This window comes from Colwellia sp. C1TZA3 (assembly GCF_007954265.1).
In the GTDB taxonomy this organism is placed as follows: domain Bacteria; phylum Pseudomonadota; class Gammaproteobacteria; order Enterobacterales; family Alteromonadaceae; genus Cognaticolwellia.
The window spans coordinates 1-57,671 of record NZ_VOLS01000015.1 but is presented as its reverse complement, the minus strand read 5'-3'; the positions used below and the strand labels follow the sequence as shown (position 1 = coordinate 57,671).

Genomic DNA, 57,671 nt, shown 5'->3' with positions numbered 1-57,671 from the left:
AAAAATGCCTGTGCATCAACACCTTGAACATCAACAATAGTCATGTGTGAAACATCGAACATACCCGCGTCTTTACGCACCGCATGATGTTCTTCAATTTGAGAGCCATAGTTAATTGGCATTTCCCAACCGTAAAAATCAACCATTTTAGCGCCAGCTTCTAAGTGCTTAGCATGTAATACTGTTTTATTTGTCATCGTACGTTTCACTCACGTTAGTTGTTTTATCTAAGTTTTTCAGCGCTTAATATAAGCATGACAATTAAACCTAGGATAAAGCCGGAAGATTTACAAAAAGTGCTAATGATTATAGCCCTGAGTAACTGTTGATTCAACAGATAAGAAAGTATATTTGAAATTTAAAACCGACTAAAGGAACTAATTAAAATTATATTTTTAAAATGGCTTTTTTTGAAAATATAATTCCTTGATCGCATACAAAGTCAGACTGCAGCAAACTTAAATTTTATATTGCTAAAAAGAATAAAATAACTACTTTGCTCAATCTGCCAATTTGTTATTGGCTGATTGGGCAAAATGGTGGTTTTCTTGACTAAGCAGTCAACAAAATATGGCGATAAATGTGAAACTACAAGCGCTGTTTTTGTTATGGCACTTTTTGTGATGATTGCTGCGAGACTTGTTGCGGAATTTTTTTGGAAACTTGTTCTGACACTTGTCCTGATAATTGTAGCGGCACTTGCTGTGAAAGTGCTTTGGCTAATTTAGGTAAGTCATCTTTAAAACCCAACGCTTGATTAATCATTAACGCTTTTGCCGGCTTAATATTATTGATTAACGACATACCTAAGCCACGAAGCAATTTAATCGCGCTTTGTTGAGGCGTAAAGGCTTGCTTAATAGCCTCCATCGAGGCAATCATTTCTGCTGCTTCAGTTTTGCGCCAGCGGGCAAATTGTTGCAACGATTTATTGCTATACCAAGCGTTGTCATTAACCGTGCCCTTGGCTTGTACTTTGCGAAGTTGCTCGCTGATGGTTTGTGACAAAGCGGCAGCATCAAGCAAGCCTAAGTTAACGCCCTGCCCAGCTAACGGATGAATGGTATGTGCCGCGTCGCCAACCAATACCATTCTGCCTTTGACAAAATCTTGCGCAAAGCGCATGGTTAACGGGTAGGTAAATCGCTCGCCTACTAGCGATACCTGCCCTAACTTGCCATCGCTAGCCGCGGTAATTTCTTTACCAAAGTCTTCTGCTGACAAGGCAGTTAATCGCATCGCCTCTTCAGGACTTGTTGACCAAACAATGGAGCATAAATCAGCTTGATATAAAGGTAATAGTGCTAAAGGGCCAGTATCTAGAAATACTTGCCAAGCAGTGCTTTGATGACCTTGTTGGCATTTAACTGTGGTTACAATCGCGTGATGATCATAATCTCGAAAGATTAAGGGTACGTTCATTTGTTGACGTACAAAAGAGTTTGCCCCATCAGCACCAACCACCAGTTTCGCCACTATTGGCATAGGTTGGCTGTTGGTCTGGCTGTTATACTCAAAGGTAGCAAAAACTTCGTTATCGCTTGGGTTTAATTGTTGGAGCTTACTGTCAGTAAAAAACTCAATACCGCTGTCTTGCTGCGCTTTCTGCCACAAGGCATTACGAATGGCTTTATTTTCAATAATAAAGCCTAACTGCTCTGGGCCGTTACCATTACCCAAGGCTGAGCGGCTCACATCTTTTAAAGCAAAGTTGAGCTGTCCATAACCAGCTTTGTCCCAAATATGCATGTCGTAATAAGGCTGAGCACGTTGGGCGATAATGTCTTGCCAAACATCAAGCTGGCTGAATATTTGCTGGCTAGCCGCATTAATAGCACTAACGCGCACTTCAGCTTCGTCGCTCAACGCTTCAACAGGCGCATTATCAACAATAGCGACACTTAACTCACTTTGTTGGCGAATAGCAAGCGCTAGGGTTAAACCCACCGTACCGCCACCTACAATTAATAGATCAAATTTTTGCATTGTTTTTCACATTTATGTTATTCAGATTCATAAGCCAACAAGGTTGTAGGTAGCTCATTATTTTTGTACTTGTACACTTGGATCAAGTAGCTAGTTTTAAGGCTTGAATCACTGGAAAATCAACACTTATAACGCTAACTTACCTGACCTTATTACTTAATGCTTATCAGTTATTGCTTATCAATTATTGCTTATCACTTATCCTTGATTGATTGCATAACGACTAAGCCATTAGCGCTTCAATTTCAGCAAGAGTTTTTGGTGCATTGACAGTTAAATTTTCATAGCCTGTTGCCGTTACTAGCACATTGTCTTCAATACGTACGCCAATACCACGCCATTTTTCATCGACAGTTTGATCATTTTTTGGAATATAAATGCCGGGTTCAATCGTCATCACCATACCGGCAACAAATGGGCGTAATTGCTCTCGTTGTTGATTAGCATGGTAATCACCAACATCATGAACATCAAGACCTAACCAGTGTCCAAGACCATGAATAAAGTATTTTTTGCAGGCTCGTTGGGCTAACAATATGTTTAAATTACCTTTGATAATGCCTAAATCATACAAACCTCTGGTGAGAAAGTCACATACTATGCGGTTTAGCTCAGCAAGGTTTTGCTCTGGCTTTATCGCAGTAATGGCCAGGTTTTGGCTATCAAGCACTAATTGATAAATCACTTGTTGTGCCGCACTAAATTTACCATTAACCGGAAATGTGCGTGTAATATCGGCAGCATAGCCAGCTAACTCACCGCCGGCATCAATAAGTAATAAGTCGCCGTCGTTTAACACATCATCATTGTCGGTATAATGTAAAATGTTAGCGTTATCACCGCCAGCAACAATTGAGCCATAAGCCGGATAACGCGCACCATGAGTGGCAAATTCATGCAATAACTCTGCTTCTATTTGATATTCAAACTTACCGGCTTTAGTTTGTTGCATTGCTCTTTGATGAGCGCCGCCACTAATAACATTAACCTGGCGCATGATTTCAAGTTCAGCATCTGATTTATGTAAGCGCATTTCATCTAGCAAGGCACTGCAATCAATCAGGGTCGTTGGTGCTTTAACACCGGTGCGAGTTGTCTTTTTAATCTCGGCTAACCACGACAATACTTGTTGCTGAAATGCTTTTTGTTCATGCTGGCAAATTAATACTGCAGTTTTACCTGCTATTAATGGCAATAATTGCTCATCAGTTTCTGTTAAGCTAAAACAATGGTCAAACTGATAAACCTCAACAGCCTGCACTTGACCAACACGTCGTCCATGCCAAATCTCTTGCTGGTGGTCTTTTTCACGAGAAAATAGAACACTTTGTGCTGGTGCTGATTCATCACCTTTAATTAAGGCTAAAATAGCATCGGGTTCATTAAAACCTGTAAGGTAATAAAAGTGTTTATTTTGACAAAAAGGATATTCGGTATCATTGCTGCGCGTGACTTCCTGTCCGGCAGCAATTAGGGTAATACTATTGGCTGGCATTTGCGCAATAAAATCATTTCTCCGCTGACAAAACTCAGCAACGGGCAATAAGGTATTTTTGATCATGGTTACCAGCTTATTTTTTATAATTAAATTTTGATAGTTAGCTTTTCAAGCTTGATTTTTTACACTGATTTTAAGTTATTCGTCTTAAGATTTCAGCGTTAAAAGTCAACATAAAGCGTTTTATTACTAAAACACTTTAGCTAGCAAGCGCTAATGCAAAGTCGCGCTTGTATCTTGTTGCGCGGGTGGCGCGCCTAATTCAGTAAAACAAAGTAGAGCAGAAATTCTGACATATTCAGCAATTTCAAAATACGCTTGCTCGGTCGCTTCATTTTCTTCCATTTCGTCTGACAAGTTAGCAATTTCACCAAAGTCGACTAAGACTTCTTTAACGTCTTCAGACAATGCAGCGTTTTTTGTTTGTTGTAGACCAAAGCCTAAGTTAAAACCTTGTACCCACTTACCTAGTGCGTGTCCACGTTCAATAATTGAGTCATCGTCATCAGGCAGCATTAATTGGAAACCGTATGAATCATCAAGAATTTTCTGCCAAATATCACTATAAATGTCTTTTACTAAGCTTTTAATGGCTATCGGTAAACCTTCAGCATTATTAAGCATGTCATTAACCATAGCGATATAATCATTACTTTCAAATTCAAAGCCTGCAGAAATTAAGCCGGTCAGCACGCCATGAATTTCAGCAGCATGTGCCTCAACACCTTCACTGGTTAATATCGCTTGTGCGGCGGAAAAATCTAAAGTGGTGTTATCAGACATAAAAATATAAATTCAATCAGGGGTATATTATTAACTATCCTAACATTGGCATAGTCTTGATTCCAGAAAAAACCATAGAGATCACTTGCATAGTGTAACGCTCACCGTTATAGTTTCATCTTATGGCGCACTAAGTTTAGTTATCAGTATTTTTCTTGGTATTACAAGCAAGTAGCGCAATTTTTTGAGCTTAGGGCTCAATAAACTAATATTATGCATTGAGAATAAACACGCAATGAGCCAACACACAGTCACGATAAATGTTGCCAACAAACGACTGAAAGTCGCTTGTCCAGCTGGCCATGAGTCTGCGTTATTGCAAGCGGCGAGTGAAATAAATAAACGTTTAGAGCAAGATGCCAAGAAAAAGTTCTCAGCAAAAACTGTTGAGCAGTCACTAGTGATGATGTCATTAAACCTTGCCCATGATTTGATCCAAGCACGTAATGAGCAAGAACAAGAACGCGAGAAAATGCAAAGTAAGATTGAATTACTCCAAGCCACCATCGAGCAAGCGGTAAAACGTACTAAATCTGCCTAGTTTATTTATTCATTGTTTAACATATTTTTAAATAAACTATTTTTGTTTAAAGAAACTTCAATTTGTTCAAGCATTAAGCGATCAGGTCTTACAAGTAATAAAAGACTTAATTTGACTGACATTATTCGCTATAATGTTTTCTGACTTCTGGGGTGTTTGTTTGTGAACTATGTCCCTGAGCCGATAAGTTTTACCTAAGGATGTTGATTATTAACTATTGTGCAAGCCCGGCTCGTATCGGGAAGCCTACGGTTGAAATGATACGTCCGCCCTGAACACCCGGTGTTCAGGACAAATGTGAACTGCGGCACCTTGGAAGTCACTTTCCTCAAGTTTATTCTAATCGTATTAAAAAATTAACAACAATAACATCCATCGTTAATCCTTAAATTCTCAATAGCTTTATTAAGCTAGATCTAATCGTGACTTTCAGTTTTTATTAAGATTGCAGTCCTAATTGGCCTTCCTTCCCTTCTCATTGTTTACTCCCGGCAAAAAAGAAAATAACACCATAATTCACAGGGAGAAAAGCAGGAGGACTACAGGAGGCAAAACACAGCAAAACCCCACTGCAAACTTCTTTTAACTTACTGACAGCTGACCGCTAAAAACTTGTCTTTAAACGTCCCTAAGTCCCAGCTCATTATTTTCTCATTGTTTCCTCCCGGTAAAAAAACAATTCACAAGGAGAAAAGCACGAGGACTACAGGAGGCAAAACACAGCAAAACCCCACTGCAAACTTCTTTTAACTTACTGACAGCTGACCGCTAAAAACTTGCCCTTAAACGTCTCTAAGTCCCACCTCATTATTTTCTCATTGTTTCCTCCCTGTAAAAAAAGAAAATAACACCATAATTCACAGGGAGAAAAGCAAGAGGACTGCAGGAGGCAAAACACAACAAAACCCCACTGCAAACTTCTTTTAACTTACTAATAGCTGACCGCTAAAAACTTGTCTTTAAACGTCCCTAAGTCCCACCTCATTATTTTCTCATTGCTTCCTCCCCGTAAAAAAACAATTCACAGGGAGAAAAACAGGAGGACGATAGGAGGAAAAGCACAGCAAAATCCCACTGCAAACTTCTTTTAACTTACTGACAGCTGACCGCTAAAAACTTGTCTTTAAACGTCTCTAAGTCCCCTGTGTTCAAGACTCATCTCAACTGTAGCATCTTGGCTGTCACTACCTATCTCAAGAAATGTATAGATCTCATTTGCTTGTTGATAATATACTTAGCTCAACTAACTACACCACAACTTAAGCTGTGCTTAATTAATGCCCACGCAAAACCAAGCTGATATAAAAGCAGCTACTTCAATGTTAAAAATTAAACGGCAAGCGGTAAATACCGATCCTATTGGTATATTTGACTCTGGCATTGGCGGTTTATCTATTGCACAGTGTATTGAACAACAATTACCCCATGAAAATTTACTCTATGTCGCTGATACTCTATACGCACCCTATGGTGAAAAATCTGCTGAATTTATTCAACAACGGGTTAACGAAATTGCCCAGTGGTTTATTGCACATAACGCTAAAGCTATCGTTGTTGCCTGCAATACCGCAACCGTTAATGCCATAGATCAACTCCGGGCAAAAATTTCAATTCCTGTTATTGGTGTTGAACCAGCAATAAAGCCGGCCACAATTTTTAGTAAAAACAAAAAAATAGCGATCTTAGTGACTAAGGCTACGGCTGAAAATAAGCGTTTTTTAGCCTTAGTGGCGCAATATAGTCATAACAGTGATGTTATTATTCAACCTTGTCCCGGCTTGGTGGAGCTTATTGAGCAAGACAAAAGAAACTCGCCTGAGTGCAAATTAATGTTGTTGACTTATTTACAGCCTTTGCTCGAAAAAGGCATAGATACTATTGTATTAGGTTGCACACATTACCCATTAATCAAAAGCTTAATTAATAATATATGTGGCGACAGCGTAGTTATTATGGAAACAGCACAACCGGTAACCGAGCAGTTACAACGGCAATTAGCCTTATATCAACTGATTAATTCCAGTAACAGCTCAGGCACAACTACATTTTACAGTTCAAAGTATTGCCTAACACAGCAAGCGCTTTTTAGTCATATTTGGCAACGGCCATTGCACTTAAATAGCTATCCTTAATAGCCTAACTGCAAGTTAAATTTCGCTAAAACTTAATTTTATCAAGAAATGGCAACAGGATTTATCTTGAAATTATTGCGCGCTAAAGACGTTTAGCCATCTAGGCGTAAATAAATCTAGAAAAAGCTTAATTAAACAGTTAGAATATCGCTATTAAAAACAGTTATTGTTTTTCAATTAATTTTTACAGAGGGTTTATGTCTACACACCTTTTTACTTCTGAATCAGTGTCAGAAGGACATCCAGATAAAATTGCCGATCAAATTTCTGATGCGGTTTTAGATGCTATTATTGCCAAAGATAAAAACGCACGTGTTGCTTGTGAAACTATGGTAAAAACCGGTGTCGCCATTATTTCAGGTGAGGTCTCAACCTCTGCGTGGGTAGATTTAGAGCAGATCACCCGTGATGTTATTTCTGAGATAGGCTACACATCTTCAGATGTTGGTTTTGATGGCGCAACCTGTGGCATTATGAATTTAATTGGCCAACAATCACCCGAAATTGCCCAGGGTGTTGACCGAGAAAATCCAGAAGACCAAGGTGCCGGTGATCAAGGTTTAATGTTTGGTTATGCAACCAATGAAACCGAAACCCTAATGCCTGCACCACTATATTATTCGCACCGTTTAGTTGAACGTCAGGCCGAAGCACGTAAGTCAGGGATTTTACCTTGGTTGCGTCCTGATGCAAAAAGCCAAGTAACCTTTATTTATAAAGATAACAAACCTGTAGCTATCGATACAGTTGTGCTGTCAACTCAGCATAATCCAGATATTAAACAAGAAGACCTGCACAGTGCCGTAATGGAAAACATTATTAAGCATGTGTTACCTGCAGAGTTATTAACCAAAGACACTAAATATCATATCAACCCAACCGGCCGCTTTGTTATTGGTGGCCCTGTTGGTGATTGTGGTTTAACTGGTCGTAAAATTATTGTTGATACTTATGGCGGCATGGCTCGTCATGGCGGCGGTGCTTTTTCAGGTAAAGATCCATCAAAAGTCGATCGCAGTGCTGCTTATGCTGGACGTTATGTGGCTAAAAACATTGTCGCGGCTGGTTTGGCTGAGCGCTGTGAAATTCAAATATCTTACGCTATTGGTGTGGCTGAGCCGACCTCAATCTCAATTGATACCTTTAGTACCGGTAAAGTGTCTGAAGAGCGCTTAGTTGAAATTGTACGTCAACACTTTGACTTGCGTCCTTACGGTATAACTAAAATGTTAGACCTGCTACACCCGATGTATAAGCAAACAGCCGCTTATGGTCATTTTGGTCGCGAACCATTTGAGATGACAGTTGGCGATGATACTTTCACCGCATTTAGCTGGGAAAAAACTGATAAAGCTGAGGCACTTCGCTTGTCAGCCGGTATATAATACCCCTGCGATTAAATCTTCTGTTTAAAAAAAACCGCTCTTTAGGCGGTTTTTCTATTTTCGTACAGCTATTTCAATTTCAATTTCAATTTCAAGTATTTTAATAGCTCAGCGAGTTTTATCGTTTATATATGACAAGCACTAAAAAAAATAATGTCATGTTTTTGCTATAAACAATTGAATTTACGATGAGTTGCCCTTATTAACAGGCTATATTAGAAACAATTATTAATCATACTTTTTAATAGTATCAATTTCATTAATTAGGTCGTCTACTTTATAGGCAGGAAAAACAGCCAAGTATAAGGCATTTATTTTAATCACTCGTTGTTCAGGACAATAGGCGCCTGCATTGTCTAATAAGCGGCATCCATGCAGCGATAATGGTTAAATATATAACGCCATAGTGGCTTGTTTTAACCAGAAGAAATGATCAGATAATTAGCGAAATTGGTATAATACCAATTTGATTAATTAAGTGATCTACTTTTTCATGAGGAAAAATGGATAAATACAAGGCATAAAATTTAGTCAGTAGTTATTCTACTTATAAATTTTATAACGCTGTAGTTATTCATTTTAACCATTAAAAATGAGCAGGTAATTAATCAACTTGGTATAATAAAGCCTTAGGCTTTAATCGCTATTAACTTTACCCACAATGGCTAGCGTAAAATAAATAGCCTATGCCGCGACAAAAACCAACATGGATAATCTGATATGCGTAACCCTCGTATTTACCAAGCACAAGCATTTGAAGTAGGTCAAACACAAGCATTAAATGACGACGCTTTTGGCCATATTGTGCGCGTATTACGACTTAAAACTGGCGATGACGTTACACTATTTAATGGCATGGCAGAGCAACAAGGTTATTTTGAGTATCAAGCAAGACTTTGTAACATCAATAAAAAATCTGCTAATGTAGAAATTATTGCCAAAAAACTTGTTGAAAACGAGTCACCGCTCAATATTCATTTAGCACAAGGTATTTCACGCGGTGAACGTATGGACTTTACCCTGCAAAAATCGGTAGAGTTAGGTGTTAATACCATTACGCCTATTTTCAGTGAACGTTGCAATGTAAAGCTCAGCGGCGAGCGTTTAGAAAAAAAACACCAACAATGGCAAAAAATAGTGATCAGTGCTTGTGAGCAAAGTGGCCGTTGCACGGTCCCTATTGTCGCCCTACCGGTTTATTTAGATGATTGGTTGCAGCAAGAAAGTTCGGCATTAAGACTAAATTTACACCCTAAAGCCCGACACTCTATTATGAATTTGCCAATAGAAAACCAACGGGTTCGCTTGTTGATTGGGCCAGAAGGTGGTTTAAGTGATGATGAAATTACTCGTGCCAATACGGCAGGCTTTCACGATGTTTTACTCGGGCCGCGGGTACTGAGAACAGAAACCGCAGCCCTAACCGCAATAACGGCATTACAATGTCGTTACGGTGATTTAAATTAACTAAGTGTTAAGTTTCGTGCACCAACTCGCTAACAGAATTTAACGGCTTGTAGCATTTAAATAATGCGATGGCATTTATCAACATATAACCTTTAGGAAAACACATGAGCATAAAAATTGGCGTTGTTATGGACCCTATTGCCCAGGTCAAGGTAAAAAAAGACTCTTCAATGGCGATGATGCTTGAAGCACAAGCGCGTGGTTATGAAATTTATTATATGGAAATGCACGATCTCTATTTAGAGCAAGGTGTTTGTCGAGCAACAGCAGCGAAAGTAAAAGTATTTGACGACACTGAACATTGGTATGAGTTAGATGAACGAGAAGACATCAACGTAGCTGACTTAGATGCGGTATTAATGCGCAAAGATCCGCCGTTTGATACTGAGTTTATTTATGCCACCTACATGTTAGAACGTGCAGAAGTTGCAGGCACTTTGATTGTTAATAAGCCACAAAGTTTGCGTGATTGTAACGAAAAATTATTTACCGCTTGGTTTCCAGAGTTAACACCAAAAACATTAGTCACACGTAATAATCAAAAGATCAGAGAATTTCATCAAAAAAACAAAGACATTATCATCAAACCTTTAGACGGTATGGGTGGTTCATCTATATTTCGCATTGGTGAAAATGATCCCAATATTGGCGTAATTCTTGAAACATTAACGGCACATTCAACACAATATGCTATGGTTCAAGAGTACCTACCAGAAATCGTTGACGGCGATAAACGCATATTAATCGTTAACGGTGAACCCATGCCTTACTGTTTAGCCCGCATTCCTGCACAAGGAGAAACCCGCGGTAATTTAGCCGCTGGTGGTCGTGGTGAAGCACGGCCATTAAGTGCTAGCGATAAATTTATTGCTGAAACTATTGCACCAGAATTGAAAAAGCGTGGCTTATTTTTTGTTGGTTTAGACGTTATCGGCGATAAAGTCACCGAAATCAATGTTACTAGTCCAACCTGTATTCGTGAAATTGAAGCAGCATACCCAATAAATATTAGCGGTAAATTAATGGATGCTATCGAACAAAACATTAGAAAACGCTAGTTAATACTAATCGTAATAAGATGCTAAAGACAAATGGCCTTTAGCGCATTTCTCCCTGATTATTAAGGTATATTTATGAATAGTTTTGAAAATCAACTTTTGATTGCTATGCCCAGTTTAGACGACTCTTATTTTAATAAAACGGTGACTTATATCTGTGAGCATAATGCTGAAGGGGCAATGGGATTGATCATAAATCTTCCTATCAATGTCACCTTGAACGAATTGTTAACACAAATTGATCAAGACAAAACTCAAGCACCTGAGTTAGATCAACAAGTATTAACCGGTGGCCCCGTTTCACAAGACCGAGGCTTTGTTTTACACAGCACACAATCGGGCTGGAATAGTTCTTTAGCCTTAACTGATGACGTGATGATCACCACCTCAAAAGATATTTTAATGGCCCTTGGTACAGCACAAGCACCTGAAAAGTATATGGTAACTCTAGGCTATGCTGGCTGGGGACCTGGCCAATTAGAGGAAGAAATTAAAGCTAACTCTTGGTTACTCACCCCAGCTGATGGCGATATTATATTTAATACGCCTATTGAGCAAAGGTGGAAAAAAGCCACTGACAGATTGGGCATTGATATGGCTCATTTATCCAGTGAAGTGGGGCATGCATAATGGCGAGTAAAACCGCTATTGGCGAGCGCACCATACTTGGCTTTGATTTTGGCAAAAAATATATTGGCGTTGCTGTCGGTCAAGAGATTACCGGCTTAGCGTCGCCTTTGGGTTCAGTCAAAGCGCGTGATGGTATTCCTGATTGGGATAAAATGACCAAGTTTATGCACGAATGGCAACCTGATTTTATTGTTGTGGGTTTGCCACTGAATATGGATGGCAGCGAGCAACCGTTGACCCATGATGCGAAAAAATTTGGTAACCGAGTCTCGGGACGATTTGGCGTAAAAGTTGAATTTCAAGATGAACGCCTAACCACCGCTACAGCTAAAGAAGCACTGTTTGCTGATGGTGGTTATCGCAATCTTAAAAAAGATAATATCGACGCCGCATCAGCAAAATTAATTATAGAAAGTTACTTTGAAAATCAATATTAAGCCGATTAATCGTGATACAAGCTTGCCCTTATTATGGCAAACACTATGTTTGACATGCCTTGCGGTACTCGTTAGTCTCATAAATACCTAGTGGAAGTTTTAACGCTAATCAGTCCATTAATTATTGTTGGCTTTATTGGTTTTGTCCTGGCCAAACGTAACTGGTTTAACAAAGCCCAAGTCGATACCTTAAGTAAATTTACCTTTAATATCGCCATTCCGGCATTTTTATTTCAACAATTAGCCAATGCAGATATGAGCACAATAAATGTTAATATTTATAGTGCCTTTTATTTGCCCTTGTTGTTAGTTTATGGCTTAGCTTGGACAATAAATTATTATTTTCATCAACATTTAAAGCGCGATCTTCCCGCATCAGCGGTTTATGCTTTTGGCGCTGGTTATTCAAATAATGTTATTGTTGGCATGCCTATCGCTCTAATGGTCTTAGGTGAGCAAGTATTGCCAACAATATTTTTGGTGATCAGTTTACACAGTGCGCTATTAATTGGTATCACCAGTGTGCTGGCGGTTAATATTGCTCAGTTTAATTGGTGGGAATTTCTCAAACAGACATTTTACAACCCATTATTAATCGCTATTACTGGTGGTTTTATTATTAATTTAATGACAATAAAATTACCTGTAATTATTAACAGCAGCTTGTTATTGTTAGGTAAACCTGCAATTACCTTAGCACTATTTTTACTCGGCGCTTCACTAGCCTTTTATAAAATTCGCAATGAAGTTAAATTTATTGTTACTGCCAGCCTAATAAAGCTAATACTGTTACCGAGTTTAATCCTATTAACCAGTCATTTTATATTTCAGTTTTCAGCTATCACCACCATGACTTTAGTTATTTTAAGTGCTAGCCCAACCGGCGTAAACGCCTATTTAATTGCTAAACAACATGCAAAACATCAAGAAACCATTGCTGGTATAGTGGTAATTAGCACTTTAATATCTATCGTTTCTATTCCCTTATGGATATGGGGTTTGTTCAGTGTCTTTACCTTGTAAAGAGCCATATCTGTAACACTAAAATGGATTAACTTTATAACCTGCATTTTGTAATACCGCATGGGCGGTCATTGCAGACAAGGCCATTTTAACGCCAGGTGCTAACATGTCATTGCGAATATCGTAATACGCGGCCGATTGACCACATAAATAAACCGTTACTTGGTTTTTCATTAAGTCTTTTAGCAGTGCACTGTTGGCATTTTTTTGCTGAAATTTTTCTTGGTACAACGACTCTTTTAATAGATCAAAGCCTGCTTTACCATGTACCACTAACGCTAAATGGATATTTTTTGCTGGCATACCATTGGCAACATGCATATTAATAAAACGCGCTAAGGTTTCAATTTTTCGGTTAACTTCACCAACTTTGCTTTGCTCACTGATGTCAAAAGCGACTTTAAAGACACTATTTTTATCAAAATTAAAGTTCTGTTCAACTGTGGCATGCTTGCCATAGTTTTTAATGACCGGCCCCGCCATAAATTCATTAGCACCCGCTATGGCAAAATTAACCGTAGTGAAGGCTAAAACAAGCATTAATACAGGTATTGTAGATAACATTGACTCATCCTTTTATTTTTCATCAAAACTTTATTCTATTATAGCGTTTAAAAAATTACCGCTGTTCTTTTGGCGTTAAGCCATCAATAGTCACACCTGACAGTGCACCTGTACCGCCTTGTTCATTACTACGTAATTTGATCATTAAGCGTAAATCGTTAGGTGAATCAGCGTGATGTAGGGCATCAGCATAGTTAATAAGTCCTTGTTGATACAAATTAAATAATGCTTGGTCAAATGTTTGCATACCTTGATCGGTAGATTTTTCCATGACTTCTTTAATACTACCAATATCACCTTTTTTAATTAACTCAGCGATATACGGTGAGTTAAGTAATATTTCAATTGCCGCTACTCGGCTATTACCATCACGCGTTGGAATTAATTGTTGCGCGACAATGCCGCGTAGGTTTAATGCAAGATCAAACAGCAACTTGTCATGCTGTTCTGCGGGTACTAAGTGCATAATACGATCAATAGCTTGGTTTGCATTGTTGGCATGTAAGGTCGCAATACATAAATGACCCGTTTCGGCAAAACTCAACGCATGCTCCATGGTTTCTTGGTTACGGATTTCACCAATTAATATAACATCAGGTGCTTGGCGCAAAGAGCTTTTTAAGGCAGCACCAAAGCTTTCAGTATCTAAGCCAACTTCACGTTGCGTTACCATGCATTTGCCGTGCTCGTGGACAAACTCGACGGGGTCTTCTATCGTAAGAATATGACCACGAGAGTTTTTATTACGATAGCCAATTAACGCCGCCATTGATGTTGATTTACCGGTACCCGTACCACCAACAAATAGCAATAAACCGCGCTTTGACATCACCACATCTTTTAATATCGAGGGTAAGCCTAGATCATCTGCTTCGGGTATTTCAGTAACAATACGGCGAATAACCATACCAGCCATATCTCGTTGCCAAAATGCCGAAACACGAAATCGGCCAATACCTTCAATTGAAATCGCAAAGTTACATTCTTTGCTTTCTTCAAACTCAAGTTTTTGTTTTTCTGACATAGCGTCATGAACTAAACCTAAGGCCTCAGTTGCCGACAAAACTTGCTCATCAATAGCAATAAGTTCACCATTAATTTTTGCACTAACGGGCAATTTAGCCGTAACAAACATATCTGATGCTTCGTGTTGCACCATTTTCTGTAATAAATCATGAAAATTCATTAAATTACCTTTCGCTTTGTTTTATACCAGCAAGACTAGTAACCACTAAATTGGTTTTTATCGTACGCTGTGTCCATCGCATCTTGCCTAGTGATCATGCCGCGGTTGACCAAGTTTTGTAAACATTGATCCATGGTTTGCATGCCATGAGACATACCGGTTTGAATAGCTGAATACATTTGTGCAATTTTATCTTCACGAATAAGGTTACGAATAGCCGGCACAGCCATCATAATTTCGTGCGAAGCAACACGGCCGCCGCCCACTTTTTTAACCAGTGTTTGTGAGATTACCGCACGCAATGACTCAGAAAGCATTGAACGCACCATAGCTTTTTCTTCACCTGGAAATACATCAATAATACGGTCAATCGTTTTGGGCGCTGAGGTCGTATGTAAAGTACCAAAAACTAAATGGCCGGTTTCAGCTGCAGTCATCGCTAACCGTATAGTTTCTAAATCACGCATTTCACCGACCAGAATTACGTCAGGGTCTTCACGTAATGCCGAGCGTAATGCGGCACTAAAACTTAAGGTATCGCGATGAACTTCACGTTGATTAATTAAGCACGATTGGCTTTGGTGCACAAATTCAATCGGGTCTTCAATGGTTAAAATATGGTCGTGCTTATTTTTATTTATATAATCAACCATCGCAGCCAGTGTCGTTGATTTACCTGAGCCTGTAGGCCCAGTCACCAAGACCAAACCTCGAGGAAGATCGGCTATATCTCGGAAAATTTCAGGGCAACCTAAGTCATCCAGTGAGAGTATTTTACTCGGAATGGTACGAAATACCGCGGCAGGACCACGATTTTGATTAAAGGCATTGACTCTGAAACGCGCTAGGTTCGGCACTTCAAAAGAAAAATCGACCTCTAAATTTTCTTCATACTCCTTGCGTTGTCTATCATTCATAATATCATAGACCAAAGCGTTAACATCTTTTTCGTCAAATGCTGGTATATTTAACTTACGCACATCACCATCGACGCGAATAGACGGGGGATTTCCCGCTGATAAATGTAAATCTGAAGCATTATTTTCAACACTAAATGCTAATAATTCGGTAATATCCATACAAACCTCTTAGTCTAATTTATAATTGAACTAACAACTTAATAAGTCATTGAGAACTGAAATAAACAATATGATTGCTATTAAAGATAATATTGCTGCGGTTGAACTGCAAATTGCTTCTGCTTGTCAACTTGCTCACCGCAACGCTGATGAAGTCACTTTGCTGGCGGTAAGTAAAACTAAACCTATTGAAATGCTCGAACAAGCTTACCACGCAGGGCAACGAAATTTTGGCGAGAACTATGTACAAGAAGCGGTGGAAAAAATTATCGCTTTGCAAAATAAGCCTGATATAACTTGGCATTTTATTGGTCCAATTCAAACCAATAAAACCAAGTTAATAGCTAGCCATTTTTCGTGGGTACATAGCATAGACAGAATTAAAGTGGCTAAACGTCTTAACGAGCATAGGTCGGGTCAAGATACTCCGCTAAACATTTGTTTACAAGTGAATATTAGTGGCGAATTAAGTAAAGCTGGTGTTTTACCCGAAGCGCTTCCTGAACTGCTGGCTGTTATCGAAACTTGTGATAATTTATGCTTGCGTGGTTTGATGGCCATTCCAGAAAAAAACGCTGCTCAGGCAAGTTTTATTAAGATGCAGAACTTGTTCATCGAACTTAAACAGCAATACTCAACCATGGACACGTTATCAATGGGTATGTCTGCTGACCTACAACTTGCGATTAATGCAGGCTCTACGTTAGTACGTATTGGCTCAGCAATATTTGGTGCTAGAGGCTAAGTAAATCAGTGCAAAAAAAATAATATAATGATGTTAATATAAAAGGTATCTGCCGCTAACAATAGTGGCGGTTTACTACAATATAGACCGGTGTTTGAGCCACGACTAAATATCGAATCAGTAATTCTTGAAGGAAAATTATGAAAAAAATAGCTTTTATCGGCGCAGGCAACATGAACGGCGCTATTATTTCTGGCCTTGTAAATGGCGGCTTCAACCCTGAAAATATTATGGTGTCGAATCCATCGCCCGAAAAACGCTTAGCATTGCAAGCAACACATGGCATTAAGCAAACACCAGATAATATTGAGGCAACAACATTTGCTGACGTTATCGTGCTTGGTGTTAAGCCTTACCTTATTAGCGATGTTTGCCAACACTTAAGCGAGCATGTGGATATTACCGGTAAATGTTTTATCTCTGTTGCGGCAGGATGCACCATAAAGCAAATAGAGCAGGCGCTAAATAAACCATGTACTGTGATCAGAACCATGCCCAATACTCCTTCACAACTAGGTTTTGGCGTGTCTGGAATATATGCCAACGATCACGCTAATGACGAAGAAAGAGCATTCACCACATCGCTTATGGAGTCAGTCGGCATCGTTAAATGGTTAGAGTCAGAGCAACAGATTGATCATATCATTGCCGTGTCAGGCTCAGCCCCTGCCTACTTCTTCTTGTTTATGGAAGCTATGCAAAAACAGGCGATAGCTTATGGCTTCAGCGAACAAGATAGTCGAGATCTTGTTCAGCAAACCGCATTAGGCGCAGCTAAGATGGTGATAGAAAATAAGTTGCCAATCAGCAAATTACGCGAAAACGTAACGTCTAAAGGTGGCACAACCCAAGCGGCCCTGAGTTCTTTGATTGAAGGTGGCTTGGATCAACTAGTATCAAATGCCATGAATTGTGCCGTAGATCGTGCTAAAGCAATGGCGAAAAATGGTTAATAGTATTACTATCATCATGTTTGAGGTGCTAAAGCTTTAAAAGATCAGTAAAGTACTGATTATTTTAGTTTTCTTATATCTCTAATGATTACTCAAATAACTTGGGTGATCATGACATGATGATCAAATCCCTTCTCATAATTTTGGAGTTTTAGATGGAAGCAATTAATTACTTGCTTAAATTTTCCTTTGACACTGTACTCATGATTTTAGTCTTGCGAGTGTGGTTACAATTAGTGCGCGCTGATTTTTATAATCCTTTTAGTCAATTTATTGTCAAAGTGAGTAACCCATTAGTTATTCCATTGCGCCGTATCGTTCCCAGTGTGGGTGGTGTTGATTTAGCCACTATTGTTTTAGCTTATGTTTTCGCCACTTTAACTTTTATCATTATTCCATTAATCAATAGTGGCCCTATTGACCTCATTTCTGCTTTGTATTTGGGCTTAATATATCTTATTAAACAAACCGGAGTCTTACTGTTTATTGTTATGTTGGTTATGGCATTAATGAGCTGGGTAGTGCAAGGTTACAACCCAACACAAATGATTTTCCATCAACTGACTGCACCCGTATTAGCGCCGATAAAGCGTATTATCCCCAGCATTGGTGGACTTGATTTGTCAGTGCTGATCGCCTTTTTATTATTGAACGTACTCAATATTCTCTTTAGAGGTTGGGTGCCTTATTGGGCGATGTTATAACGGCTAAGTTATCCAAATTATTATCCAAATTGAGATTGTCATATATACTTAACATCAACGACTTAAATAATAAGGTCATCAACATGAAAAATATTATTAACAAATTTGTCTTAGTTACTTTATTAGCACTATCTGTTATTACTACTAGTAGCGCTGAAAACATGAAAAAAATGGATGATCTTAATGTTCATTACATTGCCTTGGGTTCTGCGTTTTTAACGCCTGAAATTGCTAAAGCATACGGTATTGAACGTAGCCGGTATAAAGGTTTAGTTAATATATCAGTGCTCGATAATACCCAAGCTGGCAATCCGTCAAAAACAGTATTTATTAACGGTAAAGCCCGTAATGATGTCGGGCAAATTAAATCATTAGAATTTACAGAGGTAAAAGAAGGTGATGCGGTTTATTATCTTGCACAAGTGAGTTATACCAATAAAGAAACCATCTATTTTGATATTAATATCACAGATAAAGGCAAACAACATAACTTAAAGTTTTCTCAAAAGTTTTATGTTGATTAGTTTTATGTTGACTAGTTTGATTTTGACTAGATAAGCCACTCATAATATTTACCTCAGATAAACGGCAATTAATTTGCCGTTTTTTAATGCCTGCTTTCAACATAAACTCGCGTTTTTAACCCTGTAGCAATCTCATTAAATTATGAGCCACTTGTACTGAATTTTGGGTAATTATGCCTTTGACGCTGCCTCTTTGTCGCAGATTAAGGTATTATGCGCGCCATTGTTTTAATTAATTTATCTAGTCGTTTACTTATCAGTATCGTAGTTTGTAAACGGCTTTTAGCTAGAAATATAAAAGGTGTTTCCATGACCACTATCGTATTAGCCACTGGTAACAAAGGTAAAGTTAACGAACTTGCCAGTTTGCTAGCAGCACAAAATATTGAAATTAAGCCACAAAGCGAATTCAATGTAGGTGATGTTGCAGAAACAGGTACAACCTTTGTTGAAAACGCAATTATTAAAGCGCGTCATGCCGCAAAAATTACCGGTTTACCCACTATTGCTGATGATTCAGGTCTAGAAGTTGACGCCTTAAACGGCGCACCCGGTGTTTATTCAGCGCGTTATGCCGGCGAAAATGCCAGTGATGACGACAACACCACTAAGCTGCTAAGCGCCCTAGAAAATATTGCTGATGAGCAACGCAGTGCTCGTTTTCACTGTGTGCTGGTTTATATGCGTCATGAAAACGATCCAACGCCGCTTATTTGTCATGGCGTATGGCAAGGGTGTATCGCTAGAGAAAAAATAGGTCAGCAAGGCTTTGGCTATGATCCAGTATTTTGGCAGGCAGATCACCAAATGACCTCAGCACAATTACCAAGAGAGCTAAAAAATAAACTCAGCCATCGTGGCCAAGCACTACAGAAATTGGTGCCACTACTGTTAGAAGAACTCGCTTAGATGTTAATTGCACCGCCACTTTCGCTTTATATCCACATACCTTGGTGTGTTGAAAAATGCCCTTATTGCGATTTTAATTCGCACGCATTAAAGCATGCGATTCCTGAGCAAGACTATATTTCGCAGCTGTTGCTTGACTTAGACAATGATATTGCCCGTTTCAAGCTCAACAACAGGCCCTTACATTCAATTTTTATTGGCGGTGGAACACCCAGTTTGTTTTCAGCGCCCGCTATTGAGCAGCTGCTTACACAAGTTCTGCAACGCTTTGAACATAAAGCTGATATCGAAATAACCTTAGAAGCCAACCCAGGCACGGTTGAAGCTGATAAATTTATCGGTTTTTTTAATGGCGGTGTTTCAAGATTATCAGTTGGTGTACAAAGTTTTGCTTCAGATAAATTAATTAAGCTAGGCCGTATTCATGATAGCGAGCAAGCTAAAACAGCGGCCAAGTTAGCTCACGAGTGTGGGGTTAAAAGTTTTAATCTTGACTTAATGCATGGCTTACCTGAGCAAACGGTGGCTCATGCACTTGATGATTTAAAAACCGCTATTAGTTTAAATCCCAGCCATATTTCTTGGTATCAATTAACTATTGAACCTAATACTGCCTTTCATTCTCGGCCACCGAAATTGCCGCAAGATGAAGTACTTTGGAATATTCAAGACCAAGGCATTGCGTTATTAAACCAAGCCGGTTATCAGCAATATGAAATTTCAGCTTACAGTAAGCCTGAATTTCAATGTCAACATAACCTCAATTACTGGCAGTTTGGCGACTATCTTGGTATTGGTTGTGGCGCACACGGCAAAATCACTGATGTTGAAAAACAAACCATTCACCGTACGGTAAAAGTAAAACATCCAAAAGGTTATTTAGATACCAGTAGAGAAGCACTTGATAAACTCCACACCGTAAGCAATGAAGAGTTGCCGTTTGAATACATGATGAATCGTTTACGTTTGTTTTCAGGTTTCTCACTCGATGAATATCAAGCGTATACTGGCTTAAGCATTGACAGTGTTTTACCGACATTATTAAAAGCTCAAGATAAAAACCTCATGGAATTTGATGGCTCACATTGGTCAGTCAGCACACTCGGCCATCGTTACTTAAATGATTTATTAGAAATGTTTTTATAGCTTATGATAAAAAATACCTCAGCAGATAAACACAAGGTTCAAATAGTTAGTAAAGCAAATGAGGACGCTTTTTCTGATGATGACAATAAGTTTATGCGCCGAGCTATTGAACTAGCTAAAATTGCCGACAGTCATGATGAAATTCCGGTTGGCGCTGTGGTTGTTTGTGCGGGGGAAATTGTTGGCGAGGGTTTTAATCAATCGATTATGAATGATGATCCCTCAGCACATGCAGAGATGATGGCCATTCGTGATGCCGGTAAAAATTTACAAAATTATCGTCTGCTAGATTGCACCCTATACGTTACCCTTGAGCCTTGTCCAATGTGTGCTGGTTTATTGGTACACAGCCGTATCAAGCGATTAATATTTGCCAGTAATGATTTAAAAACTGGGGCTGCAGGCAGCGCTTTTTCATTAATAAACCACGAAAAGCATAATCATCAAGTGACGGTAGCAGCCGGTCTTTTAGCTGATGAGTGCAGTACTATGCTGTCAACTTTTTTTAAACGCCGACGAGCAGAAAAGAAAGCTGAAAAACAAGCAAGAAAAGCAATAGAACAAACGCAATTTAAATAACGCCAATAAAAATAGCCAAATAATTATAGCAAGAAACACAGCCCTTTTTGTACAGAAATACTGCACGGGGAATATTATGCTAGAAGTCTTGCGCACTACAATTGGCTTGCAAGCCACTGTTTTGCTTCTTGCACGTTAGTAAACTCTCGTTGGTTTTTTAGTTGAGATAATGCCGCTTGCTCATTTTTTACAATATCAGCATAAATATTCTGGCTAAAAATACTGGCTCGGGCGATACAATTTTTTTTACTTAACCAGAGTAAAGACTGGTTAGATACTTTATGTGCATCAGGTGTACTGCCTTCATAACCGATACAATCAAATAATATGCCAAAAGCTTCACCATTTAAGCTTTCAACTTTAGCTTCTATTTGCTGACAAGCAGAATGTGTTGCAAGATCATTAAACGTACCTAATAAAGTAATGCTTAACAAATTCCCCTCCAGTACAACTGAATAAGTGCCGTGTTCATGCATAAGTATAAAGGCCTCATTGAGCATTGATTTTCTTAGTCTAAGTATATACCCGCTCCACTTCAAGGTGCAGGTTTGTGCAAGTCGAGAAAGGGTTATTTAGAACCACGGTGTGCCTTTACGGCTAACACAATAGAAGTTGACGTTATTAATATGTAGGTGGGATACGACTAAATAAACAAACTCAACGCATAGCAAATACCATTAAAAGGCTAGCAAATTAACTCAAGTTCAACTCGTTTTGATTATCTAGCCACGGACGGTCATTACTGCATAAATCTAACGCGAACTGGGTGTGACGGCGGTTCACTAATCTTATTTTATTACGATGTAATGTTCTTTTTCTTTGGTTGCTTGATAAGCCTTTTTTAATTCTCATATTTACCTCTTTAGCATGGGTATGACTAATAATATATATGCTTTTAATAATAGTGTTATACCAAACAGATTAGCAAATGGATCACCTTCAAATTGTCTAAATAATAAATCCCTTCATTGTCTGCAATCGTTAAACTGGCTGTTGCTCGACAATATGCACATATATTGTTCTGCTGACTTACCTCCACTTACAAGCGGTTATTAGTGCCGTGGAGTTATGTTATCGCATGGCTGTAGGTACTTATATTTAGTCTGCAACAATAAACATCTGAATTTGACTGTTTATCCTTGTTGAATTTTTAATGCTTTATCTAATCCCTTGAATGTTACGCTTAGTATTAACTACTTTTGTGACAACTTTGTGACAACTTAGTGACATAACAGATAACATTATAGTATGCCTTAACTATTACTCTTGAGCGGCATCCACCGTTAACTCACTTTTCGCCGTCTGTTGCTTAGTCTGATTGTCTATCCAAGTTAACGTATCATAGTAACGACGAATATTCTCTACGTAATGAACAGGTTCATCACCGCGAGCATAACCATAACGTGTTTTTTTATAAAACTTCTTTTGCTTTAGGAGCGGCAAACGTTCTTTTACGTCAACCCAGCGGTCATGATCTCCACCTTGTTGGCGAGTGATTTTACGCGCATCGTTTAAGTGCCCTAAGCCAACATTATAAGACGCTAAAGCAAACCAAAGTCGATCGGGCTCTGGCACTCGCGCTGGCATACGTTTGATAAGTTGTTTAATATATTTAGCACCACCACGAATACTTTGCTCAGCATCTAAGCGACTTTTTATACCCATTTGTTTTGCTGTCGGCAAGGTCAACATCATCATGCCACGCACACCGGTATAAGAACGAGCATGAGGATCCCAATGCGACTCTTGGTAACTTATGGCCGCCAATAAGCGCCAGTCAACTTCTTGACCATATTTTTCAAATAGCGGCTTGTATTTAGGTAACTTCTTTTCAATCGCCTTGATATACATCCGAGTATCGACATAATTAAACTCTTCAATATGGCCATAATGTTTATCATTCAAAGCCAACAAAACACCGTTATGATGCACTTGGCCAAAAAACTCAATTAAACTAGCAAAAATCGAATCGTCGCTATGTTTATTAATCATCCAAGCTAAAGATTCTGCTTGGCGGATGGTAAACCCTATACTGATTTCTGGATAATATCGGCGACTAATGGCCAAAGCATTACTGTCTGCTATGGTGTAATCAATTTCGTCCATAAGTACACTTAACAACAACTCTTCGCTATCTAATTCGCTAGTTGTCGACCATGACAACTCAGGATTAGATAATTTTAATTGCGCTAAACTTTCCACGTGACTTGATTGCTCTAGCACTTCTAACGTACCAGTTAAATCAGCCAATGTACGTGGACGAATATTACCCTGCTTAAAAACTAATTTTTGGCTGACATCATCATAACTTGGTGAAAAATGATAATTTTTCAGCCGTTCATCGGTTACCGCTAGTCCAGCAGCCAATAAATCGACACTGCCATTATCGAGTTGCTGAAATAACTCTTTTAAGTTGTAGCTCGGCATCATTTTTAATTCGACACCTAAATATTCGGCATATTGTTGCGCAAGTTCGTATTCAAAGCCAGCAGGCCCTTCCGCATCAAGATAATAGCTAGTGTTGCCATAAAGTGTGCCGACAGTTACATAGCCACGATCAATAATACGCTGCAAATTTGCTGAGGTTTTTTGTGTTTCACAAGCAGACAAAATAAAGATACACGGCAGTAACAAAAAGGCTAACAGCTTCTGTGCACTAACTTTATAAGCAAATAATTTTATTTGTTTTTTTATCATAGTGCCTATTGTCACGTGAATTGAGTTATTTAAAAAGCTATTTTTTTACTGCTTAACAAGTTTTCCCTTTAGAAAATTAGTTTGAAATGAGACAAATCATTTCTCTAACCGCCCTATTTCATCTATAATACGCGCGTTTTTTATGCTTAATTTCTTTAATTAATATAACCCGGTGAAATAGTCTATGTCGATGTTGATGAAAACCTTTCGTGGTGCGCCAGCACTTTCTGATTTTAGAGTAAACAAGCTATTAAATCAGTGTGCTGAGCTGCAACTGCCGGTCACGGATATCTATGCTGAATTTAACCACTTTGCTCATATTTCAGCCGCACTAAACGATGAAGAGTCTCAGGTTTTACAGCAATTGCTTAAGTATGGACCAACCATTGAAGAGCATGAGCCTGTTGGGCAATTTTTGCTAGTAACACCACGACCTGGCACTATTTCTCCTTGGTCATCAAAATCTACCGACATTGCCAACAACTGTGGTTTAACTCAAGTTATTCGCCTAGAGCGTGGTTTAGCTTATTATGTTAGCACCGAAAACGCAGCGCCATTAACACCCCAGCAGCAGTCGACATTAAATAATTTGATTCACGACCGCATGATGGAAGCAATTTTCACTGATCTTAATCACGCCGTTGCACTTTTTGCTAGTGCAGAGCCTGGCGAACTTACCTGCATTGATATTGAACACGGCGGTAAAAATGCTTTAGTTCAAGCTAATATTGAACTCGGTCTTGCCTTGGCTGATGACGAAGTTAATTATCTATTCGAGAACTTCACTAAATTGGGCCGTAATCCGCACGATATAGAATTATATATGTTTGCCCAAGCGAACTCTGAACATTGTCGTCATAAAATATTTAATGCCGACTGGACTATCGACGGTGTAAAACAAGCTAAATCATTATTCAAAATGATCCGCAATACTCATGAAATAAACCCTGATTTTGTCTTAAGTGCCTACAAAGATAACGCCGCGGTTATGGTGGGGAATAAAGGCGGTCGTTTCTTTCCAAACCCTGAAACGAATGTTTATGGTTATCACCATGAAGACATTCAAATATTAATGAAGGTTGAAACCCATAATCACCCTACGGCTATTTCTCCTTATCCTGGCGCAGCAACAGGCTCAGGTGGTGAGATTCGTGATGAAGGCGCAACCGGCATTGGCTCAAAACCTAAAGCTGGCTTAGTGGGATTTTCAGTTTCAAACTTACGTATACCCGGCTTTGAACAACCATGGGAAACCGACTTTGGTAAACCCAATCGTATTGTTTCAGCTTTAGATATTATGACCGAAGGGCCATTAGGCGGCGCAGCCTTTAACAACGAGTTTGGTCGCCCAGCTATTTTAGGCTATTTTCGTACCTACGAAGAACAAGTTAACTCATTCAACGGCAGCGAAGTACGTGGTTACCACAAGCCGATTATGCTGGCCGGTGGTTTAGGTAATATTCGTGATGAACACGTACAAAAGCGCGAAATTATCGTTGGCGCTAACTTAATTGCCCTTGGCGGCCCAGCAATGAACATTGGTTTAGGTGGCGGTGCCGCTTCTTCAATGGCTTCAGGTCAGTCGGCTGAAAGTTTAGATTTTGCTTCTGTGCAACGTGAAAATCCTGAGATGGAACGTCGTTGCCAAGAAGTTATTGATAAATGTTGGCAGCTAGGTGAACAAAACCCTATTGCTTTCATTCATGATGTCGGGGCTGGCGGTTTATCTAATGCCTTCCCTGAGTTAGTTGCTGATGGCGGTCGTGGTGGTGTTTTTGAACTGCGTAACGTACCTAATGACGAACGTAGCATGGCACCACATGAAATCTGGTGTAACGAATCTCAAGAACGTTATGTTATAGCCGTATCAGATAAAAACTTAGCCACATTTGAACAAATATGTCATCGTGAACGTGCGCCATTTTCTGTTGTCGGTCGTGCGACTGAAGAACTACATTTAACTGTGACTGATGCCCACTTTGCCGGTAATGATAAACTCGATACACCGATTGATTTACCTCTTGAAGTCTTATTAGGTAAAACTCCTAAGATTTTCAAAGACGTGGTAACAAAAACAGCTACTGGCGATAATTTTTCTGTCGCTAATATCAGCTTAGCTGATGCGGCAGAACGTATTTTATCACTACCTACGGTTGCAGAAAAAACTTTCCTCATTACCATTGGCGATCGCTCGGTAACCGGTATGGTTAATCGCGACCAAATGGTTGGCCCATGGCAAGTACCTGTGGCGGATTGTGGTGTTACCGCTTCAGCACTTGACTCTTACCACGGCGAAGCTATGTCATTAGGCGAGCGTACACCGGTAGCATTATTAAACTTTGGCGCATCAGCGCGTTTAGCGGTTGCTGAGTCATTAACCAATATTGCGGGTACAGATATCGGCGATTTAAACCGTATTAAGCTTTCAGCCAACTGGATGTCGCCAGCAGGCCATCCGGGTGAAGATGCCGGTTTATACGAGGCCGTTAAAGCCATTGGTGAAGAACTTTGTCCTGCGCTTGGCTTAACTATCCCAGTCGGTAAAGACTCGATGTCGATGAAAACCAAATGGGATGAAAACGGTGAACAGAAGTCTGTTACCTCGCCAATGTCATTAATTATCACCGCCTTTGGTGTTGTTGAAGATATTCGCAAAACCGTTACACCTGAACTACGTATAGATTTAGGCGAGACTCAACTTATTGCCATTGATTTATCAAAAGGTAAAAATCGCTTAGGGGGGTCATGTTTAGCGCAAGTTTATAAACAACTAGGCAATGAAACACCCGATGTTGATAGCCCTGAAACCTTAAAAGGTTTTTTTAATGCCATGCAAACGCTAGTACGCGATGAGAAACTGATGGCTTATCATGATATTTCTGATGGCGGATTATTCACCACTGTGGTTGAAATGGCTTTCGCTGGCCACACCGGTGTTGATATCGATTTAACTCAGTTAACATCAATATCAGGTAACGACGTTGATGTTTTATTTAATGAAGAGCTTGGCGCAGTGATTCAAATTCGCACCTGTGATTTTGACGCTATTCAGGCTGTTTTTGCTCAATACGGTATTGCAGATTGCTGTACCGATATTGGTCGTATTAATAACGAAGATACCCTTCGCTTTAGCCGTGATGGCGAAGTGGTCTTAGAAAATTCTCGCACTTATTACCGGACTACGTGGGCACAAACCACCTATAAAATGCAATCACTACGTGACAATCCAGAATGCGCTGAGCAAGAACATTTTGTTAAATTTGATACTGAAGATCCGGGCCTAAGTGCTGAATTAAGCTTTGATATTAATGAAGATATTGTGGCGCAATTAATCGCCAAAGATGCACAGCAAGGTACTAATCCACGCATTGCTATTTTACGTGAACAAGGCGTTAACTCGCATGTAGAGATGGCTGCGGCATTTGATCGTGCCGGTTTTATCGCTATTGATGTGCACATGTCAGACATTTTATCGGGTCGAACTGATTTAGCTGACTTTAATGGTTTAGTGGCTTGTGGTGGTTTCTCATACGGTGATGTATTAGGCGCTGGTGAAGGTTGGGCAAAATCAATATTGTTCAACAAAGCTGCTAAAGCTATGTTCAAAACATTCTTCGAACGTGAGAATACTTTTTCATTAGGTGTGTGTAACGGCTGTCAAATGTTGTCAAACCTAAAAGAAATCATTCCGGGTGCAGCCGCATGGCCACGCTTTGTACAAAACAAATCAGAACGCTTTGAAGCCCGCTTTAGTTTAGTTGAAATACAAGCAACCCGGTCTATCTTCTTTGATGGTATGGCTGGCTCGCGTATGCCAATCGCTGTTTCTCACGGTGAAGGTCGTGCAGAGTTTAGCTCTGACGATGCTATTGATAACGCAAATGAATCTGGCACAGTGGCACTGCGGTATGTTGATAACTATGGTCATATCACTGAAACCTACCCGGCTAACCCGAACGGTTCGCCTGATGGTATTACAGCGTTAACAACTACCGATGGCCGCGTGACAATTATGATGCCACACCCTGAACGTGTGTTTCGTACCGTAGCTAACTCATGGCACCCTGATGAATGGCAAGAAGACTCGCCTTGGGTACGTATGTTCCGCAACGCGCGTAAATTTATTGGTTAAGCAACCGGTAAAATTACTGTCGTCAAAAATATGTTCTAAAAAAGCGCCTTGTGGCGCTTTTTTTATGCCACAAAAATACTGAAGTGTATTATACCAGTTCCATTAAGTTTGTGATCTTGTTGTGCGCAGGAAAAATAACTCAAGGTAAGGCGCTCGATTGAGCAATAGCTGGCTATTGGGATTGAGAGCAACACAGCCTTGAGCTATTTTAATACCAATCAAATTAATTAATGGTGCAAATTTTAATGAGGGTAAATTTTCAAGAACAAGGCGCTTGATTGAGCAATAGCTGGCTATTGGGATTGAAAGCAACGATGTTATTGGATATTTAGACCATTTAAAAAGATCACTTAGTTAGTTTGATTGGTATAACTAGTACAAGTGAGCAATAACTTAATGAGATTGGTATTATACCAATCTCACTAATTATCTGATCATTGCACTTGGCTAAAACAACCCACTACCGCATTATTTATTTAATAATTAGTACAACGAGTTATTAAAATAAATGCCTTATATTGGGTCGTTTTTCTTGCATATAAAGTAGATCACTTAATTAATCAAATTGGCATTACACATATTGGCTTTAAAAATAAGTGCATCACAAGATAGCCCATCAACAACATACTCAGAAGAATGTCCTTTGAGTAGGTCAATTAAACCATGATGCTCTCCAGCACCAAGGGCGACAATGTCTGCATTATATTTTTTTGCTTCGTGTGGAATAACAAATTCAGGCAATCCTGATTCTACGTGAAGATGATCTTGCTCTACAGCATAGCGTGATGCTGAGTCTTGTATGTGACGCCAGTGTAGTTGTAATGGCTCATCAACACCTATAGCACCTTCAATAAATAAACGATCAGCTAATGAAATGCTTGGTTGTTCTTGATAACAGTTGATCAAATGAACATCGCTATTTAATAGTTTCGCCAAATATTGACTTTCGTCTATCATAAACTGGTTGAGTTTTTGGTGCTTTTCATTCGACTCTTCTGTTTCTAGCGCCACTAAGATATTTCCTCTGTCTGGCCATTGATTTTCACCAACGAGCAATATATTAGTATTTCCTTCTCGTAATAAGTAATGATTATCAGGCCAAGATAACCCCCAGCGAAAATGTGCTGAATGTATGTCTTTAATTAATAAGTCATAAGTATGATTAGTCATTTCAGCCAGTATATCTTTGTGAGAAAACAGCGCTGCACAATATTTTATATTGATATCTATTTCTAATTTTGCTGGTTTAAGTCCGTTTAACGTCGTTAAATTTGCAGTTTGTTGTTGATAAATCAGCTCAAGATGCTGCTCTATTTTTTTATCTTGTTTATTGGCAATAATAGTTAAACTTGCCTTAGCACTTTGCGCAAGCCTCAATGCTTTATGTAATACCGTTTGATTTAGGCCAATATCTTCAGCAATCACTAAAATATTTTTAAAGTTTTTCATGTTAAAACCTTATTTATCCCTGTGTAGTTTGCTCAATAATTTTAGTTCATTTAAATCGCTTCGTTGATAATTTTTATATTAGACACCCTTAGGATTTTTTAGATTTTACTTCGCCTGCAAACAATAAAAAATAAAAATAAAACGTTATAAGTCACTGAAATAAAATACTTTTAATAACTGAATATTTATCACAATATAAGTTTATAAACTTAACCTCTTTCATATATTATTTTTGAATATAAATTAACTTATATATTCCTATTTAGTTAATTATACTCAGTGATAAATAATCAACTTAACTTGTAAGATAACTTGCCTTTGAAAACAGCGACGCCTGTAAAGCCTCTCGATTTACAGAAAATGATGATTGCCATTTATATATGGCTGCGCATAGTGTTGAGCTATTGTGTGGTTGGTGCTGTTATTACAACGCTGGTGTCTGCCTTTATTCAAGCGGTAAATTTACCTATTATTAGCGTAATTATGACAATATCTCTTTGCATTGGCGTGTACAAAGCTGAAGTGACACGTCGTGATACTGGTCTCAATAGCTATTTCGTTAAGTTATCTAATCAAAAACATAGCGATTTTTAACGCACGACTCTCACCTTTTTAAAGTCTGTTCTTTATACTTTATTATCAAAGATATTATTCCTACAAAAATTTGCCTTATAACTAGCTTTATCGATAAGCTAGAAGAAAATAATAATAAGTGCAGCAAGTTTTATGAAAGCCCATAATACCAATCCCATTAAGTTATTACTCACTTGTACTAGTTAAAATAGCTCAAGGCTGTGTTGCTCTCAATCCCAATAGCCAGCTGTTGCTCAATCGAGCGCCTTACCTTGAGTTATTTTTCCTGCGCACAACAAGATCACAAACTTAATGGAACTGGTATAACTCATCGCCTTTAAGCGACTATATTGAATATACCCGTGAAGAAATGTTACAACGCTTGGCTGAATTTTATGAAAATATTAAACGCCGCCACAGTGTTCGCAGTTTTAGTGATCGCCCAGTGGCAAAAAGTATCATTGAAAACTGTATAAAAGCCGCTGGAACTGCGCCAAGTGGTGCTAATCATCAACCATGGCATTTTGTTGCCATCAACAATATTGATGTTAAAAGACAAATACGCCAGCAAGCTGAGATTCATGAAAGTAATTTCTATCAGGGCCGAGCAAGTCAAGAATGGTTAGACGCGTTAAAGCCTTTAGGTACAGATGCTAATAAGCCTTATTTAGAACACGCGCCTTGGCTGATTGCGGTTTTTAGTGAGAAAAAAGGCGGTATTGCTACAGAAGATAAAAACACCAATTATTATGTGCATGAGTCGGTGGGTATTGCCACCGGTTTTTTAATTAATGCCTTACACTCAAGCGGCCTAGTAAACTTAACCCACACCCCAAAGCCGATGTCATTTTTGAGTGAAATTTGTGGTCGTGATGGTAATAGCCGCCCTTATATGCTGCTAATTGCAGGTTACCCAAATAAAGACGCGACAATTCCTGATCACGCTACAACGAAAAAATCTCTTGAAGATATCGCGACATTTTTATAGCAAATAAAAAGCTAACACGCTGAGTAAAATTGTCTTAACTGGTTATATTACAAAATCTAAAGCGATATTAGTGCAACCTTTAGCACAAAATAAACCGGTGGTTTTTTTGTCTTCAGGTAAAATAATTCTGATAAGTGTTCCGCATTGCTTACATGCAATGTCTCGCCCCGCTAGCACTTTTTTTATCAAGGCTTTTTGATCATTAAATGACTTAGCGCTAACACTTTTTAGACGATCAAACTGCTGTTCATCCATAAAAAATCCTCAACCTTTAGGCTTGGCTAGTGTCAATGCAGTACCAGCCATCATACTGGCCAGAGAATGGTGTCGCACTACTCATTAGTAGCTCTTGATAAGCCGCTATATTTTCATAACTCGCCGACATAAAAGGATAAGCGGTAATTTCCCAAGGAAAATTGTCATCACCTTGATAAGGACAAAAAGATAATTTCTGATTATTTTCTAACAGTAACTGACCAAATTTTAGTGCTTGGTCTTGGCTTGAGAAAATGGTGGAAAATTCAAACTCACGTTCAACAGTTAAGTCATCACCACTAGTTAACATCTCCCAGAGTGCATTACCGACATTATCGAGTGGAAATAATTCTTCGTTACGTTGCATAGCTTGTTCTCCTATTAGTTTTGCTGTTGCGAGCATTTTATCTTTCTCTGGCGTTAAAAACCAAGGGCAATTGCACTTAATTAGACATATATATCCGCTTTTATGCTCAATATCAGCCTATAGGGATAATAAGTTGCTTTTTGCCATGCCATTTACCGAAAGAAATTTGTTAAACTAAGCATTAATCATTAATTGAGTAGATTTGTTTTGAAAAAATTTGAATGCCATATCAATATTGATCGCGCTATAAATATCGTACAAGCGCTGCAAATTCAATGTGACTTAACCGTCGGTGAAATAAAAAAAGCGATTGATAAAGGCGCATTATGGCATAGCCGTGGTAAAACGACACAACGCTGCCGTCGCCTAAAAAAAATCTTACATATCGGCGATAAACTGCATTTTTATTATGACGTAGAGGTTTTATCCCAAACACCAACACCTGCTATATTGGTCGCCGACTTTAGTGATTACAGTGTTTGGTATAAACCTTATGGCATGTTGTCTCAAGGCTCAAAGTGGAGTGACCATTGCACCATAACGCGCTGGGCACAAAAAAACTTGCTGCCTGAACGGCCAGTTTTTCCGGTGCATCGTCTTGACCGTGCGGCTACTGGCTTAATTGTAGTAGCTCACAGTAAAAGCGCAGCACGGGCATTAAGTATGATGTTTGAGCAAAACCAAGTAGAAAAAATCTATCACATTATTGTGCATGGCGATCACCAACAACGACCACAACCTGACACTATTAACTTGGCTATTGATGATAAAGCCGCTCGCAGTCATTTTCTTTGTCTTGAACATCACCAAACCAGCAATTTATCTTTACTGCAAGTCAACATTGAGTCTGGTCGCAAGCATCAAATACGTATTCATGCTGCCAGTATCGGCTTACCGGTAGTTGGCGACCGACTGCATGGCAAGGCTTCTAACGATCAAGTAAATCTGCAGCTTTGCGCTGTACAACTAAAGTTTACTTGTCCAATAAATAACACTGAGCAACACTTTTCTCTGCCGGTAGAACTTCACCCGCAATTAGCAAAATTAATAACCTAGCAGCGAATTCAAAAATTAAGATCTTTATAGCCTTAGAAATAAAAACAGCGAGCATAAGCTCACTGTTTTTATTCATTATTTTGATACTGTTAAGTCATCAATTTAACGTTTTTTGTTTTGAATTTTGCGTTTTTTAACAACAATATTGAAAGTCATCATCTGCCATTAACATCAGTTTATCACCAACAAGTTCATCTTTAGCCATATTGGCAAGTATGGCTAAACCCTGTTCACGCTGAGTTTTAGTTAATGCTTTATAAGGCATTCTAAAAACAGGTGCTACAGCACCTGTCATCATCAGTGCGGTATTAATGCCAATGGGGTTTGGTTCACAAAAAAGCCATTGCATTAACGGTTGCATACTTTGCTGTAAACTCTCGTTTGGCGCATCCATTAATTGCCTCATTAAGTTAGGAGCAATGTTGGAAGTTACCGAAATAACACCATGAGAGCCGTGCTGATGGCGTCCAGCGGCACTTTCATCATCATTACCTGACCAGCAAGCAATGCCTCGCTCTTCATAGTAGGCAATACGATCATTACCGGTACACTCTTTAACACCAATAAAGTTTTTATGTTGCGATAATGGTTCAATTAACTCAGGCGTTAAATCCTGGCCGGTACGGCTTGGCACGTTGTAAATAAAGGCAGGGCCAATATCAAGCAGTTTTTCAAAATGGGCTATTACGCCTTCAGATGAGCTGCGACCATAATAGGGATTAATTTGCAGTGTTGCATCCATACCGGCAGCAAAACCATATTGTGTTGCTTTAATCGCTTCTCGAGTGTTGTTACTACCGGTATTGCCAATAATAAGTAAATCTTTACCATGCTTGTGAACACTATGAGCGATAAGAATTAAATGTTCTTCCCAAGTAAGCAAGTGTCCTTCACCCGTGGTACCACCAACAACAATGCCATCAACACCCACTTTAACTTGTTCAGCGACCAATTGATCATAAGTATTAAAATCTATCTCGCCCTTGACATTAAATGGTGTTTTGATTGCCGTCATTAAACTGGCTGCTTTAAATTTTTTCATCCGAACTCTCAAAAAATGATTAATGGAAACTGGTAACAAGGAGACGATACTTGTGCTCTTGTCTAGTTTAACTTAGTCTAACTTAAGGCAATATTATCAATAACTCGGCGTAGGATAAACACTTCATTACTTAAGATGTGTTGATATTCAAAAATTTGGCTATTTAACGTCAGTACGCGGTAAGCATGATAATTGTCATCATGCTCTAAGTCAGCCGCATAATGCTCGTCATTGACAAATTCACTCTTACTGATGGTAAAGTGGATATCGCCGACTAATCCCCAATCACCTGACTCAACCGATTGCTCCGAAACCGTGCCATGATCGTCATGTTGCATAAAAGTAAATTCATAGCGGCCATCCGCTGAAATCTCTGCAAACTCGGTAAACATGTAGCCTTCGTCATCTCGTTCGCTGCGATACCATTTGCCAAACAAAAGTGTTCGATGGTAAGACTGTATTTTCTTGGTCATTTTATAAAAGTTCTTATTAATTTATGGCGATATACCCGTACCACGTTAAAGTGCAGGTTTAGATACCAAATTAAAAATTTACTGGTGTTTCAACAGTAGCGTATCTCAAATTTATTTTAGTACTCGTTAACTATTTTTATTTAAGCACTGATTTTATCAAGATTACCATATAATAAATGCTTTAACTTGTATCTTGGTGTTGATGTTGATGTTGATGTTGATGTTGATGATAAATGAAATAACAATAAGGTAAAAAAGTAACGCACTTAATAACCCTTGTACTTTTTTTGTCTCTATCAATGGCCCATTTTTTTATATTTATTATCATAGTCAAAATAATTCAGTGCTGTAACAAACAATAAAAAACCAGCTAAATTTACAGCGCAATTACCGCACTTTTTCGCTAATATGAAGTTCATATTACAATTGAATTTTGGCGCTATATGACTACTCAAGTAAATATACTTTTAACCGGTAACGAATTGATGAATGGCGATGTTATTGATACAAACTCAGTGATGTTTGCACAGCAGCTCAATGACATTGGCTTAACAATTAATAAAAAAGTAACCATTGCTGATGATCTAGCACTTCTGCGTGCAGAAATAGTTCAGCTTAGTCAAACAGCAGATGTGCTGCTTATTAATGGCGGCCTTGGCCCAACGATTGACGATCTTACATCGCAAGCGCTGGCACAAGCTTGCTGTGTTGACTTACATCTTGATCCACAAGCACATTCACACTTAAAAAAATGGGCCAAGCGCAGAAAAACTCAACTCAATCAACCTAATTTAAAACAAGCCTACTTACCGTTAGGTAGCGAAATTGTCGATAATACAACCGGCAGCGCTGTCGGTATTCGTATTCAATTAGGCCAGTGCCTCATTATTTGTACCCCTGGGGTGCCAAGTGAATTAAGCCACATGCTAAAAGATGAAATAATTCCTCGTTTACAGCAATTATTTCCAACAGCAAACAAACAAAGTCTCATCCGCTTGCAAACTTTTGGTATCGGTGAGTCAACATTACAAGCACTGGTTAATGACAAGCTCCCCGATTGGCCTAATGAAATAGCGATGGGTTTTCGCGCAGCAATGCCATTGCTTGAAGTAAAATTAACCGTTCAGTGCCCAAAAGGCAAAGAGTTATTAGCACAATGGCAGCATAAACTAAGTGATTTATTAGGTGATCATATTCTCACAACAGGTGAAAGTAGTCATGTAACCATCGCTGATTACCTTGTACCGTTACTGATTGAGTCACAACAAAAAATTACCGTTGCAGAATCTTGTACTGGTGGATTAATTGCTAGTCAAATAACCGCTATCGCTGGCGCTTCAGCCGTTTTCGAAGCAGGTTTTGTCACTTACTCCAATGCGATGAAGAGTAAAATGATTGATGTGCCCGCGGCAACTTTACTCAGCTATGGTGCTGTTAGTAAAGAAACAGTATTAGCTATGGCTAAAGGGGCTTTAGCAAAGTCGAATGCCGATTATGTCATCGCTGTTTCCGGCATAGCAGGGCCAGATGGTGGTACAAAAGATAAACCTGTTGGTTCGGTGTGGATAGCTTGGGGTAACCAACAAGCATTACAAGCAAAGTATTATTGTATTCCGGTCGCTAGAAAAAATTTTCAGGCGCTTGTCGCGGCTCGAAGTTTAGATTTAACTCGAAGAATGTTAATAAAAAGTAAAGATAAACCGCACTATGATCGTGTTAGTTAATTTTAAGGTGAAGTTGAGTTAAGCGAGCGGTTTTATATTGCTTAGTGATTCAAATATTTATATATTTAGAACTGTTAATTTTTACTATTATTGCTTTGACAAAAAGTTAAAGTACCAAGTCACTCATTATAAGGGAGAGTACTTTGAACGATAAAAACTTTAGAATCAGTGGCCGTAATACTATCATTCATAAAAACAGAAAAGTTGATCTACTGGTGGTTAATGGTGCTCATCCGTTAGTAATCGTGAGCCATTTGGGTATAGATTTATACAAAGGTGTCATACCCCAAAAGCGTGCTGAGGCAAAAAAAGCCTACCAAGAACTTATCGATGTGAGTAAACCTGAAGTATTTGGTGAAGAAAAAATCTTAGTATTTGTCCAGGCATTAGACAATAAAGAATATAAATTAGATTATTCAAAAATAGGCACAGGAAGTTTTATTAAAGTTCATCAAGTGAATTATATTTAGGGAATAATAAGCTTTATAAAATAATGGAGTTATAGGCTTGTGAGCAAGGTAAGTTTAGTAAGTAACGATAAAAATAACATCGATCTAGTACTGTCTCCTATAAAAACGCAGACACCACTGACCGAAGCTGATATTTATGAGCTAATTGAAAACTCTCAATACAGTCACCTGTATGTTGTTAAAGGCAATATTAAAAATGCCATTGCTGAACTCAAGAGTGTTTTAAAACCGCTACAAGAAAACCGTGCTGGCCGTGAAGTAAGATACCAAATACTTGAGCGGCGTGATGCTACGTTTCTGATTGAAATTGCTGACGACAATATGTCAGCTTCAGCGGCAGTTACAACCGCGCTTGGTGGCCAACACATGAGCGCAAAAGCGATATTTGATGCGGCTCAAGCCGCTAATGTTTGTAAAGGTTTTAGTAAAGAGCAATTAGTAAAACTTGCCAAACAAGCAGCTAAGGAGCCAGCAGGCTCAATGGTTAAGTGTGAAATAGCGCACGGAAAATTACCAACTGATGGTAATAATGCTTATATTAAACTCTTAGTAGAGAGTGCACAAGACAGAATATTAAAACCGAAAAATCGTGAAGATGGTAGTGTCGACATGCGCGATCTTGGCGATATTATCTGTGTAAAAATAGGTGATCCTCTCGCTCAAAAAATCCCATTAACTAACGGCATCCCAGGCTATACCGTCACCGGCAAAGTATTAGACTCCACACCCGGTACAGATATTGACATATACATTGGAGAAGGAACAACTTTAAGCCAAAAAAACAGCAGTGTTTTAGTTTCTACCTTAGTTGGCCTCCCTCGTATTATCGAAAATGGCATGGAGGTTGACAGTGTTTACCATCTTAAAAATGTTGATGTCAGTACTGGCCATGTTAAATTTAAAGGCAGTGTCATTATAGATGGTAACGTTGGTGAAGGTATGAAAGTTGTTACTACAGGCGACATTTCAATTGGTGGTTTTGTAGAATCAGCTATGCTTGATGCTGGTGGGGATATAACTATTGGCAAAGGTATTATTGGTAAAAAACAAGAGGTTGAAGCAGTTGATGTTTCTAAAATCACTTTAAGTGCGAATATTAAAGCCGGTGGTAAGGTTTTTGCAAAATACAGCCAATACGCTGACATCACTTGTGATTCATTACGCATTGAAAATCAAATAATGCATAACATCGTAAAAGTTAATAAAACGGTGTGGGTTGGCCGTGAAGATAAAGCCAATGGCAAACTTATTGCCGGCTATATTAGTGCAGGCAAATCAGTACATGCTGGTACAATAGGTGCAACAGCTGGCAGTATGACCATCATAACTTTTGCCGATAGAATGCATGATTGCTTAGCTAAAATGGTAGAGATTGATGAATCTGTAAAAACTGAGTCTGCTACTCTTTTAGAGTTAAAAAGCGCGGTAATTAAATTAAAAAATCTCCCCAAAGCTAAAGCAAAACCAGAGGTATTAAAAAAAGTAATCTCTACTTATCGTTATCATACGAAAAAAGTGGCGGCTGCTCTCTCTGAAAAAGAGTCATATAAAGAAAAATTGCAAGCATATATGACCAGTGGCTATGTTGAAGCAAACGAAAGAGTGTATCATGGCGTGCAAGTGATCATTGGTGAATATCACGATAAAACTCGCCGCGAATATGGCCCAAGTCGTTTCATTTACAAAGAACAGAAAGTTCATATAGAACCACTTGTTTCAGTATAATAATATCCGCTACAAAGCTGATAAAATATGGAGTTTTGCTATGAAATTCATGGCCCGCAGCTTATTAGTTACCTATTTGTGTATGAGCGCCGCAAACGCCCAACAATGTGATATTAATTTTAATTATGGTGTTATTATCGATCCTGCTCACCTGCGTATTGTCAGTCAAGGTCAGACTTACGTCCAAGTAAATGGCCAACATCAACTTTTTGTTTATGGCCGTGAAATCGCGCTTAACAAGGCACAAAAAAGTCAGTTGAGTGAGTATACCAGCGGCATTAGATCACAAGTGCCTGCGATAGTTTCAATCGCTATAGAGGGTGTTGATCTCGGACTAAAAGCGGTCAATAAAGTGATCAGCAGCTTAACTGGCGAAAACAGTGCCACACATCAACAATTCCAAGAAAAGTTTGATGAGATGAAATCGCGACTACGCACTCGCTTTAATCATAGTGATGAAAGCTACTATATTGCGCCACAAGATTTCGATGACTTTGATGAAATTTTTGCGGGTGAATTTAAAAAAGAAATCGAAACTATTGTCACCAATTCTGTCGGCAACATTTTACTCGCTGTTGGTGAAGCCATGACCCATAAAGAAAAACAAAGTACCGAACAACGGGTTGAAACTTTTGACCAACGCATTGAAACAATGGGCAATGACATAAAAATTGATATAAGTAACCAAGCCAATACCTTAGAAAATAAAGCGGCAATAATTTGTGCAAGCTTACTAAAACTTGATCAGATAGAAAACAAACTACAATTAGAAATACCCGCCTTAGCAAAATTCAATTTGATCGTAACCCATTAATCAACTGCATTCACAGCGTTCCTCACTAAGCTGTTGAAAATAAAGAGTCCTAGAGCAGTAATTCTGATTTTAGGCACCAGCTTATAGATATAAAAAAACCTGCAATTGCAGGTTTTTTTGTTCAGAAAGAACGATATGCCGTAATGACATTACTATAAACGAGCGGCAATATTATACCAAACAGATGACTGCAGCTATTTGGTATTAATTAAGCCCTTTTATATTACTACATATTAGGATAATTAGGGCCGCCGGTACCTTCTGGTGTTACCCAAGTAATATTTTGACTCGGATCTTTAATATCACAAGTTTTACAGTGCACACAGTTTTGCGAGTTAATAACAAATTTAGCGCCGTCTGTTGTGCTTTCAACTTCATATACTCCCGCAGGACAATAAAGTCGGGCGGGTTCACCGTATTTAACTAAGTTAACACCAATAGGAATACTACTATCCGCCAACTTCAAGTGACATGGCTGCTCTTCTGCATGATTAGTGTTTGATAAAAATACTGATGAAAGTTTATCAAAACTCAATTTATTATCAGGTTTAGGATAATTAATCACCGGCACATCTGCGGCTAATTTTAATTGCTCATGATCTAAGCTGTCATCTTTAAAGTTAAATGGTAATTTACCGCCGAAAAAGTTTTGGTCAACGGTGTTATAAGCACCACCTAAAAACGTACCAAATTTGTGCATAGCAGGGCCAAAATTACGCGTCTTATATAATTCGTCATATAACCACGAGTTTTGATACTTATCTGTAAAACTAGTTAGGTCTTTACCCCCTTCATCGCCTGTTAATAAAGCATCAAAAATAGACTCAGCCGCCAACATGCCAGACTTCATCGCGGTATGATTACCTTTAATTTTAGCAAAGTTAATCGTACCGGCGTCACAACCCACTAATACAGCACCTGGCATAGTCATTTTAGGTAGTGAATTAAAACCACCTTTAGCCATTGCTCTTGCGCCATACGACACACGTTTGCCACCTTCAAGGTATTGGGCAATTTTAGGATGATGCTTGTAACGTTGAAACTCATCAAACGGACTTAAATGCGGATTGCTGTAACTTAAATCAACAATTAAACCGACAAAGACTTGGTTATTTTCTGCATGATATAAATAACCACCACCGGTAGTGTCTTTCTCAAGCGGCCAACCAGCAGAGTGTACCACTAAACCTTCTTGATGCTTTTCAGGAGCAATGTCCCAAATTTCTTTAAAGCCTAAACCGTAATGTTGTGGTGACTTATCAGCATCTAAGCCAAATTTAGCGATAAGTTCTTTACCTAAATGGCCACGACAGCCTTCAGCAAATACAGTATATTTTGCTTTTAGTTCCATACCCGGCATAAACGAATCTTTGGGCTTGCCTTCCGCGTCTAACCCCATATCACCGGTAGTAACACCGCCAACACTGCCATCGTCATTATAAATAATACTATGAGCAGGGAAGCCTGGGAAAATTTCTACGCCCAACTCTTCAGCCTGTTCGGCTAACCAACGACAAACATTGCCCATACTAACAATGTAATTACCGTCATTGTGCATAGTTTTAGGCACACTAAAACTAGGTAATTTAACAGCGCTATTTTCGCCATTAAACAAATAAATATCATCGCCAGTAACAACGGTATTTAAAGGTGCACCCTTTTCTTTCCAATCAGGAAATAATTCATTTAATGCTCGTGGTTCAAAAACTGCACCAGAAAGAATATGAGCACCCACTTCAGAGCCTTTTTCAACTACACAGACCATGAGTTCTTGTTCTTTTTCTTGTGCTAATTTCATTAGTTGACAAGCAGTCGACAGGCCTGCAGGACCCGCTCCAACAATTACAACGTCAAACTCCATTGATTCGCGTTCCATAACATCTCCCATCACTTAATTATTTATATGAAATATTCAAACACTCGTTTGATTTTCAAACACCTGTTTGATAACATCAAACATTATAGATATATTCGTGTTAAATACTATCCTGTATTGCATTAATTAACGATATTATTTATTTAAGCACGATTTGAGTGACGATATCGCTAGAAGGCGTTGACGTAAACCCCTTCTACAAGTAGTCTTCAAACCATTATTATAGCGTTAAGCTGGATTTTATTTAGTTTAATCAAGATTACCTACAACCAAAATAATCAGAGGCAACGATGAAAGTATTAGTACCCATCAAGCGCGTTATTGACTATAACGTAAAAGTACGTGTTAAAGCAGACAACTCCAATGTCGATCTTGCTAATGTAAAAATGGCAATTAATCCTTTTTGTGAAATCGCTGTTGAAGAAGCCGTGCGTTTAAAAGAAGCCGGCATAGCGACTGAAGTTATCGCCGTGTCTATTGGTAGTAAGTCTTGCCAAGAACAGTTACGAACAGCCCTAGCGTTAGGTGCTGATCGTGCGATTCAAATTGAGACAGATGAAAGCTTAGATTCAATCAACGTTGCTAAACTATTACAAAAAATAGTGGAAGAAGAACAACCACAACTTGTTATTCTTGGTAAGCAGTCAATCGACAGCGACAATAACCAAACAGGCCAAATGTTAGCGGCACTTACTGGTATGGCACAAGGCACATTTGCCTCTGCTATAAGCATTGATGGCGATAAAGTTAACGTTACTCGTGAGGTTGATAGCGGCTTACAAACCATCGCATTAAATTTACCTGCGATTGTAACCACTGACTTACGCTTAAATGAACCACGTTATGCGTCATTACCCAACATAATGAAAGCTAAACGCAAGCCACTGGTTGTTAAACCAGCAGCTGACTTTGGAATTGATTTAACAGCGCGCACTAATTTAATCAAAGTAACACCGCCTGCTGAACGCAAAGCTGGTATTATTGTTAAAAGCATTGATGAATTAGTAGAAAAATTAAAAAATGAAGCGAAGGTGATATCATGAGCATTTTAGTATTTGCCGAACACGATAATAGTGAATTAAAAGCCGATACACTAAAAACTGTTGCTGCAGCGCAAGCTATGGGTGGAGAGATCCACCTTTTAGTTGCCGGTCACAACTGCCAAGCCATTGCTGAAGCCGCAAGCAAAGTTAACGGTGTTTCAAAAGTGTTAGTGGCGGACAACGCCGCTTATGAACACCAACTGGCTGAAAATGTATCATTATTAGTGACTGAACTTGCAGCGGATTATACTCATATCATCGCTACGGCATTAACAACCGGCAAAAACTTTATGCCACGCGTTGCGGCGTTATTAGATGTTACGCAAATTTCAGACATTATTGCCGTAGAAAGTAGTGACACATTTGTCCGTCCTATATACGCAGGTAACGCGATTGCAACCGTACAAAGTTTAGATAACAAAAAAGTGATCACCGTTCGTTCTACAGGTTTTGATGCGGTAGCAACTGATGGTAATGCTGAAATTGTAGCTGTAGACCAAGTCACTGATGCCGGTATTTCTAGCTACGTAAGTGAAAAACTTTCTGTTTCAGAAAGACCTGAGCTCGGTGCCGCAAGTGTGATCGTCTCTGGTGGTCGTGGTATGCAAAATGGCGAAAACTTCAAACTACTTGATGGTATAGCTGATAAGTTAGGCGCAGCGATTGGCGCTTCTCGTGCTGCTGTTGATGCTGGTTTTGTAGCAAACGATATGCAAGTGGGTCAAACAGGCAAAATTGTTGCGCCTGACTTATATATAGCAGTAGGTATTTCAGGTGCTATTCAGCATTTAGCTGGTATGAAAGACTCTAAAGTCATTGTTGCGATTAATAAAGATGCCGAAGCACCAATCTTTCAGGTAGCCGATTACGGTTTAGTGGCTGATTTATTTGACGCTTTACCCGAATTAGAAAGTAAGCTTTAAGCTAACTTTTTAACTCTAAAAATCATGTATAATAAAACCACTCTAGTAGTGGTTTTATTTTATCCAAATTTTAGCAGTAAGGCCTATTTCATTAATTATCTGGTCTACTTTATATGCAGGTAAAACCGAGAAACGCAAGACATCTGTTCAATAACTAAAACAACTTGGTATAACTATGACAAAAAAATTTTCTAGCCTGAGTGACTTAGCAGGTGCCTTCGGTAAAAATATTGACGACACAGCCACTAAGCAAAATGATAACCATCAGGCTTTAGTCTATTCCACTGCTGAAGGCAGAATATCACAAACTAAGAGTGCTACGGTTACGCCATCTGACGGTTTTGCTAGAGTGCGTCGAGAAACTAAAGGTAGGAAAGGTAAAGGTGTTATCACCATTACCGGTTTAGGCTTAGATAATAAAGCCTTAAAAGAACTCGCCAAAAAAATCAAGAAAATCTGTGGCACTGGCGGTAGTGTGGTGGGTGAAATCATAGAAGTTCAAGGTGATAAACGCGAAGAAATAAAATTAGTACTGGAAAAAAATGGCTTTAAAGTCAAATTTATTGGTGGCTAAATAATCAACTAAAAACTATAGAGTAATATTATGAATCCAAATGAGTTATCTTTACTGGTTGTTGAGCCTTCTGACTTACAAAGAAAGATTATAATTAAAGAGTTAAAACAGCAAGGTATTACCCAAGTCGCAGAGGCTAAAAGTATTGCGGATGCTTATATAAGTGCCGAAAGATATCCACGTGATTTAATTACCAGCGCGATGTATTTTGATGATGGTAATGCAATAGAATTACTACATAAAATAAGAAATAATCCCGCTATTGCCAACACGCCTTTTATGCTGGTTACCAGCGAGCATCGCCATAAAAACTTAGAAGAATTTAAGCAGTCTGGTGTTATTGCTTTACTACCAAAACCTTTTACTTCTGACCACCTAGCAACAGCGATAAGCACAACTATTGATTTATTATCAACCGATGAATTAGAGCTTGATTACTTTGACGTTCATCAAGTGCGCGTTTTGCTCGTTGATGATAGTCGCCTGGCCAGAAACCATATTAAACGGGTACTTAACAACTTAGGTTTACTCAAAATAACCGAAGCAGTTAATGGCAATGAAGCCATTGCCTTATTGAAAGAAAATATGTTTGATCTTGTTGTTACTGACTACAATATGCCAGAAATTAATGGTCAAGAACTAACCCGATATATTCGTAATAAGAGCCAACAATCACATATCCCCATACTTATGGTAACTAGTGAGAGTAATCAAACCCATTTAGCGAATATACTCACTGAAGGCGTTACCGCGATGTGTAATAAACCCTTTGAGCCTGAGAACGTTAAGCAAATTCTTTATAAAATACTAGAAGATTAAATTATCTTCGCGACGTTAACCAATTGGTATTAGTTATTAATTATTAATGCCAAACTGCCGTAATTTCATAGCGATTTTGTTATGGGATACCTTTAATCGCTCTGCCAATTTACGTGTAGTGGGATAATAAGGATATAATGTGCTAATAAGCTGCTGTTCAAACTTTGCTTGCGCACTCGCCCAATCCTCCAGTTCATTTTCCACTTTAAATTCAACCGAACTAGTGACTTCAGGTTGTTTAAATTGCGCTAATGCAACACTAATATCTTGTGCAGAAATATCGCCATGTTCATTCAGTGCTACCGCTCTAAACAGCACGTTTTGTAATTCTCGAATATTACCCGGCCAACGATGTGACAAGAGTAACGCCATAGCACCTTTATCGATTGTCGGTTGCTGCAAGTTCATTTGTGTTGCCGCAAGCGCCACAAAATGATGCGCTATTAACGCAATATCTTCTACGCGTTCACGCAATGGTGGCGAATTTAAATTCAGTACATTTAAGCGATAAAACAAATCTTCTCTAAACTGATGCTTACTTATCATGGCTAACAAGTCTTGATGAGTCGCACTCAGCACTCTAACATTTGCTTGTAATTCTTTGGTACCACCCAAACGACGAAACCTAAAATCTTGTAAAAACCTTAATAACTTAGCCTGTAAATAAGGTGACATTTCAGCAATTTCATCTAAAAACAAGGTTCCACCTTCCGCTAACTCAAGTAACCCCGGTTTCCCACCCTTTTGCGCGCCGGTAAAAGCACCGTTGGCATAACCAAACAACTCACTTTCGAGTAAATGTTCAGGTAAAGTGGCACAATTTACCGCTAAAAATGGCGCTTGTTGACGATTACTCGCATTATGTAAAGCCCTGGCAACGAGCTCTTTACCCGTACCGGTTTCACCGTTAATTAATACCGGTAATTCCAACTCAGCAAAGCGAACTGTTTGCTCTTTAAGTAATTGAATGCGAGCAGACTGACCAATAATGTTATCAATTCCTTGAGCATCTCGCGTTTGCAGTATCGAAATTTGGCGACCTAAACTGGTGATTGATTTTAGCGATATAACAGCACCAGAGCTGTTTTCTTGTTCACTTATCGGGCTAATTTCTGCTAAGTAACTTTGCCCAGCAATATCAACATTTTGCGAACTTATTTTATCCAACAAAGGCAAAGCGATTTCTATCTCTAATAAGTGATTAACTTTAACCCCTTTGAGTTGCTCACCGAGTAATGGCGAGATACCTTTGTGGCGTTGATGATTGACTAACAGTTTTTCACTCGCTTTATTTAACGCCATCACACAAGCGTTTTCATCTATATCTATAATAGCGTCAGGTAAACGGTTTACTAATGCCCTTAAATGCCGCTCACGACTTTCTGATGGCAATAAATCAACTGCCCGACAGTGATTAACCCCCGCCACGCTCATTAATGATCGTTTTACTTTATTAAAACTTATGGTGCTTTTGGCCAAATGCACGAATATAAATTGTGAGCTCACTTCCACCGCTTGAATATCTAGCGCCAAACGGGTAAAAGTCGCCAATATTTCTTGGCTAATGCCCATTCGGTCTTCAGATTTTATTTCTATTCGCACATAAACTCCTTATCAATACCGTGCATTGTTGATTTTGTAATATTTAAGTTACATTGTAATAAATATATTACAATAAAGAAACATCAAGCAAAGCCTTAGCCAATAAGACTCTCTTGTCTACTTTAACAAACTGCCTTTATTAGTCACATAGAGTTGTAATAAAAATATTACAGCTTACTTATTAAAATCTAACTTAAAAAGATAACTTATTGATAAGAATAGCAATTTAATTATGGCCGTATAATTGCAAGTAAACATTGATAAGTGACTGACTTACAACTAACAGCTAACAACAATAATAATTATTCAATAGAAAAGGTATCCCATGTCAGAAAGCAAGCATATCGAAACGCAAGCAATTCATTCAGGCCGTATTAATGACGAACAATTTGGTTCATTAGCCACGCCACTTTATCAAACCTCTACTTTTATTTTTGATAACGCACAACAGGGCGCGGATAGATTTGCCGGCGAAGCTGAAGGCTACATATATAGCCGTTTAGGTAACCCTACAACTCGACAGTTAGAGATGCGAGTAGCGGCAATGGAAGGCATGGAAGACGCTGCCGCCACCGCTACTGGTATGGGTGCAGTCTCTGGTGCTTTACTGGCTAACTTATCTTGTGGCGATCATCTAATTTCATCAAAAGCGGTTTATGGTTGTTCATTTGCACTAATGAATCACCAACTTACTCGATGGGGCATTGAAGTTAGCTTTGTAGATATGGCAAACCCTGCTGAGATTGAGGCAGCAATAAAACCTAATACTAAGGTCATATTTCTAGAAACGCCGGTAAATCCTAATTTAGCGGTCTATGACTTGGCAATGGTGGGTGAGATAGCACAAAATCACAACATTATTTCTATCGTCGACAACACCTTTTTAACGCCAGTACTCCAGCAACCTAAAAAATACGGTATCGACATAGTAGTGCATAGCGCGACAAAATATTTAAACGGTCATGGTGATGTCGTTGCTGGTATTATTTGTGGTACCAGCGAAATGATCATGATGATCAAGATGACAGTATTAAAAGATATTGGTGCAACCATGAGTCCGCATGACGCATGGTTAATCATGCGAGGGCTTAAGACCCTGCCTATTCGTATGGAACGCCATTGCAGTAATGCTGAAAAAATAGCGGCATTTTTAGAAAGTAATGAAAAAGTAAGCCACGTTTATTATCCAGGCTTAAAAAGCCATCCTGGGCATAAATTTATTGGCTCGCAAATGAAAGCGGCTGGCGGTGTTATTGCCTTTGAAATTGATAGTGATTTAGCCGGTGGTAGTGACTTTATTAACCGTATGAAGTTATTTTCGATTGCGGTAAGTTTAGGGGACGCAGAATCACTTATTCAACATCCAGCCTCGATGACACATTCACCTTATACTCAAGAAGAGCGTTTAGCCGCCGGCATCAGTGATAGTTTAATTAGAATATCGGTTGGTCTTGAAAATGTTGATGATTTAATTGCCGACTTAACACAATCGCTTGCCATGATAAAATAATCATCTGCCCTCTATACCTGTACCTGTACCAATTCGAGGTGAAGATTTTCACCTCGAATTGGTACAGGTATAAATAATGCTAATTAGTTATCAGATGACAATATTGCTGATAGCTTAGGTATTATGCGAGTTTTGATAACTTCTAGCTCGTTATCTGTATAGGGTGTTAGCGCTTGCTGACCCCAAATCGGCTTTGGCCAACAGGCATCGTTTTCATAACGCACTATGTGGTGTAAATGCAATTGTGCTACGACATTGCCTAAAGCTGCCACATTCATTTTATCACCTTTAAATTCTTGCATAAGCACTTCACTTAACATGCTTGATTCATTTAATAATTGTTGCTGTTGTTGCCAGTCAAGTTGATATATATCCTGAATATCATCGACTTTTGGCACTAAAATAAACCAAGGGTAGGCACTGTCATTACACAGTAATAAACGAGAAAGTGGAAAATCAGCCATAACAAAACAGTCATTGGCTAATTGTGGATGTAATGTAAATTGCTCACTCATGTTGCTACCTTATCTTAATCTTATAATTAGACTTACTGATTAAACATATAATTAAAGGAATAACTAAAGTATTAATTATACCTTTAATTAATACTAACGTTTATTACGACGACCTCTGCCTCGGGCGACTTTTTTTGCTTCTCTGGCAGCAACTTTGTCTGCTTCAACTTTATCAAAATGCACCACCTCTGCCATCACCATTTCGGGTGTTTCAAAGGATATACCGCCTAAGGTTTTATCGCGAATTTCATTAATTAATATTTCAGAGGCTTTGTGAAAATCAATATGCCCACCGCTTTTAACACAACCACGGCGCTTGCCAATTGCTTCAATTAACTCAACTTCTTGTGCGGGCAGCTCTTCAATTTTATAACGTTCTTTTAAGCGCTCAGGGTAAGCGGCTAATAAATATTCTGCGGCAAAACAGGCAATTTCTTCATGGTCAAAGGCGGTATCTTTTACTGCGCTGGTAATGGCTAAACGATAACCACTATTTTCATTGACTATTTTCGGCCAAAGCATACCTGGGGTATCATATAAATATATGCCTTCATCTAAACGTATTCTTTGCTGACCTTTGGTTACTGCAGGCTCATTACCGACTTTAGCCTTAGCTTTACCGACTAGGGTGTTAATCAAGGTAGATTTGCCCACATTGGGAATGCCCATAATAACCGCATTAATTTGCTTACCGGCTTCATCTTTATTAGCGGCTAATTTTCGAATTAAGTTAGGAATAGTCTTGGCAACTGATGGTGACTCTGTAGTTAATGCAATCGCTTTTACGTTATGTTGAGACTCTAGATGGTTGAGCCATAACTCGGTAACTTTAGGGTCAGCTAAGTCTGATTTATTTAAAATTTTAATTAATGGTTTATCACCACGAATTTCAGTGATCATCGGGTTTTCGCTACTAAAAGGTAAACGCGCATCACAAACTTCAATCACCACATCAATTTGCGGTAAAATTTCTTTAATCTCTCTTTGGGCTTTATGCATATGCCCCGGGAACCAATTAATCGCCATAATAAATCTTTGATAAAATAAAAGCGATTTTATCACTGATGATTATGAAAAGCTGTTGAAAATCGATATTGTTTTTGACATCGTCTCTCCTTCACCTCAACGGACATCGAAGTACTAATGCAGGAGCAATTGCCGAGAGCGATGTAGATACTTAGTTGTTGTCTGAAATAAAAAACTGATTCTTCGTCATGAACATAAAAAAAGCGCTCTTAGAGCGCTTTTTTTATAATACCAATCTTACTCATTATCTGATCATTTCATCTGGTTAAAACAACCCACTACTGCGTTATTTATTTAGTCATTCTCGCTGCATGAATACAACTTATTAGACAATGCAGGCGCCTATTGTCCTAAACAACGAGTTATTAAAATAAATGCCTTATATTGGGCTGCTTTCACAGCGTATAAAGTAGACTAAATAATCAATGAAACGGTTATAACATTAATGTCCCGCTTTACTTCAAGATGCAGTTTCAGCATTTTTAAGTACCACGGGAGCTATTTAGGCTGTTTTTTTCGCCTTAGGCTTAGTTTTTGGCTTTGGCTTAGCTTTTGGCTTTGCTTTTGCTTTGACTACTTTTTTCTTAGCAAGCTCTTCAACCCACTTGTCATCAACATATTTAGCATTCCAACCCGTTGCTTTGCTTTCAACTTCAGTCATAACATACTGTGACTTGGTTTTTCGGCTATAACGTACAACAGCTAAGTTACCTTCTGGATCTTGCACTGGCGCATCAGCAAGGTAATAGAACTTTGCTGAAATCCTATCGCGAAAACGTGCTAATTCAGCCACTTTAGGCGCACGTGTTTCTCGTGATTTAGGAAAGGTATTAGCGGCTAAAAAGATGCCTGCAGCACCATCGCGTAACACAAAATGTGCTTCGGACTTTTCACACGCTAATTCAGGTAATTGTACGGGATCTTCTTTAGGTGGCGCGGCTTCACCACTGGCTAATAATTTACGGGTGTTTTTACACTCGCTGTTAGTACAATCAAAATACTTACCAAAACGGCCTGACTTTAATTCCATTTCAGCATTACAACGATCACATTCTAAAATAGGTCCATCATAACCTTTAAGTTTAAACTCACCTTTTTCTAATTCTAAACCGTCGCAGACCGGATTATTACCACAAACATGCAATTTGCGTGTTTCGTCAATCAGGTAACTGTCCATTGCCGTGCCACATTTTTTACAACGGTGCATAGCACGTAACGCATCGGTTTCTTGATCTTCAGCTAAAATACTAACCGCTTCTTCACCAGGCGTTAAGTTCATGGTGGTAGTACAACGCTCTTTGGGCGGTAATGCATAACCAGAACAGCCTAAAAAAACACCCGTAGAGCCAGTTCTAATGCCCATTTTACGACCACAAGTTGGACAGTCAATTTCGGTGATAATCGGCTCATTATTACGCATACCACCTTCTTCAGAAGGTTTGTCGGCAAGTTCTAGCTGCTCAGTAAAGCTTTTATAGAAACCGTTTAAGACATCTTTCCAGTTACTTTTTCCTTCAGCAACTTCATCCAACTCCTGCTCCATATTAGCAGTAAAGTCATAATTCATTAACTTTTTAAAGCTACCCGATAAGCTCTCGGTAACGATTTCGCCCATTTTTTCTGCATAAAAGCGTTTTTTGTCTAAACGCACATAACCGCGATCTTGAATGGTAGAAATAATTGACGCATAAGTAGAAGGACGACCAATTGAGCGTTTTTCTAATTCTTTAACTAACGATGCCTCACCAAAACGTGCTGGCGGCTTAGTAAAGTTTTGCGCTGGATTTAACTGTTGCAGCGTTAATACTTCACCTACGGCTAAATCAGGTAAATGGGTATCATCACCCTTTGATAGTTGCGGATGAACACGTGTCCAACCGTCAAATTGCATTACACGCCCTTTCGCTTTTAAATCAAAGCCAGAAGCGTCAACAGTAATCGTACTTACCGTGTAACGTGCTGCTGTCATTTGACAAGCTACAAATTGGCGCCAAATTAATTCGTATAATTTTTTCGCATCTGCATCAACATCAGTGATGAAGGCCGCTTCAAGTTTAACGTTTGATGGGCGAATAGCCTCATGCGCTTCTTGAGCATTACCTTTACTGGTGTAGATTTTCGCTTTTTCTGGTAAATAATTTTCACCAAAATTATCAGCAATATAACCACGACAAGTTTCAACCGCATCTTTACTTAAATTGGTCGAGTCGGTACGCATATAGGTAATATGGCCAGCTTCGTACAAGCGTTGCGCAAGCCCCATGGTACGTTTAACACCAAAACCTAATTTAGTACTAGCCGCCTGCTGTAATGTCGAGGTAATAAACGGTGCTGATGGTGTACTTTTTGACGGTTTATCTTCACGTTTACTGACCGTGTAAGCCGATGATTTTAAAACCGCTAACGCTTTATTAGTATCGGTTTCATTGGTTGGCTTAAAAGCTTTACCCTGGTCATGAGTAACATCTAATGCAAAATCGCTACCTACAGAAGTTTGCGTATCAGCACTAACTTCCCAATATTCTTTCGGATCAAAGGCTTTAATTTCATGCTCTTTTTCCACCACAAGTTTAACGGCAACCGATTGCACACGGCCAGCTGATAAGCCTCGGGCCACTTTTTTCCACAGTAATGGGCTAACCATAAAGCCAACAATACGATCTAAAAATCGTCGCGCTTGTTGGGCATTAACGCCAGGCATACTTAATTCGCCAGGCGCAGAAAACGCTTGTTGAATGGCATTTTCAGTAATTTCGTTGAAAACTACCCGTTTAAATTTAGCGTCATCGCCACCAATAATCTCTTTTAAGTGCCATGCAATTGCCTCACCCTCTCTATCCAAATCGGTTGCGAGATAGATAGTGTCAGCGGTGCTGGCAAGTTTGATTAATTCAGCGACAACTTTTTCTTTGCCTTCCAATATTTGATAATTCGCGGCCCAATCATTATCAGGGTCAATGCCCATGCGATTAACGAGTGCAAGTTTATCGCGTTTCTGCTTATATTTGGCTTTTGCCGCAGGCGCCATTTTTCTCACTTCAGCAGGCGATTTTGCCGCTACTTTTTTACCGGTGCTACTATGCGGTAGGTCACGAACGTGACCGACACTAGATTTAACAATAAAATCTTTACCAAGGTACTTGTTAATTGTTTTCGCTTTGGCTGGCGATTCCACAATGACCAGAGATTTTGCCATATTATTTTATATTCCTACTAAGCTGACCATGTCAGTTGCGCCACAGTTATTTGCATTGAGTGACTCAATATTGCGCGAGCAAAATATTAAGTCAAAATTGCTTTGATGAATAAAACTGAGACGTAAAATTAAATTTGAGACTGAAATTACTATTAGATATATCTGTAAATTAGCAAGCTGACAAGCAAAAAATATTATATATGTGCCTTTTTACAACTTTTAGCTATAATGACGCGAACTTTTCGGCGCCATCATAATCGACTTTTTAGCAAAAATTAAGGGCTGAAAGAGAAATAACTGTACTTTATGGCCAGTAATAACAATTTTTTACCATCACTCCAGGTAGTTTGCGTTCATTTAAGTGAATTTCAATACCTTTTAATAGGAAGAGAATATACATGACAACTTCATGGTCAACATTTAAAAATAAAATCAACCAATGCTTATGTCCACCAGGAAACGGCGTGTTTACCGTCAACACAGCCAAAGAGCGTAAAGAGCGATTGCACAAAGCCTTATTTGGCCAATCAGACAATATTGAGTCACTATGGCAGCAAAGTGTTGAAACACTGCCACAATCGACTAATGCAGTGATTCTAGGCATTGCGTCGGACTGTGGTGGCGGGATTTTACGTGGTGCTAACTGGGGGCCCTTATTTGTTCGCTCAACGTTGTTAGAACAATACCCTGAATTAAATGCCTTTGATTTAGGTGACGTGCGCGTTATTCCGCATTTGTTACATGACAAATATCTTAATGAGGCAACCATTGCCAATTGTCGCAAAGCACTTTATCAAGATGAGAGTAGCGAGTTCCCTGTAAGTCCGTTGTCAATCACAGAAGATGTATTACACGACTTTTATGCCGAATTTCCTGACAAAGGCATATTTGGTATTGGCGGTGATCATTCGGTTAGTTACCCATTAGCAAAAGCCTATTTACAAGCGAAGAAAAAACAAGGTATTCGTGCGGCTATTATTCACTTTGACGCTCATACCGATTTGTTGGTTGAACGTTTAGGTATCGACTTATGCTTTGGCTCGTGGTGTACACACATTTTAGACGATTTAACTGCCCGTCGCGATCTAATTCAAATCGGCATTCGCTCAAGTGGCAAACCTAAATCACATTGGGAAGGTACTTTTGGCGTTAAACAGCATTGGGCACATGAACTTAAAGAGCAAGGCGTTGCAGCGATTATTGAAAAAATAATCAAGCAATTAAAAGCGGATAACGTTGATGAAATTTATGTCAGCTTTGATATTGACGCACTAGATGAAAGCTATGCAGCAGCAACAGGCACCCCTGAGCCTGATGGCTTATCACCCAACGAGTCAATGCAAATATTGCGCGCGATCGCCGCTCAGTATCCGATTACCGGCGCCGACATGATGGAAATTGCTCCCTTTACTGATAGCACAGGTTTAGGTGCAGTAAGTCGTGATAAAACCCTGGCCGCAGGTGCTGAAATTTCAGCTTTTTTGATTGAAGAGATGAATAAGTAGTTTATATTTCACATAACTATTAATAATAGTATCGATTAATAAAAGATATGAAAAAGGCTCCTTCTGGAGCCTTTTTATTGAGCAGAGTTAATTATATTTATGGTGTTATATTAATAATTGCAACCGTGTAAGAGGTCGCTACACCTAAAGGTGTTCTTACGGTAACTACAAGTGGTCCACTTATGGTTTGATCTTTAACCCCCTCTACAGTAACAGGAAAACTGATACCACCATTAAAGTTTGTATTAGGCCAAACATATGAACTTATGCCTTTAATTGAACCTACTGCAGCATCAAATGTAACTGTTGTACCTGCAGGCATAGGTTGATTATGAAAGTCCGCAATAGTAACTGCAGCTGCTGCGGTATCATCTTGACTTATGTTAATACTTGCTCCATTTTTAGGACTAGTCGTAGTAAAGCTTGGAGTGCTGTCGGACATAATTAAGACAAGTGAACCTCTTACCTTAATAGACTTATCAGTACCACAGTTATCAGCATCACCACACAATGAGCCATTGTATTTGCTATCTTTTAAATCAAATACGTTATTTGGGGTATTAACTTTTGAATTAAAGTCATCAAATTTCTCTTGTTCTCCACCCGTTTCACCATCACCTGCGCTTGATTGTGGGTTGTAAATACCATCTTCATTGTAATCAATAAAAGATTCAGATACATCGTAAGCCTGTCCATTAACATCTAACCCTGTATTACCCTCGACTCCTAGAAAGGCATCTTTTTCAATCTGGTCATAAAGACCATTACCATTAAAATCTGGGAATGACTCTTCACCAATAGCGGTGGCTAAAATAGTCACTCTACCACCATATTTTTGAGCCATAAAGTTGGTAGCTTGTGGAGAAGAACTATTAACTCTTGATGAGAAAGTTGTTCCGTCAGCAATACCTAACTCAGCAAACAGAGTACTAGTACCTACCCCATTTGTTATTTTAATATTGAGTCTAGTCGGTGATTTAAGCAGCAGATAACTGTCTCCAGCATAAACCAACTTAGCAGCAACTACAGAAGATTCAGTTAGCGCCATGTTAATTTCGTTAACTATGTCATCAGCATTAGTAAAATTAGCATCAAGAGTTACTGAATCTGTGCCGTCAACTGTTTTCACATCAAAAATAATATCATTAACCGTAAAATCTCTACCTGCTGAAATATTGTTAAGCCCTAATACTCGAGTAGCATTGTTATAATAAGTGATGCCGTTAGTTATGCCTAAAACATCAAAAGTGGTAACCGAGCCAGGAGAAATATCTGTAATCTTGATATCTAAACCCTCTGTTGAGATAAGTTCAAATAAACCCTCAAAACCAGACACCGCTTTAATACCCGAATTATTCAGTAAAATATTAGTTGCAGAGAGTAGTTCAGCTTTAGATGTAAAGTTACTACTTAACGATACGTCATCAGAGCCATTCGTCGTATTTACTGAAAAAATAATTTCTTTATCAGTAAAATCAAAACCTTTACTGATATCAACAGTACCTTTAATTAATGTTGGCCCGTCATTTACTTCACCTAACTCCTGTCCTTCTGGTCTGACATTTTGACTAGTCCAAATAACGGCACATACCCCATTAGTGGTAACACAAGAATCTTCAATTACGCCACCTTCAGTGGTAAAAGCAACCGCTGTTCCGTCAGGCACAGGGTTATTAAAAGCATCTGCTAGCCTTGCTGTAATAGTGACTTTTGTACCATCAATATTCCAAGCTTCTGGATTAAGTATATTTGCAAATAAGCTAAAACTGTCTTGATCTGGAATACCAGTTGAAATAACTAACAGGTTAGATTGTGTAAAAATTGACGAGTCCTCATCTAACTCAGCTCTGACACGAACACTAGTGTGTACTGTGCCTGAATTAACAATAGTTTGAACCAAACCATTACTATCAGTTGTTGCAACTTTTGGGCTCAAGCCAATACCACCCACGCCAGTATTCAATAAAAAGTTAACGTCTTTATTAGCAACAAGATCACCGTTAGTATCTTTCACCCTAAAGACTACTGTTGAGCTTTCAATGCCGCCAACACCTTTCAAACTGATATTTGTCGGTGTTGCAGAAATAAATTCAATACTGCCTGAATCGGGTGAAGCAATTGACACAGTACCTGTGGCTGACAAAACGCTGCCACCAATATTAGCTGTTGCGGTAACAATATCGTTACCTTCACAGCCTTGTGCTAAATAAGTGCTTTGAGCAAGACCTACAATAGTTACAATAGGTGAATCAACTTTTGCAGTTGCTGGTGTTAGTCTACTGCAACCAGAAGTAAAGCTAACTTCAACTGTTTCAGTGGTAAACAATACAGCAGGTGTACTTACTGAAGCATTTGATACATCCCAAATGCTTACAGACAAACCAGCTGTAGCACCCGCAGAAATATCACCGACTGGCACATCAATTAGTCCATCAGGTAAACCAGTAGTGCTATCGATGGCATTACCCATACTAAGAGATGATGCACCAATTGAAAAAACTAACTGCTCTGACTCACCAGTAACTAATTGCGCTATAACCGTACCGGCACCTAAAGAATTGCCAGCTAAAAGATCAACAGTTGCAATATATCCATTACCTGTTGTTGCTATTGCTGTTTGAACGGGAATAGTACCTAGGTCAGTTGTGAAAGTAACGATAACAGCTTTACTCACCCCAGTAACTGTAGCAACTAATTTACCCGAAGATATACTACTTATTTGTTCGACTTCATTACCGTTAGTATCTGTTAAGATTAGGCTTATATTAAAACCTGAGCCAACACTATTGCCTTCAGTAAAGAAGCCTTGCGTAACCACATCACCTGCACTAGAGCTCGCGGTTACCACACCAGCACCGCGCACGGTCCCAGCCGATAGCGTAATGGTGGCATCACCAGTGCTATTAGTCAGTACCGTGCCGGTTTTAGGATCAAACAGACCTAAAGTGGAAGTAAAACTGATCACTTCATTGGCTAAATCGCTGCCATCTGAGGCTTCAAAATGGATGGTAATGTTACCCGGGCTGGCATTAGTAATTGAGGTGTTATTGGTAAAACTGGTAATGGTTAATGCATTGCCGTCTTCAGCTGAGCTATCACCTTGTGTAAAGAAGCCTTGTGTCACTGCATCACCTGCACTAGAGCTGGCGGTTACCACACCAGCACCGCGCACGGTCCCAGCCGATAGCGTAATGGTGGCATCACCGGTGCTATTAGTCAGTACCGTGCCGGTTTTAGGATCGAACAGACCTAAAGTGGAAGTAAAACTGATCACTTCATTGGCTAAATCGCTACCATCTGAGGCTTCAAAATGAATGGTAATGTTACCCGGGCTGGCATTAGTAATTGAGGTGTTATTGGTAAAACTGGTAATAGTTAATGCATTGCCGTCTTCTTCTGAGCCATCACCTTGTGTAAAGAAGCCTTGTGTCACTGCATCACCTGCACTAGAGCTGGCGGTTACCACACCGGCACCGCGCACGGTCCCAGCTAATAGCGTAATGGTGGCATCACCGGTGCTATTAGTCAGTACCGTGCCGGCTTTAGGATCAAACAGACCTAAAGTGGAAGTAAAACTGATCACTTCATTGGCTAAATCGCTGCCATCTGAGGCTTCAAAATGAATGGTAATGTTACCCGGGCTGGCATTAGTAATTGAGGTGTTATTGGTAAAACTGGTAATAGTTAATGCATTGCCGTCTTCTTCTGAGCTATCACCTTGTGTAAAGAAGCCTTGTGTGACTGCATCACCTGCACTAGAGCTGGCGGTTACCACACCAGCACCGCGCACGGTCCCAGCCGATAGCGTAATGGTGGCATCACCGGTGCTATTAGTCAGTACCGTGCCGGTTTTAGGATCAAACAGACCTAAAGTGGAAGTAAAACTGATCACTTCATTGGCTAAATCGCTGCCATCTGAGGCTTCAAAATGGATGGTAATGTTACCCGGGCTGGCATTAGTAATTGAGGTGTTATTGGTAAAACTGGT

At 39.1% G+C, this 57,671-nt stretch carries 50 protein-coding genes and 1 other RNA gene (1 of these 51 running past the window's edge); 30 read left to right on the top strand and 21 right to left on the bottom strand.

The window, feature by feature from the left end; all coding sequences use genetic code 11:
• The 4 genes from gcvT to ESZ39_RS06730 all read right to left on the bottom strand — a co-directional run.
• Positions 1-197, bottom strand: the beginning of a protein-coding gene (gene gcvT / locus ESZ39_RS06745) for a glycine cleavage system aminomethyltransferase GcvT (protein WP_146879147.1). The gene continues 892 nt to the left of window position 1, outside the view; the window shows 197 of its 1,089 coding nt (coding positions 1-197); its start codon is at positions 195-197; its stop codon lies beyond the left edge, outside the window.
• 409 nt (positions 198-606) lie between these two features.
• Positions 607-1,986, bottom strand: coding sequence for a UbiH/UbiF/VisC/COQ6 family ubiquinone biosynthesis hydroxylase (locus ESZ39_RS06740; RefSeq protein WP_146879146.1), 1,380 nt, complete (start codon positions 1,984-1,986; stop codon positions 607-609).
• Positions 1,987-2,209: 223 nt separating this feature from the next.
• The gene (gene pepP, locus ESZ39_RS06735; protein WP_146879145.1) at positions 2,210-3,547 is read right to left on the bottom strand and encodes a Xaa-Pro aminopeptidase; all 1,338 of its coding nucleotides are present in this window, start codon (positions 3,545-3,547) and stop codon (positions 2,210-2,212) included.
• Positions 3,548-3,697: 150 nt separating this feature from the next.
• Positions 3,698-4,267 (bottom strand): UPF0149 family protein, encoded by a 570-nt coding sequence (locus ESZ39_RS06730; RefSeq protein WP_146879144.1) that lies wholly within the window; start codon positions 4,265-4,267, stop codon positions 3,698-3,700.
• Positions 4,268-4,502: 235 nt separating this feature from the next.
• Here ESZ39_RS06730 and ESZ39_RS06725 point away from each other — a divergent pair, with 235 nt between their 5' ends.
• From ESZ39_RS06725 to ESZ39_RS06685, 9 genes are all read left to right on the top strand, one after another.
• Positions 4,503-4,808: a cell division protein ZapA gene (locus ESZ39_RS06725; RefSeq protein ID WP_146879143.1), complete on the top strand. Its 306-nt coding sequence runs from the start codon at positions 4,503-4,505 to the stop codon at positions 4,806-4,808.
• A 141-nt stretch (positions 4,809-4,949) separates the two neighbouring features.
• Positions 4,950-5,131: non-coding RNA, 6S RNA (gene ssrS, locus ESZ39_RS06720), on the top strand.
• Between the two features lie 996 nt (positions 5,132-6,127).
• Positions 6,128-6,940, top strand: a complete 813-nt coding sequence (gene murI, locus ESZ39_RS06715) for a glutamate racemase (RefSeq protein WP_223270274.1) — start codon at positions 6,128-6,130, stop codon at positions 6,938-6,940.
• A gap of 197 nt (positions 6,941-7,137) precedes the next feature.
• Entirely contained in the window at positions 7,138-8,325 is a 1,188-nt protein-coding gene (metK, locus tag ESZ39_RS06710; protein ID WP_146879142.1) for a methionine adenosyltransferase, read from the top strand.
• A 720-nt stretch (positions 8,326-9,045) separates the two neighbouring features.
• Positions 9,046-9,792: a 16S rRNA (uracil(1498)-N(3))-methyltransferase gene (gene rsmE, locus ESZ39_RS06705; RefSeq protein ID WP_146879141.1), complete on the top strand. Its 747-nt coding sequence runs from the start codon at positions 9,046-9,048 to the stop codon at positions 9,790-9,792.
• 104 nt (positions 9,793-9,896) lie between these two features.
• A complete protein-coding gene (gshB, locus tag ESZ39_RS06700; protein ID WP_146879140.1) occupies positions 9,897-10,850 on the top strand; it encodes a glutathione synthase in 954 nt (317 codons plus the stop codon).
• Positions 10,851-10,925: 75 nt separating this feature from the next.
• Positions 10,926-11,480 (top strand): YqgE/AlgH family protein, encoded by a 555-nt coding sequence (locus ESZ39_RS06695; RefSeq protein WP_146879139.1) that lies wholly within the window; start codon positions 10,926-10,928, stop codon positions 11,478-11,480.
• Positions 11,480-11,917 carry a Holliday junction resolvase RuvX gene (gene ruvX, locus ESZ39_RS06690; protein WP_146879138.1) on the top strand — a complete coding sequence of 146 codons (438 nt, stop codon included), beginning with the start codon at positions 11,480-11,482 and terminating at the stop codon, positions 11,915-11,917. Before ESZ39_RS06695 ends, ruvX begins: the two co-directional genes overlap by 1 nt.
• Before the next feature lie 90 nt (positions 11,918-12,007).
• A complete protein-coding gene (locus ESZ39_RS06685) occupies positions 12,008-12,940 on the top strand; it encodes an AEC family transporter (RefSeq protein ID WP_146879137.1) in 933 nt (310 codons plus the stop codon).
• An 18-nt stretch (positions 12,941-12,958) separates the two neighbouring features.
• Here ESZ39_RS06685 and ESZ39_RS06680 read toward each other — a convergent pair whose 3' ends face one another.
• Genes ESZ39_RS06680 through ESZ39_RS06670 form a run of 3 tightly spaced genes read right to left on the bottom strand, consistent with a single transcriptional unit; the run spans position 12,959 to position 15,769 of the window.
• The gene (locus ESZ39_RS06680) at positions 12,959-13,504 is read right to left on the bottom strand and encodes a DsrE family protein (protein ID WP_223270273.1); all 546 of its coding nucleotides are present in this window, start codon (positions 13,502-13,504) and stop codon (positions 12,959-12,961) included.
• A gap of 55 nt (positions 13,505-13,559) precedes the next feature.
• Complete coding sequence (locus ESZ39_RS06675) at positions 13,560-14,690, bottom strand: PilT/PilU family type 4a pilus ATPase (RefSeq protein WP_146879136.1); 1,131 nt, start codon at positions 14,688-14,690, stop codon at positions 13,560-13,562.
• Between the two features lie 35 nt (positions 14,691-14,725).
• Positions 14,726-15,769: a type IV pilus twitching motility protein PilT gene (locus ESZ39_RS06670; protein WP_146879135.1), complete on the bottom strand. Its 1,044-nt coding sequence runs from the start codon at positions 15,767-15,769 to the stop codon at positions 14,726-14,728.
• A gap of 70 nt (positions 15,770-15,839) precedes the next feature.
• Between ESZ39_RS06670 and ESZ39_RS06665 the strand changes: the two genes are divergently transcribed.
• The 7 genes from ESZ39_RS06665 to tadA all read left to right on the top strand — a co-directional run bounded on the left by ESZ39_RS06665 (position 15,840) and on the right by tadA (position 21,329).
• Positions 15,840-16,514, top strand: coding sequence for a YggS family pyridoxal phosphate-dependent enzyme (locus ESZ39_RS06665; RefSeq protein ID WP_146879134.1), 675 nt, complete (start codon positions 15,840-15,842; stop codon positions 16,512-16,514).
• A 140-nt stretch (positions 16,515-16,654) separates the two neighbouring features.
• Positions 16,655-17,467 (top strand): pyrroline-5-carboxylate reductase, encoded by an 813-nt coding sequence (gene proC / locus ESZ39_RS06660; protein ID WP_146879133.1) that lies wholly within the window; start codon positions 16,655-16,657, stop codon positions 17,465-17,467.
• 155 nt (positions 17,468-17,622) lie between these two features.
• On the top strand, positions 17,623-18,171 hold the full coding sequence (locus tag ESZ39_RS06655) for a YggT family protein (RefSeq protein ID WP_146879132.1): 549 nt from the start codon (positions 17,623-17,625) through the stop codon (positions 18,169-18,171).
• An 83-nt stretch (positions 18,172-18,254) separates the two neighbouring features.
• Positions 18,255-18,695: a DUF4426 domain-containing protein gene (locus ESZ39_RS06650; protein ID WP_146879131.1), complete on the top strand. Its 441-nt coding sequence runs from the start codon at positions 18,255-18,257 to the stop codon at positions 18,693-18,695.
• A 309-nt stretch (positions 18,696-19,004) separates the two neighbouring features.
• Positions 19,005-19,604 (top strand): XTP/dITP diphosphatase, encoded by a 600-nt coding sequence (locus ESZ39_RS06645; RefSeq protein ID WP_146879130.1) that lies wholly within the window; start codon positions 19,005-19,007, stop codon positions 19,602-19,604.
• The gene (gene hemW / locus ESZ39_RS06640; protein ID WP_146879129.1) at positions 19,605-20,750 is read left to right on the top strand and encodes a radical SAM family heme chaperone HemW; all 1,146 of its coding nucleotides are present in this window, start codon (positions 19,605-19,607) and stop codon (positions 20,748-20,750) included.
• Between the two features lie 3 nt (positions 20,751-20,753).
• Entirely contained in the window at positions 20,754-21,329 is a 576-nt protein-coding gene (gene tadA / locus ESZ39_RS06635) for a tRNA adenosine(34) deaminase TadA (protein WP_146879128.1), read from the top strand.
• 95 nt (positions 21,330-21,424) lie between these two features.
• Here tadA and ESZ39_RS06630 read toward each other — a convergent pair whose 3' ends face one another.
• From ESZ39_RS06630 to mltF, 3 genes are all read right to left on the bottom strand, one after another.
• The gene (locus tag ESZ39_RS06630; protein ID WP_146879127.1) at positions 21,425-21,763 is read right to left on the bottom strand and encodes a hypothetical protein; all 339 of its coding nucleotides are present in this window, start codon (positions 21,761-21,763) and stop codon (positions 21,425-21,427) included.
• A 259-nt stretch (positions 21,764-22,022) separates the two neighbouring features.
• Entirely contained in the window at positions 22,023-22,181 is a 159-nt protein-coding gene (locus ESZ39_RS17750) for a hypothetical protein (protein ID WP_191321717.1), read from the bottom strand.
• A gap of 408 nt (positions 22,182-22,589) precedes the next feature.
• On the bottom strand, positions 22,590-24,026 hold the full coding sequence (gene mltF, locus ESZ39_RS06625) for a membrane-bound lytic murein transglycosylase MltF (protein ID WP_146879126.1): 1,437 nt from the start codon (positions 24,024-24,026) through the stop codon (positions 22,590-22,592).
• A 196-nt stretch (positions 24,027-24,222) separates the two neighbouring features.
• Here mltF and purL point away from each other — a divergent pair, with 196 nt between their 5' ends.
• On the top strand, positions 24,223-28,158 hold the full coding sequence (gene purL / locus ESZ39_RS06620) for a phosphoribosylformylglycinamidine synthase (RefSeq protein ID WP_146879156.1): 3,936 nt from the start codon (positions 24,223-24,225) through the stop codon (positions 28,156-28,158).
• A gap of 552 nt (positions 28,159-28,710) precedes the next feature.
• Here purL and ESZ39_RS06610 read toward each other — a convergent pair.
• On the bottom strand, positions 28,711-29,607 hold the full coding sequence (locus ESZ39_RS06610; RefSeq protein ID WP_146879124.1) for a universal stress protein: 897 nt from the start codon (positions 29,605-29,607) through the stop codon (positions 28,711-28,713).
• Positions 29,608-29,925: 318 nt separating this feature from the next.
• Between ESZ39_RS06610 and ESZ39_RS06605 the strand changes: the two genes are divergently transcribed.
• A complete protein-coding gene (locus ESZ39_RS06605) occupies positions 29,926-30,201 on the top strand; it encodes a hypothetical protein (RefSeq protein WP_146879123.1) in 276 nt (91 codons plus the stop codon).
• Between the two features lie 349 nt (positions 30,202-30,550).
• Positions 30,551-31,168 carry a nitroreductase family protein gene (locus ESZ39_RS06600; RefSeq protein ID WP_146879122.1) on the top strand — a complete coding sequence of 206 codons (618 nt, stop codon included), beginning with the start codon at positions 30,551-30,553 and terminating at the stop codon, positions 31,166-31,168.
• 42 nt (positions 31,169-31,210) lie between these two features.
• On the opposite strand, the gene ESZ39_RS06595 is transcribed toward ESZ39_RS06600, so the two are convergent.
• Both ESZ39_RS06595 and ESZ39_RS06590 read right to left on the bottom strand, forming a co-directional pair.
• Positions 31,211-31,423: a hypothetical protein gene (locus ESZ39_RS06595; RefSeq protein WP_146879121.1), complete on the bottom strand. Its 213-nt coding sequence runs from the start codon at positions 31,421-31,423 to the stop codon at positions 31,211-31,213.
• A 16-nt stretch (positions 31,424-31,439) separates the two neighbouring features.
• Positions 31,440-31,790 carry a ribonuclease E inhibitor RraB gene (locus tag ESZ39_RS06590; protein WP_146879120.1) on the bottom strand — a complete coding sequence of 117 codons (351 nt, stop codon included), beginning with the start codon at positions 31,788-31,790 and terminating at the stop codon, positions 31,440-31,442.
• 207 nt (positions 31,791-31,997) lie between these two features.
• On the opposite strand from ESZ39_RS06590, the gene ESZ39_RS06585 reads away from it, so the two are divergent.
• Entirely contained in the window at positions 31,998-32,846 is an 849-nt protein-coding gene (locus ESZ39_RS06585) for an RluA family pseudouridine synthase (protein ID WP_146879119.1), read from the top strand.
• Between the two features lie 133 nt (positions 32,847-32,979).
• On the opposite strand, the gene dapA is transcribed toward ESZ39_RS06585, so the two are convergent.
• Both dapA and ESZ39_RS06575 read right to left on the bottom strand, forming a co-directional pair.
• Positions 32,980-33,888: a 4-hydroxy-tetrahydrodipicolinate synthase gene (gene dapA, locus ESZ39_RS06580; protein ID WP_411266860.1), complete on the bottom strand. Its 909-nt coding sequence runs from the start codon at positions 33,886-33,888 to the stop codon at positions 32,980-32,982.
• A 77-nt stretch (positions 33,889-33,965) separates the two neighbouring features.
• Positions 33,966-34,361: a hypothetical protein gene (locus tag ESZ39_RS06575; protein ID WP_146879118.1), complete on the bottom strand. Its 396-nt coding sequence runs from the start codon at positions 34,359-34,361 to the stop codon at positions 33,966-33,968.
• A 443-nt stretch (positions 34,362-34,804) separates the two neighbouring features.
• Here ESZ39_RS06575 and ESZ39_RS06570 point away from each other — a divergent pair, with 443 nt between their 5' ends.
• The 4 genes from ESZ39_RS06570 (at position 34,805) to ESZ39_RS06555 (ending at position 39,094) form a co-directional block, all read left to right on the top strand.
• Complete coding sequence (locus ESZ39_RS06570) at positions 34,805-36,085, top strand: CinA family nicotinamide mononucleotide deamidase-related protein (RefSeq protein WP_146879117.1); 1,281 nt, start codon at positions 34,805-34,807, stop codon at positions 36,083-36,085.
• Between the two features lie 143 nt (positions 36,086-36,228).
• The gene (locus tag ESZ39_RS06565; RefSeq protein ID WP_146879116.1) at positions 36,229-36,555 is read left to right on the top strand and encodes a hypothetical protein; all 327 of its coding nucleotides are present in this window, start codon (positions 36,229-36,231) and stop codon (positions 36,553-36,555) included.
• 39 nt (positions 36,556-36,594) lie between these two features.
• Positions 36,595-38,280 carry a DUF342 domain-containing protein gene (locus ESZ39_RS06560; RefSeq protein ID WP_146879115.1) on the top strand — a complete coding sequence of 562 codons (1,686 nt, stop codon included), beginning with the start codon at positions 36,595-36,597 and terminating at the stop codon, positions 38,278-38,280.
• A gap of 40 nt (positions 38,281-38,320) precedes the next feature.
• Positions 38,321-39,094 (top strand): DUF2884 family protein, encoded by a 774-nt coding sequence (locus ESZ39_RS06555; RefSeq protein WP_146879114.1) that lies wholly within the window; start codon positions 38,321-38,323, stop codon positions 39,092-39,094.
• A gap of 226 nt (positions 39,095-39,320) precedes the next feature.
• Here the strand turns inward: ESZ39_RS06555 and ESZ39_RS06550 are convergent, their stop codons facing one another.
• Positions 39,321-40,970, bottom strand: a complete 1,650-nt coding sequence (locus ESZ39_RS06550) for an electron transfer flavoprotein-ubiquinone oxidoreductase (protein WP_146879113.1) — start codon at positions 40,968-40,970, stop codon at positions 39,321-39,323.
• Between the two features lie 290 nt (positions 40,971-41,260).
• Here ESZ39_RS06550 and ESZ39_RS06545 point away from each other — a divergent pair, with 290 nt between their 5' ends.
• From ESZ39_RS06545 to ESZ39_RS06530, 4 genes are all read left to right on the top strand, one after another.
• Positions 41,261-42,013: an electron transfer flavoprotein subunit beta/FixA family protein gene (locus ESZ39_RS06545; RefSeq protein WP_146879112.1), complete on the top strand. Its 753-nt coding sequence runs from the start codon at positions 41,261-41,263 to the stop codon at positions 42,011-42,013.
• The gene (locus ESZ39_RS06540; protein ID WP_146879111.1) at positions 42,010-42,936 is read left to right on the top strand and encodes an electron transfer flavoprotein subunit alpha/FixB family protein; all 927 of its coding nucleotides are present in this window, start codon (positions 42,010-42,012) and stop codon (positions 42,934-42,936) included. The genes ESZ39_RS06545 and ESZ39_RS06540 overlap by 4 nt, the downstream gene beginning before the upstream one ends.
• A 175-nt stretch (positions 42,937-43,111) precedes the next feature.
• Positions 43,112-43,510: a translation initiation factor gene (locus ESZ39_RS06535; protein WP_146879110.1), complete on the top strand. Its 399-nt coding sequence runs from the start codon at positions 43,112-43,114 to the stop codon at positions 43,508-43,510.
• 30 nt (positions 43,511-43,540) lie between these two features.
• Complete coding sequence (locus tag ESZ39_RS06530) at positions 43,541-44,329, top strand: response regulator (RefSeq protein ID WP_146879109.1); 789 nt, start codon at positions 43,541-43,543, stop codon at positions 44,327-44,329.
• A 36-nt stretch (positions 44,330-44,365) separates the two neighbouring features.
• On the opposite strand, the gene ESZ39_RS06525 is transcribed toward ESZ39_RS06530, so the two are convergent.
• A complete protein-coding gene (locus tag ESZ39_RS06525) occupies positions 44,366-45,931 on the bottom strand; it encodes a sigma 54-interacting transcriptional regulator (RefSeq protein WP_146879108.1) in 1,566 nt (521 codons plus the stop codon).
• A gap of 325 nt (positions 45,932-46,256) precedes the next feature.
• Here ESZ39_RS06525 and megL point away from each other — a divergent pair, with 325 nt between their 5' ends.
• Positions 46,257-47,441: a methionine gamma-lyase gene (gene megL, locus ESZ39_RS06520; protein ID WP_146879107.1), complete on the top strand. Its 1,185-nt coding sequence runs from the start codon at positions 46,257-46,259 to the stop codon at positions 47,439-47,441.
• Between the two features lie 83 nt (positions 47,442-47,524).
• On the opposite strand, the gene ESZ39_RS06515 is transcribed toward megL, so the two are convergent.
• From ESZ39_RS06515 to topA, 3 genes are all read right to left on the bottom strand, one after another.
• A complete protein-coding gene (locus tag ESZ39_RS06515; RefSeq protein ID WP_146879106.1) occupies positions 47,525-47,956 on the bottom strand; it encodes an HIT domain-containing protein in 432 nt (143 codons plus the stop codon).
• A 93-nt stretch (positions 47,957-48,049) separates the two neighbouring features.
• On the bottom strand, positions 48,050-48,982 hold the full coding sequence (ylqF, locus tag ESZ39_RS06510) for a ribosome biogenesis GTPase YlqF (protein WP_146879105.1): 933 nt from the start codon (positions 48,980-48,982) through the stop codon (positions 48,050-48,052).
• 502 nt (positions 48,983-49,484) lie between these two features.
• Positions 49,485-52,178 (bottom strand): type I DNA topoisomerase, encoded by a 2,694-nt coding sequence (gene topA / locus ESZ39_RS06505; RefSeq protein WP_146879104.1) that lies wholly within the window; start codon positions 52,176-52,178, stop codon positions 49,485-49,487.
• Positions 52,179-52,576: 398 nt separating this feature from the next.
• Between topA and ESZ39_RS06500 the strand changes: the two genes are divergently transcribed.
• Positions 52,577-53,683 carry an arginase family protein gene (locus ESZ39_RS06500; RefSeq protein WP_146879103.1) on the top strand — a complete coding sequence of 369 codons (1,107 nt, stop codon included), beginning with the start codon at positions 52,577-52,579 and terminating at the stop codon, positions 53,681-53,683.
• Between the two features lie 97 nt (positions 53,684-53,780).
• Here the strand turns inward: ESZ39_RS06500 and ESZ39_RS17745 are convergent.
• The coding region (locus tag ESZ39_RS17745) for a beta strand repeat-containing protein (protein WP_411266859.1) at positions 53,781-57,671 on the bottom strand (3,891 nt) is incomplete at its 5' end.

Excerpts from the sequence above, each read along its gene's own strand:
- ESZ39_RS06740 (WP_146879146.1), bottom strand. The coding sequence starts at position 1,986 with ATGCAAAAATTTGATCTATTAATTGTAGGTGGCGGTACGGTGGGTTTA.
- pepP (WP_146879145.1), bottom strand. The coding sequence starts at position 3,547 with ATGATCAAAAATACCTTATTGCCCGTTGCTGAGTTTTGTCAGCGGAGA.
- ESZ39_RS06730 (WP_146879144.1), bottom strand. The coding sequence starts at position 4,267 with ATGTCTGATAACACCACTTTAGATTTTTCCGCCGCACAAGCGATATTA.
- ESZ39_RS06725 (WP_146879143.1), top strand. The coding sequence starts at position 4,503 with ATGAGCCAACACACAGTCACGATAAATGTTGCCAACAAACGACTGAAA.
- murI (WP_223270274.1), top strand. The coding sequence starts at position 6,128 with ATGTTAAAAATTAAACGGCAAGCGGTAAATACCGATCCTATTGGTATA.
- metK (WP_146879142.1), top strand. The coding sequence starts at position 7,138 with ATGTCTACACACCTTTTTACTTCTGAATCAGTGTCAGAAGGACATCCA.
- rsmE (WP_146879141.1), top strand. The coding sequence starts at position 9,046 with ATGCGTAACCCTCGTATTTACCAAGCACAAGCATTTGAAGTAGGTCAA.
- gshB (WP_146879140.1), top strand. The coding sequence starts at position 9,897 with ATGAGCATAAAAATTGGCGTTGTTATGGACCCTATTGCCCAGGTCAAG.
- ESZ39_RS06695 (WP_146879139.1), top strand. The coding sequence starts at position 10,926 with ATGAATAGTTTTGAAAATCAACTTTTGATTGCTATGCCCAGTTTAGAC.
- ruvX (WP_146879138.1), top strand. The coding sequence starts at position 11,480 with ATGGCGAGTAAAACCGCTATTGGCGAGCGCACCATACTTGGCTTTGAT.
- ESZ39_RS06680 (WP_223270273.1), bottom strand. The coding sequence starts at position 13,504 with ATGTTATCTACAATACCTGTATTAATGCTTGTTTTAGCCTTCACTACG.
- ESZ39_RS06675 (WP_146879136.1), bottom strand. The coding sequence starts at position 14,690 with ATGAATTTTCATGATTTATTACAGAAAATGGTGCAACACGAAGCATCA.
- ESZ39_RS06670 (WP_146879135.1), bottom strand. The coding sequence starts at position 15,769 with ATGGATATTACCGAATTATTAGCATTTAGTGTTGAAAATAATGCTTCA.
- ESZ39_RS06665 (WP_146879134.1), top strand. The coding sequence starts at position 15,840 with ATGATTGCTATTAAAGATAATATTGCTGCGGTTGAACTGCAAATTGCT.
- proC (WP_146879133.1), top strand. The coding sequence starts at position 16,655 with ATGAAAAAAATAGCTTTTATCGGCGCAGGCAACATGAACGGCGCTATT.
- ESZ39_RS06655 (WP_146879132.1), top strand. The coding sequence starts at position 17,623 with ATGGAAGCAATTAATTACTTGCTTAAATTTTCCTTTGACACTGTACTC.
- ESZ39_RS06650 (WP_146879131.1), top strand. The coding sequence starts at position 18,255 with ATGAAAAATATTATTAACAAATTTGTCTTAGTTACTTTATTAGCACTA.
- ESZ39_RS06645 (WP_146879130.1), top strand. The coding sequence starts at position 19,005 with ATGACCACTATCGTATTAGCCACTGGTAACAAAGGTAAAGTTAACGAA.
- hemW (WP_146879129.1), top strand. The coding sequence starts at position 19,605 with ATGTTAATTGCACCGCCACTTTCGCTTTATATCCACATACCTTGGTGT.
- tadA (WP_146879128.1), top strand. The coding sequence starts at position 20,754 with ATGATAAAAAATACCTCAGCAGATAAACACAAGGTTCAAATAGTTAGT.
- ESZ39_RS17750 (WP_191321717.1), bottom strand. The coding sequence starts at position 22,181 with ATGAGAATTAAAAAAGGCTTATCAAGCAACCAAAGAAAAAGAACATTA.
- mltF (WP_146879126.1), bottom strand. The coding sequence starts at position 24,026 with ATGATAAAAAAACAAATAAAATTATTTGCTTATAAAGTTAGTGCACAG.
- purL (WP_146879156.1), top strand. The coding sequence starts at position 24,223 with ATGAAAACCTTTCGTGGTGCGCCAGCACTTTCTGATTTTAGAGTAAAC.
- ESZ39_RS06610 (WP_146879124.1), bottom strand. The coding sequence starts at position 29,607 with ATGAAAAACTTTAAAAATATTTTAGTGATTGCTGAAGATATTGGCCTA.
- ESZ39_RS06600 (WP_146879122.1), top strand. The coding sequence starts at position 30,551 with ATGTTACAACGCTTGGCTGAATTTTATGAAAATATTAAACGCCGCCAC.
- ESZ39_RS06595 (WP_146879121.1), bottom strand. The coding sequence starts at position 31,423 with ATGGATGAACAGCAGTTTGATCGTCTAAAAAGTGTTAGCGCTAAGTCA.
- ESZ39_RS06590 (WP_146879120.1), bottom strand. The coding sequence starts at position 31,790 with ATGCAACGTAACGAAGAATTATTTCCACTCGATAATGTCGGTAATGCA.
- dapA (WP_411266860.1), bottom strand. The coding sequence starts at position 33,888 with ATGAAAAAATTTAAAGCAGCCAGTTTAATGACGGCAATCAAAACACCA.
- ESZ39_RS06575 (WP_146879118.1), bottom strand. The coding sequence starts at position 34,361 with ATGACCAAGAAAATACAGTCTTACCATCGAACACTTTTGTTTGGCAAA.
- ESZ39_RS06570 (WP_146879117.1), top strand. The coding sequence starts at position 34,805 with ATGACTACTCAAGTAAATATACTTTTAACCGGTAACGAATTGATGAAT.
- ESZ39_RS06555 (WP_146879114.1), top strand. The coding sequence starts at position 38,321 with ATGAAATTCATGGCCCGCAGCTTATTAGTTACCTATTTGTGTATGAGC.
- ESZ39_RS06550 (WP_146879113.1), bottom strand. The coding sequence starts at position 40,970 with ATGGAACGCGAATCAATGGAGTTTGACGTTGTAATTGTTGGAGCGGGT.
- ESZ39_RS06545 (WP_146879112.1), top strand. The coding sequence starts at position 41,261 with ATGAAAGTATTAGTACCCATCAAGCGCGTTATTGACTATAACGTAAAA.
- ESZ39_RS06540 (WP_146879111.1), top strand. The coding sequence starts at position 42,010 with ATGAGCATTTTAGTATTTGCCGAACACGATAATAGTGAATTAAAAGCC.
- ESZ39_RS06535 (WP_146879110.1), top strand. The coding sequence starts at position 43,112 with ATGACAAAAAAATTTTCTAGCCTGAGTGACTTAGCAGGTGCCTTCGGT.
- ESZ39_RS06530 (WP_146879109.1), top strand. The coding sequence starts at position 43,541 with ATGAATCCAAATGAGTTATCTTTACTGGTTGTTGAGCCTTCTGACTTA.
- megL (WP_146879107.1), top strand. The coding sequence starts at position 46,257 with ATGTCAGAAAGCAAGCATATCGAAACGCAAGCAATTCATTCAGGCCGT.
- ESZ39_RS06515 (WP_146879106.1), bottom strand. The coding sequence starts at position 47,956 with ATGAGTGAGCAATTTACATTACATCCACAATTAGCCAATGACTGTTTT.
- ylqF (WP_146879105.1), bottom strand. The coding sequence starts at position 48,982 with ATGGCGATTAATTGGTTCCCGGGGCATATGCATAAAGCCCAAAGAGAG.
- topA (WP_146879104.1), bottom strand. The coding sequence starts at position 52,178 with ATGGCAAAATCTCTGGTCATTGTGGAATCGCCAGCCAAAGCGAAAACA.
- ESZ39_RS06500 (WP_146879103.1), top strand. The coding sequence starts at position 52,577 with ATGACAACTTCATGGTCAACATTTAAAAATAAAATCAACCAATGCTTA.